This window comes from Massilia sp. 01N417 (genome assembly GCF_056399645.1).
In genome coordinates this window covers 56,611-114,070 of record NZ_JBFTRS010000013.1, presented here as the reverse complement: position 1 = coordinate 114,070, position 57,460 = coordinate 56,611, and the positions used below count along the sequence as shown (strand labels likewise).

The window sequence follows — 57,460 nt, the reverse complement described above, 5'->3', positions numbered from 1 at the left end:
ACGCCTTTGAACCTGAGCCAGGACGCCGCCGCAACCGGCGTCCTGGCCGTCATCGAACTGCTCGCGCAGGGCGAAGCGCTGCCCGCAAGCGCCGGTCCGTCCCTGCCGCTGTCCTCGGTCCAGCTGGAAGCGCCCTTGCCGCAACCGCGCCGCAATCTCTGGTGCGTCGGGCGCAACTATCACGCCCACGCCAGGGAATTGCAGGCCTCGGTCTTCAAGGACAACGATGCCAACCCCGAATCGTGGCCGATCGTCTTCACCAAGGTGCCGGAATGCGTGGTCGGTCCCTACGACGATATCGCGCTGCCGGGCGCCGCGATCTCCGAGCAGATCGACTACGAAGCCGAGCTGGCGGTCGTGATCGGCAAAGGCGGAAAGAACATCGGCCGCGGCGACGCGATGGACCACGTGTTCGGCTATACCGTCGTCAACGACATCACCGCACGCGACGTCCAGATGCGCCACCAGCAGTGGGACATGGGCAAATCCTTCGATACCTTCTGTCCGATGGGGCCCTGGATCGTTACCGCCGACCAGCTGGACGGCACCCGCACCCGCGTACGCTGCTGGGTCAACGGCGAGCTGCGCCAGGACGGCCCGACCGAGAACCTGATCTTCGATATCCCGACACTGATCGAGACCATCTCGCGCGGGATCACCCTCTACCCCGGCGACGTGATCGCGACCGGCACCCCTGCCGGCGTCGGCCTGGGCATGAAGCCGCCACGCTTCCTCACGGCCGGGGATGTGGTCAGGATCGAGATCGATGGCATCGGTGCGATCGAAAACACCTTCGTCTGAGGATACGGCCATGACTACACACCACATCGAGGGACTCGCCGTCGAAGTCGAAGGCGAGGGCCCGGCCGTCGTCTGCGTGCACGGCCTGGGCGGCACCAGCAATACCTGGACGCCTCTGTTGCAAGCCCTGCAGGGCCACCGGGTCATTCGCATCGACTTGCCAGGGAGCGGCCGCTCTCCCCTGCCCGCGCCGGAACTCGGCATCGGCAGCATGGCGGATGCGGTGGAAACCGTGTGCCGCCACCTGGAAGTGAAGGACGCCATCTTCCTGGGACATTCGATGGGCACCATCGTCTGCCAGCACCTTGCCACGCGCGATCCGTCGCTGGTCAAGGGCCTTGCGCTATTCGGACCGCTTCTGTGCCCGGCCGAGGCGGGCCGGCCCGGCATCCTGGCGCGTGCCGACAAGGCGGCAAGCGGTGGTGCGGCAGCCATGCAGGAGATCGCCGACGCCATCGTGGCGGGCGCGACCTCGCGCGAAACGAAAGCGGCCCAGCCTGCCGTGCTGGCCTTGGTGCGCGAGAGCGTAATGCGCCAGACGCCTGACGGATATGCGCAAAGCTGCATCGCGCTGGCACGCGCCCAGGCTGCGACGGTCGAGGAAATCAGGGTACCGACCCTGCTGGTCACCGGCGACCAGGATGGCGTCGCCCCCGCTGCCGCCGTCGAGGCCATGGCAGCGCGCATCGAGGGCAGCCGGGTGCTGGTGCTGGCTGGCTGCGGGCATTGGACGACTTTCGAGCGGCCGCTGGAATGCGCCCGTGAGCTCGAACAATTTTTACGTTCGGTCAAATAAACCTTTCAAGGAAGCGGGGAGACAGACATGAAAAAGACAGCAATCAGCAACGTGACGGTTTTCGATGGCAGCGGCGGCGCGGTATTCAAGGGCGCGGTTCTGGTGGACGGCGCCCGTATCGTCGAAGTGACGCGCTACCCGGACCAGCTCGTGGGGCAGGCGGACGAACTCATCGACGGCAAGGGCAAATTCCTGATGCCGGGCATGACGGAAGCCCATACGCACTTTTCCTGGAATGACCAGCCATCCCTCGCCGCGATCCAGATGATGCCGCCTGAAGAGCATATTCTCTGGTGCGTCGAAGTCGCGAGGCGCTACCTCGACATGGGGTGGACGTCGGCCATCGGCGCCGCCGCCGCCAAGGCGCGCCTGGACGTCGTGCTGCGCAATGCCATCAATGCCGGCCAGTGCGCCGGCCCGCGCTATCTGGCGGGTAGCCAGGAAATCACGACCTTGGGAGGACTGGGCGACAATTCCTTGCCACACCTGCCCTTCCCCGAGCTCAGCTTCGGACATATCGTCAACGGGCCGGAAGAAGTCCGCAAGGCGGTGCGCCTGTTCGTGAAGTACGGCGTCGACCATTTGAAGATCAATCTCTCGGGCGAATACATCGCAGGGATTCCCGCGGAGCTGTCCCCTATCTCCGAGGAAGAAATCGCCATGCTGGCGACCGAGGCCAGGCGCTACGGCAAGCGGGTCGCCGCCCACGCGCGTTCGAGCGAATCGGTCAAGCAGTGCGTACGCCATGGTATCGAGATGATCTTCCATGCTAGCTTTGCCGACGAGGAAGCGCTCGACATGCTCGAAGCGAACAGGGAGAAGCACTTTGTCGCACCAGGCATCGGCTGGCTGGTACGCACCAGTTTCCATGCCTCCGACTACGGCATCACGCCGGCGGTGGCGGAAAAGATGGGCTACCGGCGCGAGCTCGAAGCTGCCGCGGAATCCCTGAGCAAGATGCACAAGCGCGGCATCCGGATACTACCTGGCGGCGACTACGGATTCGCCTGGATGCCCCACGGGACCAATGCGAACGACCTGCAGTATTTCGTCGATTACATCGGCATGACGCCGGCCGAAGCCCTGGTCTCGGCAACCCGGCTGGGCGGCGAGGTCATGATGCGCGGCCACGAACTCGGACAGATCCAGCCCGGCTACATCGCCGACCTGGTCATGGTCGATGGCGATCCCCTCCAGGACCTCGGCATCCTCACGGACCCATCCCGGATCGTCATGGTGATGCAGGATGGTGTCGTCCACAAGCACCTGCGCGACGCCGCACCAGCCGACGCCGCGCTCCACCTTCCGAAAAGCGAGCATCCCCTGCTCGACCAGGGCGTTCGGGAAGCCGTTCCGGCCTGATCCTGCGACAACATGGGCCGGCCACTGGGCGGGCCCGCATGGAGACAAAATGACGACAAAATATCGCATGGCTTGTGCGGCAGCCGCTGCCTGCCTGGCCGGCGCCACCGCTGCCGCAGCGGCAGCCGACTTCCAGGTCGCAAGCCTGAGCGCACTCTACACAAAAGATGCCAAGACCGATCCGGTTCTCGGCACCGGAACCGGCAACGAACACCTGTCCACCTACCAGTTCGAATACTTCGGCGGATTCAAATACGGCGACGTCTACGTCGACGCCGAAGTATTCCACGGGACGGATGTCGGCGGCGCCGGCGCCGGCTCCTTCGGCGGCAGCAGCGGCGTTCAGCAGATGCTGGTCTTCAATCCGCGCCTGAGTCTCGGCAAGTTGAGCGGCCGCGATCTGTCCTTCGGCCCGATCAGCGATATTGCCCTGATTGCGCGCTACGAGCGTGCCAGCTACGCCGACTTCCGTTCCTACAACCACGGCCTCTCGCTCGACCTGAAGGTGCCGGGATTCGCCTACTTCGAATCCGGCCTGCTGCGCCGGCACACGAATTTTTATCGCGGCGAATGGCTCTGGCGCTCGGTGCTGATGTCGAACGCGCTGCCGGTCGCGGGCCAGAAGTTCCACTTCAATTTGCTGTCCCTGGTGAACGGCGCCGGCGACAACGGCGCCGAAGTCTTTCTCAGGCCCGAGCTGCTGTGGGAGCTCGACGGCAAAGGTGCGTGGCAACTGGGCGTGCGGGACGAGATCCATCGCTACAAGATCGAGGGCCGGAATTACTCCCGTCATTCCCCCAGCCTGATGCTGAAGTGGACCATGTGAGCGGGCATCCATCCGGCTCGCTCCCGTGCGATAAGTAAATTAGATCACATCAGCAGCATTTCGCACCCATCCATTCCGTGGTTGCCTGACAATCAGGCAATCTCGGCCGTGGTTACATGGTCTCCATGTCCTGCCGCCCAAGAGGTTTGTTGTGGAGTTTGATCCCGGCCCTCTCCACGGGCCATGCAGTGACAATAAAGGAGACAAGATGTCCCATCCAATCGACCGCCAACGCCGCCACCTGCTGCTGGGCAGCGGCGCCGCCCTGGCCGCCGGCCTGCTTCCCTCGTTCGCGCGCGCCGCCGGCGCCACCCCGCTGAAGGTCGGCCTGATCGTGCCGATGTCCGGCCCCTTCGCCTCCACCGGCCGCCAGGTCGACGCGGCGGTGAGGCTGTTCATCCAGCAGCACGGCGACACCGTGGCCGGCCGCAAGATCGAAGTCATCCTGAAGGACGACGGCGGGGTCTCGCCCGACGTCACCAAGCGCCTGGCCCAGGAACTGGTGGCGCGCGACAAGGTCGAGGTGCTGACCGGCTTCGGCCTGACGCCGCTGGCCCTGGCCGCGGCCCCCATCGCCACCCAGGCCAAGGTACCGATGATCGTGATGGCGGCCGCCACCTCCATCATCCCGCAGCGCTCGCCCTACATCGTGCGCACCGGCCTCACCCTGCCGCAGGTCACGGCGCCCCTCGCCGAATGGGCGCCGAAGAACAAGATCAAGACCGTGGTGACCCTGGTGTCCGACTATGGTCCGGGGCTCGACTCCGAGAAGACCTTCGTCACGCGCTTCACCAAGGCCGGCGGCAAGATCCTGGAAAGCCTGCGCGTCCCGCTGCGCAATCCGGACTATGCGCCCTTCCTGGCGCGGGTGCGCGACGCCAGGCCGGATGCGCTGTTCGTCTTCGTGCCCTCGGGCGAAGGTGCGGCGGTGATGAAGCAGTTCACCGACCGCGGCCTGGCCAACGCCGGCATCCGCCTGATCGGCACCGGCGACGTGGTCGACGACGACCTGATGGAAACCATCGGCGCGGCTTCGGAAGGCGTGGTCTCGAGCTTCAATTACTCGGCCGCCCATCCCTCGCCGGAAAACAAGGCTTATGTGGAGGCCTTCGAGAAGGCCAACAAGGGCATGCGCCCGAACATGCATTCGGTCGGCGCCTACGACGGCATGCAGCTGCTCTACCTGGCCCTCGCCAAGACCGGCGGCGACAGCAATGGCGACAAGCTGCTGGCGGCGATGAAGGGCATGGCCTGGACCAGCCCGCGCGGCCCGATGGAGATCGACCCGGCAACCCGCGACACGATCCAGAACGTTTATCTGCGCAAGGCCGAGAAGGTGAACGGCGGCTGGTACAACGTGGAATTCGACAAGGTCGAGAAGTTCCGCGATCCGGGCGCCTGAGCCCGGCCGGGGCAAGCGGCCAGCGGCGCCGCTTGCCCCTTCTTCCCTGGCCTTAGAACGCGTGCTTGATACCGGTGATCACGCCGGTCTGCGACAGGCCCGCGCCGACCGAACCGCCCGAGCTCAGGGCCACCGCGGCGCTACCGTCGTTGACGATATGGCCGGCCGCCACGTACACGGTGGTGCGCTTCGAGAAGTTGTACATGGCGCGCAGCAGGACCTGGGCCGAATCGTTCGGGCTGTCCTTGAAATCGAGTTTCGCAAGCTGCCCGTCGATCACCAGTTGCGGAGTCACCGAGTAAGCGGCATCGACGTAGGCCAGCTTGCTCTTCGGCTGGGTCTTGCTGCCTTCGTTATTCCGGTGCAGCACGCCGGCGCCGAACTTCCATGCTCCCACGTTGGCGTAGCCTGCTACATGCAGGCGTGCATCCGACAGGTCCGCACTCGTCAGCCCGCCGGCGGCACCGGCGCCGCCGCGCAGATTGTCGTAGGCGACCAGGACGCCGAATGCCGATCCCGGCGCGTCGTAGCGCAGCAGTCCGGAATACTCGCGGCAGGCCTGGGCGCTGGCGGCGGATTCGCCGGGGCAGTTGGTGGCCGAGGGCCCGCCGGCGGCCGAGACGTCGCGGCCGAGGCTATAGGTGGCGCCGACCGTGATGCGGTCGAAGGTTCCCTTGTACGAAATCGAGTTATCGTGGCGCCCGTTGGGGATGAAGGCATCCAGGGTGCCGATGCCGTAGACGCTTGGGCCGAAGGGGTCGACGTCGAAGGTCGAGATGTACAGCATATTGTAGGTACGGCCGACGGTGAGCGCGCCCCATTTGCCGGACAGGCCGACCCAGGCCTGGCGGCCGAACAGGCGGCCGCCCTGGTTCACGTTGCCGGTATCGGGCTGGAAACCGTTCTCCAGCGTGAAGATGGCCGACAGGCCGTTGCCCAGGTCTTCGCTGCCGCGGAAACCCAGGCGCGAGGGGAACATGCCGCCGGTCAGGCCGGGCATGCGGGTGACGCCCGCGCCGGACGCATTGGCGTTGTCGTAGTGTTCGATGGCGGCATCGATCAGGCCGTAGACCGTGACGCCGGACTGGGCATGGGCGGCGCCCGACAGGACCGCGATGGCCGCGGCGAGTGCATGAGTCTTCTTCATTTCGTCTCCAGGATGATATTTATATGGGCGCGGCTCAGGCCAGCGCGGTGCGCGCCGCGCTGCGGGATGCGACGATGGACAGGGCCGCGAACATCGCCGGCACGGCGAGGATGCCGATCACGGCCGCGAAGCTCCAGCCCATGGTCAGCAGCAGGCCGCCGAGGAAGGAACCGAGGATGCTGCCGAAGCGGCCGACGCCGAGCATCCACGACACGCCGGTGGCGCGCACCGCGGTCGGGTAGCAGGACGGCGCGAAGGCGTTCAGGCCGGTCTGGGCGCCGCTCATGCAAAAACCGGTCATGAAGACATACAGCGAGAACAGGGCCGAGGACACGCTGCTCATGGCGAGGACGAGGATGAAGGCGGCGCCGGCGGCATAGGCGGCGGCGATCGCGCGCTTCGGCGTCCAGCGGTCCATCAGGATCCCGACCAAAACGGCGCCGATGGTGCCGCCGACCTGGAACATGGCGCCCATGTTGGCGGCGCGTTCGATCGGCAGGCCGGCATCCTTGATCAGGGTCGGCAGCCAGCCGGACAGCAGGTAGATCACCAGCAGGCCCATGAAGTAGGTCGTCCACAAGGCCATCGTGATGCCGCGGTAGCTCGGGGATACCAGCACCTTGCCCGGCGCCGCGTCCTGGACCGGCGGCTCGCTGACGACGAAGCGGGTGTCGTCGCCGAATTCGCCGCCGCAGACGCGGCGCAAGGTGCGTGCGATGCGCTCCGCCGCGTACTTGCGCACCACCATGAAGCGCGCCGATTCCGGCACCAGCAGCATGTACAGCGGCAGGCAGGCGAGCGGAATCAGGCCGCCGGCCACCAGCACGCCGCGCCAGCCGTAGTGCGGCAGGATCAGGGCCGTGCCGAAGCCGCCCAGGCCCGAGCCCAGGTTGAAGCCGGTGAACATGATGGCGATGAGGGTGCTGCGCCGCGCTTCCGGAACGTATTCCGACAGCAGGGTGGTCGTATTCGGCATCGCCGCGCCGAGGCCGAGGCCGGTGAGGAAGCGCAGCACGCACAGCGACAGCACGTCGGTCGCCAGTGCGCTCAGGACGCTGAAGGCGCCGAACAGCGCGATCGACAGCAGCAGCATGGTCTTGCGGCCGTAGCGGTCGGACAGCGGGCCGATCATCAGGGCGCCGGCGGCCAGGCCGACGGGCGCCGCGCTCATCACCAGGCCGAAGGCGGCGCGCGAGATGCCCCAATCCTTCGTGATCGCCGGCGCCAGGAAGCCCATGATGGCAACGTCGATGCCGTCGGTGGCCACGATGAGGAAGCACAGCACCAGCAAGAGCCACTGGGTGCCGGACATCTTGCGGCCATTGATATGGACTCGAATATCGAGTGTTTGAACTGCAGTCATTACCGTCTCCTGTTTTGTGTGACTAGACTCTACACACGGCCAGTTGACGTGGGATTGCTTTCAACACCGATTGCGTTCCAATTTACTTATCGTGAAAATCGACCGCGGCGGCCGCCGAATGCAGCTCGGCCAGCAGGGCCCTGGCCCCCGGCGACAGGTGGGCGCCCTCGCGGGTGGTGACGCCGATCTGCCGCTCGAGGCCGGGCATCTGCAGCTGCAGCACGGCCAGCTGGCCGGTTTCGATTTCGTAATGCAGCTGGTGCGGCGACAGCACGGTCAGCATGTCCGAGGACAGCAGCAGGCCGCGCAGCAGCGCCAGGTCGCCGGTCTCGACGGCCGGCTGCGGCGGCGGCTGGCCATGCTCGTTGTAGAAGTGTTCGAGCGCCATGCGCAGCGGCGAGCCCGCGCGCGACAGCACCCAGGCATAGGGTTCGAGGTCCTCGAAGGACAATCCAGCCTTGCCGGCGAGCGGGTGGTCGACCCGCGCGATCAGGGCCGGATGATCCTGCATCAGCGGCGTGCTGTCGAGGCCCTGGCTGGCCGACTTGCGCAGCGCGCCGATGATGAAATCGACCCGTCCGCTCAACAGCCCGGCCGCCAGTTCCTCGTAAGGGCTTTCGAGGGACCGCACCCGCAGCCGCGGATATTTCCTGACCAGCACGGCGATCGCCGCCGGCAGCACCAGGGTACGCGCCAGCGGCAGCGCCCCGATCGTCACCACGCCTTCGAGCACGCCGTTGAGAGCCGCGATATCGGCGTGGATGTGCTCGAGCTCGACCAGCACCCGGTTGAAGCGCAGGATCCAGCGGCTGCCCGCATCCGAGGGCAGCATGCCGTGGGCGGTGCGCCGGAACAGGCTTTGCCCGAGCCCCTCTTCGAGCTTGGCCAGGGCCTGGCTGACGCCGGACTGCGACATCTCCATCGCCTGGGCCACGGTCGGCATGTGGTGGACCTCGGCCAGCATGGTCGCCACCTGCAGCCGGCGTTCGTTGAACAGGGCTTCCATGCTGGTGACCAGGTAGCCTTCGCGCGCGCCGAGCCGGGCGGCATCGTCGCGCACTTCGCGCAATTCGGCCTCGATGATCTGGGCGCGCAGCCGCACCACCTCGCCCGCCGTCGTCAGCAGCATGCCCCGGCCCTTGCGCTCGAACAGCTGGGTGCCCAGGTTGTCTTCGAGCGCGGCGACGGAGCGCGTGACGGCGCTGGATGCGCGGTACAGCATGTCCGCGGAACGCCGGATGCCGCCGGTGGCGGCAACGGTGTTGAAAGCGCGCAGATGGTGGAGATTAATGATCGACATGGGTGGGAAGGATAGGGGTTTTGACTCCGCTGCTGGAGCGCCGATAAGTATTTTGGAACGGTTTTCGCGCATAAGGCAACCCAAATATGCGCCCGGCTGCCGATACTTGACCCATCCGAGTGGAGCAGATTCCAGATGATCACCCAGACCGACAACGACGACGACGACGACTACCGTCCCCTCCCCTGCACGCTGATGCGCGGGGGGACTTCCCGCGGCCCCTTCTTCCTGGCCTCCGACCTGCCGGCCGATGTCGCCAGCCGCGACCGCGTGCTGCTGGCCGTCATGGGCTCCCCCGACAAGCGCCAGATCGACGGCCTGGGCGGCGCGCATCCGCTGACCAGCAAGGTCGGCATCGTCAGCGCGAGCGGCACCCCGGGCGTGGACCTGGATTTCCTGTTCGCCCAGCTGCAGCCGGAGTCCGACAAGGTCGACACCACGCCCAACTGCGGCAATATGCTGGCGGCGGTGCTGCCCTTCGCCATCGAGCGCGGCCTGGTGCGGGCGGGCCCCGGCACCACCACGGCGCGCATCCTGACCCTCAACACCGGCATGCAGTGCGACGTCACCGTGCAGACGCCGGGCGGGCGCATGCGCTATGCGGGCGACACCCGCATCGACGGCGTGCCGGGCAGCGCGTCCGCCGTGAAGATCAACTTCCTCGATACGGCCGGATCGGTCTGCCCTGCCATGTTACCGACCGGGAACACGCTGGACCGCGTGACCTTCGCCGCAGCCGGCGGCGCCACCGAGGAAGTGGACGCCACCCTGATCGACAACGGCATGCCGATGGTGCTGGTGCGCGCCGCCGATTTCGGCATCACGGGACGCGAGAGCGCGGCGGAGCTGAACGCCGACGAGGAGCTGAAGGCCAGGCTGGAAGCGCTGCGCCTCGCCGCCGGACCGGCGATGGGCCTGGGCGACGTCGCGGCGAAGAACTACCCGAAGATGTGCCTGGTGTCCGCGCCCAGCGCCGGCGGCGCCGTCTCGACCCGCTGCTTCATTCCCCACGTCTGCCACGACGCCATCGGGGTGCTGGCGGCAGTGACGGTGGCCACGGCCTGCGTGCTGGAAGGCGCGGTGACCCGGGGCCTGGCCCAGGCCGGCAGCGGCTTGCGGCGCACCGTCTCGGTCGAACATCCGACCGGCGAGTTCAGCGTCGAGCTGGAGCTCGACCCTCGGGATCAACAGAAAGTCGCCAGCGCCGCCCTGCTGCGCACGGCGCGTCCCATCATGCGCGGCGAAGTCCTGGTACCCGCTGCCCTTCTGCACGAGAAAGCACAATGAAAAAGCCTTTGATCATCGACTGCCACGGCCACTACACCACGGCGCCGAAAGCCCTGGAAGACTGGCGCAACGCCCAGGTCGCGAACCTGAACACGCCCGAACTGGGCCCGCGCGTCTCCGACCTTCGCATCAGCGACGACGAGTTACGCGCCTCGATCGAGGCCAACCAGCTGCGCCTGATGAAGGAGCGCGGTTCCGATCTGACGATCTTCTCGCCGCGCGCCAGCTTCATGGCCCACCACATCGGCAACTTCGAGACCAGCGCCACCTGGGCCGCGATCTGCAACGAACTGTGCTATCGCGTCTCCCGGCTCTTCCCCGACAACTTCATCGGCGCGGCCATGCTGCCGCAGTCGCCGGGCGTCGATCCGCGCAGCTGCATTCCCGAGCTGGAGCGCTGCATCAGGGAATACGGCATGGTCGGCATCAACCTGAACCCGGACCCGTCCGGCGGCCACTGGAACTCGCCGCCGCTGTCCGACCGCTTCTGGTATCCGATCTACGAAAAGATGGTCGAGTACGACATCCCGGCGATGATCCACGTCTCGACCAGCTGCAATCCCTGCTTCCACACCACCGGCGCCCACTACCTGAACGCGGACACCACCGCCTTCATGCAATGCCTTACCAGCGAGCTGTTCAAGGACTTCCCGACCCTGAAGTTCCTGATCCCGCATGGCGGCGGCGCCGTCCCCTACCACTGGGGACGCTTCCGCGGCCTGGCCCAGGAGATGAAGAAGCCCCTGCTCGAAGAGCACCTGTTGAACAACATCTTCTTCGACACCTGCGTCTACCACCAGCCGGGCATCGACCTGCTGACCAAGGTGATCCCGGTGAAGAACGTGTTGTTCGCCTCCGAAATGATCGGCGCGGTGCGCGGCATCGACCCGCAGACCGGCCACTACTACGACGACACCAGGCGCTATATCGAGGCCGCCGCGCTGTCCATCGAGGACCGCTTCCAGATCTTCGAAGGCAATGCGCGCAGGGTCTATCCGCGCCTGGATGCCGCACTCAGGAACAAAGGACTGTAAGATGACCACGCCTCATATGAACCAGCTCGGCATCGTCAAGCGCAACATCGAGCGCGCCGACCGCGGCATCGTCGAACGCCTGACGGCCTTCGGCAGCGCCACCGTGCACGAAGCCATGGGCCGGGTCGGCCTGATGAAGCCGTACATGCGTCCGATCTACCCGGGCGCCCAGGCGGGCGGCAGCGCCGTCACCGTGCTGCTGCACCCCGGCGACAACTGGATGCTGCACGTGGCGGCGGAACAGATCCAGCCCGGCGACGTGGTGGTGGCCGCCTTGAGCGCCGAGTGCACGGACGGCTTCTTCGGCGACCTGCTGGCGACCAGCTTCATGGCGCGCGGCGCGAAGGCCCTGATCATCGACGCCGGCGTACGCGACGTGCGCGTGCTGAAGGAGATGGGCTTTCCGGTGTGGAGCAAGGCGATCAGCGCGAAAGGCACGATCAAGGCGACCCTCGGCTCGGTGAACATCCCGGTGATCTGCGCCGGCGCCCTGGTCAATCCGGGCGACGCCGTGATCGCCGACGACGACGGCGTGGTCGTGGTGCCGGGCGGGGATGCCGCAAGGGTTGCGGAAGCCGCGCAGAAGCGCGAAGACCTCGAAGGCGAGAAGCGCGCGAAACTGGCCTCCGGCGTGCTGGGCCTGGACATGTACGCCATGCGCGAGCCGCTCGCCAAGGCGGGCCTGAAATACATCGACTGACATGGAAAAAACGATTTATCTGCTGTGCGGCCTGCTGTGCGACGCCGCCGTCTGGGAAGCCCAGGCCGCGGCCCTGCGGCCGGACTACGATGTCCGCACGATCAGCTTCGAGGGCCTGGATTCGATGCAGGCCATGGCGAGCAAGGTGCTGGCGAATGCGCCCGAGCGCTTTGCCCTGGCCGGCCACTCGATGGGTGGCAGGGTGGCGCTGGAAATCGTCCGGCGCGCGCCGCAGCGCGTCGAGAGGCTGGCCCTGCTGGATACCGGCTTCGAGGCGGCCGCGCCCGGCGAACGGGAAAGGCGGATGGTCCTGGTGAACCAGGCGCTGACGGAAGGTATCGCCTCGATCGCGGCGACCTGGGGATTGCCGATGCTGGCCCCCGCCAACCGTGACGATCCACAGCTGGTAAAGGCGGTGGTCGACATGGTGGGACGGATGTCGGCCGAGATCTACGCGGGCCAGACCCGCGCCCTCCTAGGCCGCCCGGATGCCACCGATGTGTTGACCGGCATCGCCTGCCCGACGATGGTGATCTGCGGGATGGAAGACGGCTGGAGCCCGCCCGAACGCCATGAGCGCATGGCCGGGTTGATCCCGGGCGCCGCGCTGCGCCTGATCGACCGCAGCGGCCATATGGCGATGATGGAAGAACCCGAAGCGGTCCTGCGCGCCTTGCGCGAATGGCTGGACATGAAGTCGAATTGAATCAGGGAGTCGAGAGAACATGGCGAAGATTATTGGCGGTATCGGGACCTCGCACGTCCCCACCATCGGACTGGCATACGACAAGAAGCGGCAGAACGACCCGGCCTGGGCGCCGCTGTTCGAGAACTACAAGCCGGTCGCGAAATGGCTGGAAGAGCAGAAGCCGGACGTGCTGCTGTTCTTCTACAACGACCACGCGAACAGCTTCTTCTTCGATTGCTATCCGACCTTCGCGGTCGGCGTCTCGCCGAACTTCGAGATGGCCGACGAGGGCGCGGGCAAGCGCCCCCTGCCCGACATCGAGGGCCATCCGAAGCTGGCCATCCACGTCATGGAATCCCTGGTCAACGACGAATTCGACATGGCCATGTTCCAGGACCGTCCGCTCGACCATGGCTGCAATTCGCCGCTGGGCCTGATGTGGCCGCACGAGCCCAGCTGGCCGGGCGCCATCGTGCCGATTGCGATCAATGTCCTGCAATACCCGCTGCCCACCGCCGCGCGCTGCTACAAGCTGGGCAAGGCGGTGCGGCGCGCCATCGAATCCTATCCGGAAGACCTGAAGGTCGCGGTGGTCGGCACCGGCGGCCTGTCGCACCAGATCCATGGCGAGCGTACCGGTTTCAACAACATCGAATGGGACGAGGAATTCCTGCGCCTGATCGTCGAGGAACCGGAAAAGCTGGCGAAGATGCGCCACGCGGAACTGGTGGAACTCGGCGGCGCCGAAAGCGCCGAGGTGATCATGTGGCTGGCCATGCGCGGTGCCCTGAACGACAACATCCGCTGCATCCACCAGAGCCACTACCTGGCCACCACCACGAACATGGCGGTCGCCCTCTACGAACAGGGCGGCGACGAACACGCCCCCGCCGCGCCGGTGTACGGCAATCCGCAGACCGCCGGCCTGGAGGATCTCGAAGGCACCTATCCCTTCGACCTGAACGCCAGCATCCACGCCGCGCGCCTGAACCGCTTCTTCTGGCGCCATCGCGAACCGGCCTTCCGCGAACTGGTCGCGCGCGACCTCGACGCCGCCTTCGACGAGCTGCAACTGAACGAAGAAGAGCGCGGCCTGGTGAGCGGCCAGGACTGGCTCGGGCTGGTGAAGTATGGCGTCAGCTTCTTTGTGCTGGAAAAATTCGCCCGCGTGGTCAGGATGTCCAACCTGGCGGTCTACGCCAGGATGCGCGGCGAGAGCCTCGAAGACTTCCTGAAGACCCGGCGCGTGCCGGAATCGGCTTGAGGGCATGACGATGTCCACCAGCGACCACGCCGCCATAGAAAGGGCCTGTGCCCGCCTGATCTCGGAATACGCCTACCTGAACGACCAGCGGCGTTACGAAGAACTCGCGGCCTTGTTCACGCCGGACGCCCTGCTCTTCCGGCCCTCGGCGCCGGACCAGGCCATCGCCGGCACTGATGCCATCCTCGCCGCCTTCCGCAAGCGGCCGCTTGACGTCATGACCTTCCACGTCTGCACCGACATCATCGTCACTGTCGACGATGCCGAATCGGCGCGCGGGCAATCGCGGATCCTGCTGTTGTCCGCCAGGCGTCCCGCCGAGGGCGGCCCCAGGCCAGCCGCCGCCGACACGCCGGTGCCCGGCGTCTTTTACGACAGGTTCAGGCTGACCGACAGCGGCTGGAAGTTTGCCGAGCGCCGCGGGTCGTTCTGGATTTGATTCGTGACGAAATTACTGGCGCAGAAAATGGCTCTGCGCCAGTCGTACAGCCATTCATGCAATTAGCTGGATTTACGACGCCGGGTCGAAGCGAGTCCCGCGAAAGCCAGACCGAACAAGGCAAGAGTAGCGGGTTCCGGAACATCGGTATTGGGGCCGCCTGGATTGTTTTCGGAGCGGCCAAAACGTAAATCATCGAACGCGACGATATCATTCGCGGCATTGAAAGTTACGCTTGCAATCAGGTTGCCGTAGTCGATAAACCCGACGAAAGCCCCTCCCCCACCCGTTGCGGACGGTACGTTAATCGTCTGGGTGACTGACGAGCCATCGACATAGACGATAGTTTGTTGCTGCACTGCCTCCGTCTGCAGGCCGGTAATGTAAAAACCGAAAGCATCGACCGGATTAACGAAGCTGAACGTCACCGAACCGCCAACCAGGCTCCGGAAGTATTGTCCGCCGGCCGTCGTGTTAAACCCGCATAAGGCACCGCATCCCGAGTTGTTGGTCGTGACGCCGCCGGTGATGGTCAGGTTGGCCGGCAAGGCCGATTCAAAATCAACCGTATTGAGATTTCCAGCCACCGAAAGAAAAGCTGCGGCTGCCGCAGTTGAGTTGACCATTTGCGCAAGCGAGGACACGCTATTGTCACCGCCAAGGTAGGTAACAGGTGCGGCTTGCGCTGCAAGGGAAGCGCCCGACAGAATTGCGACAACGGCGAATTTGGATGCAATAGACATGAAATCTCCTTCATTTGTGATTGAAATGTTGCGCTCACAATTGAGCATTTTTCATGCCACCATAAGTTTTTTCAGATCTTTCAATAACTTGCGGTTATTTTCCTCAATTTTATTTTTGGTATTGTAAAAAACACTGACAGAAACTGGTTCATGCAAGGCGGATTATTAATTCGGAATCGATCGTAAATGCCTGCGCCGGAATTCGATAAGCGATTTGCATGAAATGCCAGCCGCTCGCGGGTTATCGCGACAGGTCGATAAAAATCAGCGGTAAGCGGTCGTTCAGCGATGTGGCACATCGCCCTCTTATCGGCAGTTTGAAAACTCATTGGACGCGTGCGCCTGCGCGATTGAACCGTTTTGACATCGCGTTTGCCATGGATCGCTTGGCCGCCTGTTCAATGCAGGACAGGCGAAAAGTGCCTCAGCCGGCCAGTTCGGCCGCCACCAAGCGGTCCATGTCGGAGGCTGCCATCGGCGGGCTGAGCAGATAGCCCTGGCCGCAGTCGAAGCCGAGATTCTTGACGGCGGCCAGCTGGTCCGCCGTTTCGATGCCGTCGGCGCAGACCGTGATCTTGACGTCGCGCGCGACCCCGACCAGGGCCGACAGCATGGCCGAGGCATTGTCGTGGCGCGACAGCCGGCGCACCAGTTCCTGGCCCGGCTTGACGATGTCGAGCGGGAATTTCTGCAGCGAGGACAGGGCCGCCAGCTCGGCGCCGAAATCGTCCAGTCCCAGCCTCACGCCGCGCTTGCGCACCTCCTGCAGCGCCTGGGCCGAGAATTTCGGATCCAGCAGCACGCTCTCGCGCATCTCCAGGCGCAGCAGCGAGGGCGGCAGGCCGGTGTCGTCGAGCACCCGGTTCAAGATCGCCGGAAAGCGCGGATGGCGCATCTGCTTCGAGGACACGTTCAAGGTCAGCGGCACCACGAGCCCCTCGCGCACCCAGCGGGCCTGGGCCGAGCAGGCGGTGCGCAGCGCCCATTCGCCGACCGGCAGCATCAGGTTGGCGTTTTCCACTTCCTGGATGAAGTCGGAGGCGGTCAGCAGGCCGCGCTCCGGATGCAGCCAGCGGATCAGGGCCTCGATGCCGACGATGCGCCCGCTTTCGAGGTCGTATTGCGGCTGGTAGTGCAGGCAGAGTTCTTCCTCGCGCAGCGCGCGCTCCAGCTCGCGCTCGAAGCGCTTGGCTTCCTGGGCCGCCTTGCCCAGCGATTCGCGGTACACCTGGTAGTTCAGGCGCCCCTGGTTCTTGGCTTCGTAGAGGGCCAGGTCGGCCAGCTTCACCAGCTGGCCCGGCTCGTGCGCGTCGTTCGGATACACGGCGATGCCGATGCTGGTGCCGCTGTAGACTTCCTGGCCGTCCAGCAGGTAAGGCAGGCTCAGCTCGACCACGATCTTGTCGGCCAGTACTTCGGCGGCGCCCGCCTCCGCCAGGTGGGTCTGGACGATCACGAACTCGTCGCCGCCGAGGCGGGCGGCAAGGTCGGTTTCGCGGATGTGGGTGCGCAGGCGCCGCGCGACTTCCTTCAGCAGCAGGTCGCCGGCGTGGTGGCCGAGGGTGTCGTTGATCGACTTGAAGCGGTCCAGGTCGAGCATGTGCACGGCGACCAGGTGGCCGTCGCGCTGGGCGTACTTGAGCGCATCCTTCAGGCGCTCGTTGAAGCTGGCGCGGTTGGCCAGGCCGGTCAGGGTGTCGTGGCTGGCCAGGTGGTAGGAATACTCGACCGCGCCGCGCAAGGCTTCCTCGGCCTTCTTGCGCCCCGTGACGTCCTCGACGATCTCGAGCACGCGCGGACCGTCGCCGCTGCTGCGCAGCGAGCAGGTGACGTTGACCCAGAATTGCGAGCGGTCCTTGCGCAGGTAGCGCTGCTCCGCCACCGTCACGGCCTGCTGGCCGGTCAGCAGCTTGTGGAAATTGTGGATCGAGGTTTCCTGGTCGGCCGGATGGGTGATGTCCTGGTTCGACAGGGTTTCCAGCTCGTCCATGGTATAGCCCAGCATCGCCAGCATGGTCGTGTTGGCGGCCACGAAGCGGCCGTCCGGCGCGCACTCGGCGATGCCGAGCGGCGCATGCTCGAAGGTCGTGCGGAAGCGCTCCTCGCTGCGGCGCAGCGCTTCCTCGGCGTGCATGGCGTCGGTGATGTCGAAGAACAGCACGATGCCGTACAGCGGCTGGCCGGCATCGTCGCGGAACATTTTCGCGGTCAGGCGGATCCAGCGCGTGCTGCCGTCCTTGCGCAGCAGGCGGCGGTCGCGCTGGATCTCGATGGCGCCGGACAGCAACTGTTCGGTGAACTGGCGGCTGCGCTCGCGCTCCTCGGGCGGGGCCAGCTCGAGATTGTCGCGGCCGACCAGTTCTTCCTGCGTGTAGCCGGCGATCGCCGCGAAGGCACGATTCACATAGATCCACTTACCGTCGAGGTCGATGTGGCCGATGCCGATCGGCGCATGATCGTAGAGCATGCGGAAGCGCTGCTCGCTTTCGCGCAATAGCGCTTCCGCATTCTTGCTGTCGCTGACGTCGTGGACGTTCATGCTGGTGACCGGCCGGCCGTCGCCGTCCGTGAATACCCTGGCGGCGACCCGCGCCTCGAAGCGCTCGCCGCTGCGGCGCGCGAAGGCCAGCTCGGACGTGCCCTTGCCGGCCGCGGCACGCTGCGCCAGCGCGGCCACCAGGTCGGGGTCCTTGTTGTCGAGCAGGTCGCCGATATTGCGCGCCAGCAATTCATCCTGCGTATAGCCAAACAGCTGGCATGCGGCGACGTTGGCGGACAGGATCCGGCCATCCAGTCCGGTCAGGAACAGGGCGTCGTTGCAATGCTCGAAGGCCGCGCGATAGCGGGCTTCGCTTGCCTGGCCGTCGAGATTCCCGTCGTTGTCGGATTGAGCGTTTTTCTCTGGCATATCGAAGCCCGGTTCGAACATGCGCACAAATGTGTGCGAGCTCAGGATGGCTCATCCTGCCATGACAAAGATGACAACACAAGACGCGCACTGCTGGTATATGCAAGCTCGGCACCTTTGGTTACGCGGATGGGGTAGGATAATAAAAATCGACAACACCGGAGCGGTTTCGACATGCGAAAAATGTACTTCTCGTTGACGACCAGCTGTTCGACGTTGCCCTGACCCGGCAAGCCCTGGAAGACTGCAGTATCGAGCACGACATCGTCTTGCCGAGTTCAAGCACAAGCTGAAGACTGCGCTCGGCCGCCACCGCTTCTGCTGAAGGCCGGGCGGCATCCTGCCTCGTCGAGGGCTCAGCGCAGTACCGGCAGCTCGATATAGCTCGCCGCATCCGGCGCGTGATGGACGGCGTTGTCGGCGACCACGCCCTCCTTCTCGCTCTCGTTCGGCCCGCCGGTGTTGAGGTTACGGACGAATTTCGGGAAATTCGACGAGGTGACTTCGACCCGGATGCGGTGGCCCACGCCGAACTGGATCGCGGTCGCGATCGGCGTCGGGTGAATGGTCACCACCTCGCCCGGGGTCAGGGGGGCGGGCTTGTCGTAGCCGTTGCGGTAGCGGGCGCGGAAGATGGTGTCGCCGACGATCCAGGCGGTGCCGTCGGGCGCGACGTCGACCAGCTTGAGCGCGAAGTCGGTGTCCTTCGCATTCGACGAGACCTTCAGCACGGCATCCACGAAACCGGCCACGTCGACCGCCCTGGTGAGCGGCTCGCTGCTGTAGACCAATACGTCGTTGCGCGCCTCGATCGGGCGCTGGTCGAAGGCGCCCGGCACCACCACGCCGCCGTTGCAGCAGTCGCCGCCGCCGATGGTCTGCACCGGGTTCATGGGGTCGTAACGGTAGCGGTCCGGCGCCTCGCCCGCCGGCGGTGCCTCGCCGAGCAGGCGGCCGTCGCCGTACAGGCTGTTCGCATGCCCTGTCGAACGCAGGTAGAGGCGCATCGGCTTGGCGTTCTCCGGCGGCCACTGGGCCGCGCTCTGCCAGCGGTTGGCGCCCATCATGTAGTAGCGCACGCGCGGCGTCGTTTGCGCGAAGGCCTTCTGGTCGCCCTTCAGCCAGCGGTCGAACCAGCCGTAGACGGCGCCGTCGACGTCGAAGCTGGTGTCGCCCATGGCGCGTTCGCCGACCACGGTATCGGGACCGAGCCGCGCGTACTGGCAATGCGGCACCGGCGCCACCACCGCGTACTGGTTGGCGCTCGCCTCCTTGTCGGTGTTGGCCGTGCGCGCCAGGTTGAACAGTTCGAGGTTCGGCCCGATCGAGACGTCGTACCAGCTGTTGAACCACAGCGCGGGCACGCCCCAGCCCATGCCTTCGTGATACAGGCCGCCCTGGCGCCAGGCGGGATCGGCCGGGCCGCGCTTGATGAATTGCTCGAAGGTGGACGGCGGCTCGCCGAGCGAAGCCAGCATCTGGTCGACCGGCAGGTGCCTGATCTGCTTGTTCCACTCGACCTTGGGCTTGCTCGCATCCAGGTCGTTATAGGCTTCGATGCGGGCGCGCAGCTTTTCGTCGGCAAGCAGCGCGTTCGGCAGTTCCGCGCGCAGCGGATTCTCGACCCCGTACAGCCAGACGAAGAAGAGGTTGCGCGGCACCCCGCCCGTGTACCAGTTGCCCTGCTCCTGGAAGCGCCCGACCTTGCCGATGCCGGCGCCGGCCGACATCGGCACCATGGCCGCATGCGCCGGGTGATTCAGCGCGGCCAGGGCCAGTTGCCATTCGGCCGAGGACGAGCAGCCCAGGGTGCCGACCTTGCCGTTCGACCAGGGCTGCTGCGCGATCCAGCTCAGTGTGTCGTAGCCGTCGGTCTGCGGATGGCCGAGGATCTCCCATCGTCCTTGCGAAAAATAGCGCCCGCGCTCGTTCTGCACGATGAACACATAGCCGCGCTTGACCGATTCGAGCACGTAGCGCAGGGTGCCGCCACGCAGCTTGTGCTCGTTGTACGGCGTTTTCCACAGAATGGTGGGCAGCGGCCCCTTGGCGTTCTTCGGCGTGTAGACATCGGTCGACAGCGCGACGCCATCGCGCATCGGCACCATCACGCCCAGCCGCGCCACCGCGTTGCGGGCCAGCTCCTTGTCCAGTGCCTCCTGGCTGTACTTCGAATAATCCTGCGCCAGGACCAGGGTCGAGGCGTCGGATGCGATCAGGGCAATGGCAACGAGGCTGGCGGTCAAACGTTTCACGTCGGCTCCTTCGGTGGGATGGAATGTGCTTGCTGAGCGAACTCAAGCATACTCCATTCTCTTGCCTTCCGGATCGGCGGAATCAGCCGCGTGGCGTCGACGCGTTCAGCACATACACGCCCGGAGCGAGACCGCGCACGCGCAGCTGCCAGGTGGCGCCCTGGTCGCCCAGCTCGGGCTGGCTGCACTTCCAGGCGCCGGCGCCGGGCGCCAGATAGCAGACCGAGAGTGTCTGTGGCGCGGGATAGCGCTGTTTGTCGAGGGCGAACCAGGCCTGGCCGTCGGCAGGCGTGAAATTGCCGACGAATTCGAAACCGTCGATCTGGTAGCCGGACAGTTGCGCCATCGGCACCGCCTCGTTCCAGAAGCTGCGCCAGTACAGGCCCGTGCCCGTCGACGACGGCCTCATTTTTGCCAGCTGGACCACGCAGGCAACCGATTTCGCACGCATGGTGCCGGACAGTGCCGCGCCCATGACCCAGTTCGGATTCGCATACCCGGAGGGCACGATCTGGGCGCCGCTGGCCAGCCCGCGATAATCATGAATGCCGACCTTGAGCGTGACCGGTCCGAGCCCTTCGGCGCTGCTGCCGTTTGCCGAAACGATCGCATTGGATTCGAAGGTATAGCTGCCGTTGCCGGTGTAGCCGGAACTCATGACCCAGCCGTCGCGCACCGGCTCGCCCGGTCCCGGCGGCGTCGCCTGGCAGTAGGAAGCCATTTGCTGGTACAGCCCGGTGTCCACCGGCGGCCTGTCCTCCGCCCCATCCGCCGCCCCTGCACCGCAGCCGGAAAGCAGCGCCGCCAGGACCGTCGCGCCGAGAACCACCGTAGCCATCTGTGTCGATTTCATTGTTTGCCTCGCCTCGTTGTGAAAAGTATTTGATGAGGCAAGTCTGAAGCAGGACGGGAGCCGCCACGAGGGAAGGCAACGCAGGAAATCTGTCGACTATTCGACAGGCTGCCAGGCGAGATCCTGCATCCATGCGCTTGAAACGCGAACGCAGGGCGCTCCTTGCGGACACGCCCTGCGTTCACGTCGACGATGCGCTGCGTCGGTACCGGCCTTGCCGGTCTTGCCGGTCTTACTGGGCGCCGCCGGCGGCTCCCGCGGCAGCGTCGTAGTCCTTCAGGAATTTGCCGGCATCGCCGATCTGCTGGTGGTCGAAGGCCAGGCTGGCCTGGATCTGGACGGTACCGTCGGGCGCCTGGCTGGCGTCGAACTTCGACAGGCCGAGGGCGCGGTGGAAGGCGGTCGCCTTCTTGCCACTGTCCAGATCGAGCACGTAGACATCGGCCACGCCGTTTTCCAGCGTGACGGCGATCGGCCCGGTCGGGGTCGCGTACCAGTTCGCTTTCCAGAAGTAGTGGCTGTAGTTGCGGTCGTTGCCGGCGGTGTACAGCGATTCGACGCTGTTGGCGGTGGCGCAGTCGTTGACGAAGAAGTTGCGCTTACGGCAGTTGCTCATGAAGGTGTAGATCTTGCCGTCGACCTGGATGTTGAGCGGATAGAGCTTGCCGTTATCCAGGTTCATCAGGGCGTAATCCTCCTTCTTGGCCAGGCCGGCGGTGGCGCCGAGCGCCTTGGCGGTATCGAACAGGCCGCCGAGGGCGCCAAGCGCGCCGCCACTCTGGCCTGCCGGCGGCTGCTCGCGTTCGAGCAGGATGAAATGGGTGGCGCCGACGTTACCGCGCTGGAACTGGGCCATGACCCAGCCGGCAGGCAGCGGTACGCCCTTGCTGCTCTTGCCTGGCTCGTACCGGAACACGGAGCCCGAGCGGGACACCATCAGGCCTTTCGCCAGCGGCGTCACGGCATCGCCGCTCAGGGTCTTGCCGGTGACGGTCGTGACCTGCCAACCGGTTTGCAGTTGCTGGGCGGTGGCCAGGGTGATGGGGTCGGCGCTGCTGCCGGCGCGCAGGTACTTGAAGACCACCCCTTCGGCGGTGCGGATCGTATAGGTGATGTCACCGGTCAGGGCGTCGAAGGCGTAGGAACGGATCTGGCCCTCGGGATCGAGGAAGCTCTCGCCGTCGATGCGCAGGCCGTCGCGTGCGCCCTCGATGCGCACCTTGGTCTTGGCGCCGCCCATGGCGTCCAGGCTGCGCGCGAGCGCCTCTTCGGTCATGGCGATGCCGTTGCCCTGGGCCGGCAGCGTGCGCTGGAGCTGCGGCTGCGGCTGCGGGCCGCCGGCGATCGGGCCGCCCGCGCCACCCAGGCGGGTTGCGGAGCGCAGCATCTCGAGCATCGCGCGTTCCTCGGCGGCCGAAGGCGCGCGGCCGGCCTGCTTGACATACGACTGGCGCATCGCCGTCAGCGCCGCCTGTTCCTGGGGAGTGACATCGGCCGCGAAGGCATTGGCGACGACGGCAAGGAGGGTGCAGAGAAGAAGTTTTTTCATTTCTTATGGAATGTTTGTTGGATGGTGTAACACGAAAAATGAATGTAATCAGCAGCTGGGCGCCGGGTAGACCCACTGGTTCTGGAAGCCGTCGAAGCGCGGCTGGACCTGCACGCGGATCTGGCAGCCGTTTTCATAAGTGATGGTGCAGTCACCGTTGTGGCATTGCGAGGTGCAGCTGATCGTCCGCGTATTCGGGCGGCAGCTGTTTTCGGATGGCTGGCGGACCAGGGCGGGTTTCGGGGCCGGCTTGTCGATCCTGCCTGGTATGACACCGGAGAAGACCAGGCGGCACTCCTTGGCGCTCTGTTCCTGGCAACGCTCGATCGCTCTCTTGTCGGCCGCATCGCTGTCATCGAATCCATATGCCAGGTGATAGACGCCGTTGCCATCCTCCTGTTGCGTACGGGCCAGCGAAAAGAAGCCGGGATCGGTGACCACCAGGTTGACCTTGCATGCCTTGTTGCCACACCCCTTGAGGGCAGATTTTTTTGTCTCTGCAATACCTTCCCTGTCGATTGAATAGGAGGTTCTTCCCCCACCTTCGGCACGGACCACGGCCTGAAAAGAGAACAGCTTGCAGTCTTTCTTGGATGCTTGCTCGTTACACAACCTCAAGGCTTCGCTGTTCGCGACTTTCTGGCTGTCGCGGCTCGCCCATCCCCAGCTACCGTCGGAGCCGGCCGCCATCGCGCCAACGACCGCCATGGCGAAGCCGGGAGCGCCGGCCAACAGCAGCGCCAGCGCGCTGGCGGCGTAAATTTTATTGATTTTCATAAGTCATCGATTCAAGGTTGGTAGGAATTCGCAGGTTCAGGCATGCCAATGATGAGGCCAGGCGACAAGGACGGATATCCGACGGGTCACCGGTTTTTTGTCGAAAATTCGACGCCACACCTTGCCTGCCTCCCTTGCATTCGTCAGCGCATCCCGCTGACCACGAAAGCGGCCCAGTAATACGGATGCGGATGGTCCTTCCTGACGCCCAGCTTGGCCTGTCTCAGCGCGCGGCTCTTGCCGGCCCCGCTGGCGAGCGCATCGTAGAAGCCGGTCATCAGGCTGCGGGTTTCGGCATCCGGCACCGGCCACAAAGAGGTGACGGTGCTCGCCACGCCGGCCACGTCGAGCGCCTGGCGCAGGCTGTCGACGCCTTCGCCGAGCGAGATCGCGCCGACCGAGGTGTCGCAGGCGGACAGCACCGCTAGCTCGGTTCCGTCCAGGTCGAGCTGGCGCAACTGGGCCGCATAGACGATGCCGTCGCCGGCGCCCGTGGCCAGCGCAGGATTGGCGCCCGCCAGCGCCAGCCCGCTGCTGCGGCCCTGCGCGTAGCTTTCCGCGACATAGCGCCGGCCGTCGAAGCCCGTCACCTGCTTGCGCCAGGTGCCCGCCTCGTCGACGAAGAAGCCGTGCGTCGCAATATGCAGGTAGCGCGGCGCGTGCAGCGTGGCCAGCGCCTCCATGCCGGCGCCGGCGCCGGCGCGGAAATCGACCTCGATGCCGCCGCGCCGCAGGCTGGCGGCGACGGCCTTGCCCTCCTCCAGCGTCTGCGGCAATGGATCGAAGCGCATCCCCTGCAGCGCCGCGCCGCGGCCAAGGGCTGGCGTGGCACCGGCCGACGGCGGCGCTTCCAGGTCGTAGGCCGGATCGGCCAGCACCACCGCCCGGCCGGTCGCCGGCGCGGCCGCCGCGCTGCGCATCAGCACCCGGGCCGAACCGACGTAGCGCCACTCGGTATCCTCGATCAGGTAGCGGCCGCTGCCGTCCGCCAGCGCCTCCATCGGCAGCAGGGACATCGCGCCGTCGAGGTCGGCAACGTAGGCGCCGCGCGCGGCACGTGCGCCGATCAGCGGCTTCAGCAGCGCGTCGTAGCCGCCGCGCGCCGACTTCAGCACCGCCCGCGCCTGGCTGGCCTGCGGCCGCTGCGCGAGGTCGGCGCGCAAGCCGGCGCCGAGCCCGTCGAGGGTCTCGGCGCTGCCGAGGTCGGCCACCCGGATGCCGTCCCTGCTCACCTTCGCCCCGAGGTAGCGCTTCGGCCCGAACTGCTGCCTGCCGAAATCGAAGGGCGTGAACACGAACAGGGACAGCAGGGTTTCGCCGTCCAGGCGCCGCTGCAGGTCGCCGATGAAGCGATCTCCGGCCTGGAATTCCAGCGGCGGCAACAGCTTGCCCACCTTTTGCTGCAGTTCGACGGCGAGATTGGCGCGCCGCAGGTACTGCTGTTCACTGCCCGCCACGTCAATGGCTTCCATCGCCGCCGCCAGGCCGCGGATCTCGGCATCCTTCGAGCGGCCGACCACGCGGGCGCGGCGCGCCAGGAAGTCGCTTTGCAGGCCCTTGCTCTGCAACAGGTCGCCGAGGGTGGCCCGCCAGGCCGCGGCATCCGCGCGCTCGGCAAGGCGCTGGGAGATTGCGAGATCGAGAATCTGGCGCCGCCCCGAAAAGAACCCCGGCAGTTGCTCGGGTGGGACCTGAACGGCGGCGGCGCTCAAACGCCGCGCGTTCAGGCGCAAGGCGCTGTCGAACGCCTGCCGGGCGAGCTCGTACTGCTTGAGCCCGGCCAGCCAGGCGCCGAAGCGCGCGTACTGCTTCTCTAGTTCCGCCGGCGGCCCCAGCCCGGCGTCCATACGCTCGGCACGCGCCGCGTATTCGCTGAAACTGACCAGGTAAAGCACGTTCAGCGCGGCAGCGTCGCCCCGGCGGTAATACAGGAACGCCAGGTCGGTCAGCGGCCCCTCGACGTCGAGCACGGTGGGCAGGACCTGCGGCTTGCCGGTGACGGACGACAGTACTTCGCCGTTGCTGTCCAGGATCGCGTGCTCCGCCGCCAGGGACTTGCCGATGCCTTCGAGCAGCCCCGACACGGCGCTCATCGCCGCCATCGCGTTGACATAACCGGAGGACTGGCCGGCGGAACCGGCCGCCTGCTCCTGCGACGCCGCATTCGCGCGGATCGCCAGCAACAGGCTCGACTCCGCCAGCGCGTCGTCGCCGAGCCGCAGCGCCGCCGTCCCCAGCCCGGCATATACCTTGGCGGAAGGCGCTCCCGCCGTCCGGCCGGCCAGCAAGGCCTGGTAGCTGCGCTTCGCCCCCTCGAAATCGCCGGCCTTGAGCTGCAGCTCGCCGATGCGCAAGCGGAGCGCGGCATCGCCGGCCGCGCCGAACCCGGCGGCAGCAGGCAGGGTTGCCAGCAGCATCTGCTGGAGTTCGATAGCGCGCGCATAGTTGCCGTCGCGTTCGTGCAGGTTGGCGGCGATGCCGAGCGATTGCCGCAACAGGCTGCCCCGAGGCGACAGTGGCGAAGCGTCGCCGGCTTTGCGGTCTTCGGCCACCAGGGCGTCGGCAAGGCGCAGGGCTTCCTTGATGTCGCCGGCGGCATTCTTTTGCAGGATGGCGTTGACCGCCTCGGCATGCTGCCGGAACCCGGCCGCATCGGCCGCCGCCGGCCCCGGCGACAGCAGGCGCATCAGGTTGAACTGGGCCTGCGCAGGCAGGGCAAGTCCGAAGGCCAGGGCCAGCGAGCAGATAAGTCGTGTCGTATTCATCGTGGTGGGTACAGTCCATCGATTTCAGGTGCGATCTGGCGCGCCAGGCTGCGCACGCCCAGGCTGCGCAGGTAGAGCGCGAACAGCACGCGGGCGGCGACGGGCGCGTCGGCGGGCGGCAGCAGGCGCATCAGCTGGGCGTCGTCGGCCGCGCTCAGGGCCTGCAGCGGAACGCCGTCGACCTGCACGCTGCCGTCGCGCCGCTGCCAGCGCAGCTCGCGCCGGTAGCGGTGCTCCGGCTGAAGGCGTACGCTGTCCGGCAAGGTCAGCTCGGTGCCGGCGACCGTGCCGTCGAACACGGTGCGCTCGCCGTCCAGCAGGCGCAGCCGCCATTCGCCGAGGTGGGCCTGCATCCGCCAACCGAGCACGGGCATCGAGGGCGCAATGCGTTCGCCCCCCGGCGAACCGCCCAAGTCGATTCCAGCGCGCATGACCGCGCCAGCCACCACCTGGTCCGAACGGCGCAGCGCGCGCCCGAACGCCGGGTCCTGGCCTTCGAGGCGCAGGCTGCCGCTGCCGCCCTGGCGAACCATGGCGCCGTCGTCGCCGACCAGGAAGCGGGCCGGCCCGCCCAGGGTGAACTGGCGGAGCCGGGCCGGATCGAAGACCACCAGCTCTGCGCCCGCGGCCACCTCGATGGTGTCGCCGGGCCTGAGCGCATCAAGCAGGACGAGCTGGCGCTTCGCAAGCAGCACCGCGCCCCGCACCTGGGTGACGACAGCCGGCTCGTCGGCCGCGACCGCGCCAGCGCCCCCCATCATGCCTGCGTACAGCGCTGCGCCGATCAGCCAAAGCTTAAGCATGCTTCTCCTCCACTTCCTGGTAGGCGGCCAATTCCGTCGGGCCATGTTTTTCGAGTTCGACCGCAATGTTTGCGAAGCGCCGGCGCTGCGCCGGCGGCAGGCCCGCCAGCTCAAGGGCGGCGCGCTCGACCAGCAAGGCGTGCGGGACCTGCTTGCAATGCTGCTGGATATGGGCCGCCAGCGTGGTGGCGGATCCAGTGGCGGTATAGTCGTGGCGCTGCGGCGATCCGACATTGCCCAGCACCGCGTCGCCATAGGCGATCCCGATGCCGACCGCCACCGCCGCTTCGCCCTCGGCGGCCAGTTCGGCATTGAAGGCCTCGAGTGCCTCGAGCATCGCGAGCGCGGCGCTAACGGCGTCGCGCGCCGGATTCTCGCTGGGCTGGGGGGCGCCGAAGAAGACCATGATGCCGTCGCCGCTGAACTTGTCGATGGTGCCGCCGAAGCGGTGCAAGGCGGGAGTGATGGCGCCGTAATAGCGGTTCAGGAAGGCGATCACCTTTTCCGGCGGCGTCGCCGCGCAGAACGCGGTAAAGCCGCGAATGTCGGCAAACAGGAAGGCCAGCGACTGCCGGCTGCCGGTCCGGCCCTCTTTCAGCGCCCCGCTTAGAATGGTGTCCAGGATCGCCGGACTCACATACCCCGAAAAAATCGCGCGCAGCCGGCGCTGTTCCGCGAGCTGGCGGGCATATGCCTGCGCACCCACCAGCCCGGCGCTGAAGGCCAGCGCCAGCAGGGCCGCCGGCACCGGCATCTCGATACCGGCCGAGAGCAGCGGCACGCTTCCGGCCAGGACCGCGGCGGCGGCGCCGAGCGCCCCCGCAACCGCCGCCGCGAGACGGCGCCGCAAAACCCAGACCAGGGCGACCGCCAGCAGGGCCGCCAGGTCTCCGGCCTGCGGCAGGCTGCGGATCATCGCGCCCTGCATCAGGCTGCGCATGGCCTGGGCCTGGAATACCACGCCGCCAACGGTGTGGCCGTCCTCCCAGGCGGCCAGCGCCACCGGCAGGCGCTGGCGATCCTGGTCGGGCAGGATGGCGCCCAACAGCACTACCTTGCCGGCAAAGCGCTCGCGCAATCCCGCGCGGTCGCCGCGCTTCACCAGTTCGAGGACCGACTGCATGGGCGCATACGAAAATTTCCCGCCGATCGAAAAATCGACGATGCCGCCGGCCGGCCGCTGCCCGAGCCTGGCGGCCAGGCGCGGCGCCAGCAGGGCTTGCACCTCGCTGCCGGCATTCTTGCCGAGACGGCGCAAGCTGCCGTCCGGGTCGGCCGGCACCAGCAGCAGCCCTTCGCCTCCCGCTCCCGCCATCGCGGCATACAAACCGCCGGCGCCCGCCGCGCCCTGCCCCGCGTCGAGGCGGCCGAGGACGACCGGCGCCGTCGCGCGCAGCCCGCCGATCGCCAGCGCCAGCCGGCGCGCCGATCCCGGCACCAGTGTATCGAAGGTATTCGCCGGGAACACCATGTCGACGCCCAGAGCACGCGCGCCGCCAAGGCGCAGGCCGTCCAGGACCAGCGCGAACTCGTCGAGCATCAGCGCGAACGGCTTGCCGCTGGCGCCGATCGAGGGCGCATCCACGCCGACGATCGCGACCTCGGCGGAGGCCGGCTTGCCGCCGGCCAGGCGCAACATGTGGAACGAGGCGTCGAGCCATTGACCCTGCAGGCGCTCGAGTGACGCGGTCCTCGCCAGCGCCATGCCGAGACAGGCGGCGGCGAGCGGGGCCAGCCATGCCGGCGCCAGCCTGCGTGCCGGAGCTGGCGACATTACCACTTTGCCGGCAGTGGACGTAGCAGGGTGATGCGCTTGTTCTGGTGCTGCAGGTACTCCCCTTTGACCAGCTCCTTGAACAGCTTGGACACCATGTCGCGCGACGTGCCGATGCGGTCGCCGATGTCCTGCTGGCTCATCGCTTCGGGAATGACCCGCAGCCCATCCTGCTCGACGGCCAGGTGGTTGAACAGGGCGACCAGGCGCTGGTATGCGGATTCCAGCGCGAGCTGGCGCGAAAACGTCGTCGTATTGCGACTGCGCTGGATCAGCACACGGATCAGCTCCATGGTGAAATCGGGATCCTCGACGATTTGCCGGCGCAACTGGTCGATCGGAACGATCGCGCAGCGGACGTCGGTCAAGGCCTCGACCGACGCGCTGCGCGGCAGTCCGTCGAGCGCCATTTCGCCCAGGATGGTGCCGCTGTCATAGGTACCAAAGAGGAATTCCTTGCCGGCGGCATCGCTGGTGAAGACTTTGACGCGGCCGGACAGGATGATGTAGACCGAGGTACCGACATCCCCTTCCGCAATGAAGCGTGTACGTTTGGGAAAATGACGTGTTGTGCCTGCAGCCGCGAGCTGACGGAGCGATGCGGGCAAATGGTCGAAACTGCTGGGAGAGGACATGGGGTATTTTCTCGCTTCTTCCCCACGATTATATGCTGTTTGATTTCCTCAGTGACATGTTTTGTGCAGAAAAAGCAACTAGTTGCCACAAAAACAGGAGGATTTGGCAGGCACGATTATTCAGTGCCGTCGGAATTTGAGCGCTCGTCTACCCACTCGAGCCAGTTGCAGCGTGGGCAGCGGCTGATCAGGATCACGGCGACAAAGGTGGCCAAGCCAAACACGAGTATGGCGGCATGCAGCAGGAGCCGCGGTTCGAAATCGTTGAGCAGGTTCAGCATGGCATCACCTCTACACAATTTCCTCCAATTTACTCCAAGAATCGGGAGGAAGCCATTGCCGCACGATTGATCAGCGCGCTTCCCAGCCCTTCGGGGTCGACCTGACGTAGAGCTTTTCCTTCTGATTGTGTTCGCCGTCGACGTTCCGTCCCAGCACCGGGAAGGCTTCCTTGACCTGCGGTTTCCTGGCCCACTCGGCCACGTTCGACAGCTTGTAGGTGTAGATCACGCTGGCTTCCTCATGGTCGCCCGCCTTGACCGGGTCGGTCCAGCTTGCCACTTTCTCCAGCGACTTGCGGCCCCAGCAGATGCGCGGCGCCGGTCCGGCGTCCGCGCGCAGGAACGGCTTGGCGGCGTCGGCCATCGTATAGCGCCTGACCTTCACCTTCGGCCCATTGCCCGGCAATTCGACGTCCTCGCCCCTGGCCAGGCCCGCCGCTTCCAGCGCCGCCATCTGGCCGGCGACGCCGTCCGGATACAGCTTCCGCTGGCGCAGGTCGGTCTCATAGACGTCCACCGGCCACTTCACCGGATCCAGGCACATGTCGCCCTTCTTGTCGAGGTACTGGGTGACGGCGATGCCGAAGTTCTTTTCGCTGGCCGAGGTCTTGCTGTTGCAGGCGGCCAGGGTGGCGGACAGCATGGTCGCGCCGAGGATGAGGGTGATGGCGGGCTTGTTCATGGTGATGTCATTGTACCAAGGCGCCGGCCGGCGTGTCGCTTCGTCCGCGACGCTCAGGTCCTTGCAGGAAGCGACTCCCCTTGCCCCTGGTCGTCCTTCCAGCCCCCGCCGAGCGCCTTGTACAAGGACACCGTCGCCTGCAGCCGCTTCAGTTTCAGTTTCCCCATATCGTTCTGCACATCCGACAAGGCGCGCTGCGTATCCAGGACCGTCATCAGGTCTTCGGCCCCGGCCTTGTAGCGGATTTCCGCCAGGTCGTAGGCCTGGCGCGCTTCTTCCAGCTCGGTGGTCTTCAGGCGCCGCTGCTCGTCCAGGCTGCGGATCTGGCCCAGCGCCGTATCCACTTCGGACAAGGCGGCAATCACGGTCGCCCGGTACACCTGGACCAGTTCCTGTTTGCGGGCGATGGCGAGATCGCGTTCCCGCTTCAGCCGGCCGCCGTCGAAGATCGGCGCGATCAGCGAGGCGCTGACGTTCGCGAGCAGGTTCGGCGCATTCAGCAGCGACAGCAAGGCGCTGCTCTGGGTGCCCATCGCGCCGGTCAGGTTAATGCTGGGGAAGAGGTTCGCCCGCGCGACGGCGACGTCGGCATTGGCGGCGGCCAGGCTGGCCTCGGCGCGGCGGATATCGGGGCGGCGCGACAGCAGCTCGGACGGCAAGCCGGGAGACACCTCGGGCAAGGTGATCGTGTCCAGCCCCTTCTGGCCGACCGAGAAGGTCTGCGGCGTCTTGCCGAGCAGGATGGCGAGGGCGGATTGCGCTTCGCGCTCCTGCTGCATCAGGTCCGGAATTTCCGATTTCTGCTGGGCCACGACGGAGCGCTGGCGCGCCAGGTCGAGCGAGGAAGCGGCGCCCGCGTTCTTCTGGGCCTGCACCAGGGTCAGGACGTGCTCGGCATTCGCGACGTGGGCGCGCGCGACGGCAAGCCGGTCGCGCAGCGACAGCACCTGCAGATAGGTCGAGACGATGCCGCTGGTGACCGTCAATGCCACGGTCTGGCGGTCGAAACGGTTGGCCTCGAGCGAGGCTTCCGCCGAGGCCACGCCGGCCTTGTTCTTGCCCCAGAAATCGACTTCGTAGGAGACCTGCAGCCCGCTGTCGGCGGAGGTGCTCGCGCTGCCGCGCCTGATCGGTACCGAACGGTTGGCGTCGCTGTAGAAAGTTGCCGTGGGCAGCAGGGAGACACCGGCAATGCGCGCCTCGGCCTCCGCCTGGCGCACGCGCGCGAGTGCGCCCGCGAGTTCGAGGTTGCCGGACTGCCCTTCATCGACCAGACGGCTCAGTTCAGGGCTGCCGAAGCGCTGCCACCAGTTCTTGTCGGGCCACTCCTGATGGCCAGGGGTCGCGGCGGCGCCCCAGGCGGCCGGCAAGTCGACCCTGGGCGGCGGTTCCGCGATCGGGGCGCGGCTGGCGCAGCCCGCCAGCGCCGCGCAAACCAGGCCGGCCAGAAGCGGCGATGTGAAAGTGCGATGCGTCATGGGCCTGCCTCAGGAGCCCGATGCCGATGCCGGCGCCGCCAGCGCATCGGGCACGGGACCGACCAGCACCTTGTCGCCTGCCGCCAGGCCGGACAGGATCTGCGCCTGCTGCGCATTGCGCAGTCCCACCTTCACCTTGCGGACAGCGACGCGCTGGCCGGCGTCGACCACGTTCACCTTGACCAGGCCGTCTTCGTCCGGCGCACCGAGGCAGTTGGCCGGCAGCAGCACGGCATCGCGCGCCTGGCCGACAAGGAATTGCACATGGGCACTCATACCGCTCATCAGTTCGTGATCCGGATTCTTGACTTCGAACAGGACGATATAAAAGGCCTGCTTGCCCTGCTCGCCCGTGCCGTCGGCCGGGATGGGAATCACCTGGCGCAGCTTGCCCGACCAACGCTTGCCGGGATAGCCGGGTGTGGTGAAACTGGCGGCCATGCCCGGCCGCAAGCGCGTGACATCGCTTTCCGCCACGCGCGCGGCCACCGTCATTTCCGACAGGTCGGCAATCCGCAGCAAAGGTGCGGCAAGCTGCGAGGCCGCGAGGATTTGTCCCGGGCGCGCGGCCAGCGACACCACGGTGCCGGCAATCGGCGACTTGACCAGGGTTTTCTGGCGCGCTTCCTCGTCGATCTTCAGGGTCGCTTCGAGTTCGCGGATCTGCGCCGTGATCGCATCGAGGCGCGCGCTGGCCGACGAGGCGTTCATGCGCGCCGATTCGAAAGCCTCCTCGCGGGTCGCGTTCTGCGCTTTCAGCTGGGTCTGGCGCTTGAACTGGAGCTGGGCGAAATCGAGTTGCGCGCGCTGGTCGGCGAGCTCGGCCTGCAGCCGGGCCATCTGGGCGCGATTGCTCTCGACCTTGGTGGCTTGCTGGGCCGGGGCGATTTCGAGCAAGGCCTGGTCGGCCTGGACCGTGTCGCCGACCGCAACCGGCACGTCTTTCACCTGCCCGGCAATCTGGGCATAGGCATCGGCCCATTTGTGGAGCTGGAGCTTGCCGGCGGCATCGACCGTCAGCTGGATGTCGCCGCGGCGCGCGGTGACGGTGTCGAGCTTGACCGGTGCGGCAGCCGCCGCGGGCGCTACCGGCTTGGCGGCCTGTGCCGACACGGGATTGGCGCCCAGCATAGCGGCCAGCGACAGCAGCGCCGCAGTGACGTCGCGCAAGCGGCCTGCCAGGAAGGAGGTTCTATCTTGTTGATCAGCAGCCATGGAACTACACCAGCAAAATGCCGAGTATACACATTTACCGGCAAGCCCCGCCTACTCCTGTTCCAGCGGGAGCACGGTCAAGGCCTGGTTGAAGACCGCGCCCGTGTCGATGTAGTGCACATTGCCGAGCAAGAGGTCGCGGTCCACCGGCGTATGGCCGACGAAGATCTTCGTGATGCCGGCGACGCGGGAAGCGATGCGGGCGCCGAAACGCTCGCGGCTCCACATGGCGATGCGGGCGATGACCTCGGCGTCTTCATCGCCCAGCTCGGCGATCAGCTCCTGCCAGCTGTCGAAGGGGCAGTCGGCATGCACGATCCCGACCGCGCCGAGGCGCGTCTCGACTTCGATGGCGATCGGCAGCGCGCCGAACATGCGGGCAATCTCGGCCTGCCGCCCGGCGGGCAGGTCGATGAACCAGCGGCCGCCGTTCACCCGGTACTCGAGGCACTCCTGCTCGCCCGCGACGTAGTCGATCGCCATCTGCTCGTGGTTGCCCCGTACCGGATGAAACCACGGCTGCGCCAGCCATTCGACGACCTGCGCCGACTGCGGCCCGCGGTCGACGAGATCGCCGACACTGAACAACCGGTCGGATTGCGGATCGAAACGGATATCGCGCAATGCCTTCGACAACAGGTCGAAGCAGCCATGGATATCGCCGACCACGAAGTCGCGACCCTTCGTATTGACGGGATAGTGGGTAGATAAAGACAAAGGCGCTCCTCGATTGCATTCGAGGTCGATTATCGGTCATGCAGCGACAATCCATGTCGCGCCGGTTTGGCGGACGGCGCGAACGGAATGGACGAATCGAAGATGACGGGCACGGTGTTGGGCCGTTCATTCGCAGCCACCGTGCTCAAGTAAAATATTGCCAACAGTCAATCAATTGAATATGATGGATCAGTATATTTTTTAAAGCTACCAAGCTTCCACGCCATAAGGGCAGCCATGCCAAAAGATTTCAATCACGACCAATCCTTCACAAGCGAACTCGAACACATCGTCAGCAAACCGGAGTTCGAGCAGCTCAGCAAGAAACTGACCAGATTTACTCCTTTCCGGGTGCTGCGGGTCGAGCAATATGAGATTCGGCATACGAATACACTGGCCTGGCTGCTGGATCCGGACGGCTCGCACGGCATGGGCCGCGCTTTCCTGGATCGCTTCCTGCGGCGGATCGTGGGTAAGGTTCCAGCGATGGAAACGGCGTTCGTCGAAGTCCATACCGAACTTGTTTTGCGTGCAGGTGTTTTCGTCGAAAACAGCAAGGAGTCCGGCGCCGACAAAGCCAGTTCGACAGACCGGCTCGACATCCTGGTCGAGGGCCGCAGCAGCAGCGGGGATAAATGGGCGGTCGCGATCGAAGCCAAGATCAACAGCCACGAAGGCGATGAACAACTGAGCCGCTATGACGACGCCCTGGCACGCCAATTCCAGAACGTGGATATCAAGAAGTGCTATCTCACCCTCGATTCGGACGAGACTGTCAGCAGCCCGCATTGGCAGCAGATCCGTTGGGGCGAGGAAGTCGGAAAAGCCTTGGACGAAGCGCTCGAAGACCGTCCTCCTGCCGACCAGCGGGTGAAAGAATTCCTTGCGGACTACCAGGAGCTGATCCGTACGCTGTCCGGCCAAGAGGATGCCGAGACGACCCAAGTGGCGGAGCTGGCGAACCGCGACGATGTCGCCCCCGTATTGCGCGCGCTGAACGAGCGCGTGCGGGCCATGCCTGCCGTGTACAGCTGGGATGGCCCTTGGGCCGAGATCTACCGCAAGCACCAGGCGGCGTTCGACGCTTGCCGCGACGCGGTGCGCGAACAGGGCGCAGCCTTGGTGTGGGGGCTGATCGACAAGATGCTGGCCAAGAATGCGGCGGAGTGGGAGAGGATTTCGCCGGAAGACGGCAAGACGCTGAGTGTCCGCTTTGTCCCGCGCATTTGGGACCAGGTCGACGGGATCCGGAGCGAAAATGGTCATTGGAACCTGTTCTACCATGCTGAGTTCCGCAGGGAACAGAAGGATGTCGAAATCAAGCTGTACGTTGCACCGCCGGGTGATCGGGTACTGCAAAAGGCAATGATGCGGCGCATTTTCGGCAGCGAGCCGGTACTGCGCCCTGACGACCTGCTCAAACCGACTTTGTCCAAGCTGAAGAATTTCATGTCGGGCTCGGGCAAGACCGTCAAACTCTACAGGCAATTCATCAGCTGGCAAGAGCTGCAGGACGGCAAACTGTCGGTGGAAGACCAGTTCGACAGCGCGGAGGCGCAGTTCGAGAACGCCGTCAAGCGGCATACCACGGCGTTGCTGCAAGGGGCAAAGTAAGAATGGATAAAGACATCATCGCGGCCGAAGCAAATGACCGCATCAGCGATCCGGATAGGTTCACGCTCAATGACTTGCACCTGGCGGGAGTTTACTGGCCTATTCTGATGCAGGTTGCGAAGGACAACCAGCATCGACACATTCGCGATTTCACTCTGATCCAGTATGCTGACCTGGTAGCTTTAGCGAAACGCAACAACACTGACGATCTTGTCGTAAAAAACGCCATCAATACGTCGATTGGCCGAAAACTGGATCCCATCAATTGGTTTTGCCGCAAGCATCGCTTGCCGAACCTGAGCTGTCTCGCAGTCAATGCAAATGGCGAACCGGGGACTGGCTATTTGAAAAACAATAACTGGGAATCGGAAAAAGCCGAAGTGGCGGCTTTTGATTGGAGTAGCTGCAATCTGCAATTCAATGAAACGATCAAGGAACGTGCTGAACTGCGCTTGACCAAAGCGGCAGCACAGCGCAAGGAGATGGACGAACAGAAAGCGCGTAATTTGCTCTGGGACTGGTGGGACCCGAAACGTCACCTCTACCCTGATCTCGTCCAACAAAAGGAAGAAGTCCTCGCACTGATCCGCAAGTGGATTCCTGTTGAAGAAGCGGTTGCGGCAGTACTTGGTATTGAATAGGAATCAATGGGATAGCCGAGAACGACGGCCCGGCTGACCACAAGCGAACCGGCTCATCCGGTTCGCGACGCAAGACATGTCATTTCTCGAGGTGGACCGCGCTGTTTGCCAGCGACGACGCCGCTAGGGTTTCCCCGGATCTTTCTGATTTGGAAACTGGTCGAATTCGATGTTGAACAGCTGCCCATCGACTTTCTCGACCCGCCGCACGTATTCCGTCTGCACCACGTCGCGCGTGGCGGCGTCCAGCATGATCGGGCCGCGCGGACTGTTCAGCTGCATGCCCTTCAGGATTGCCATGGCCTTGTCGCCATCGATGTCGCCGTTCAGCTTGCGCGCGACCTCATAGATGGCCGCCATGCCGTCGTAGCCGCCGACGGCCATGAAGTTCGGCCGGCCCGCGCCAGGATTGGCGCTCGTGAAACTCTTGAGGAAGGCGGCATTTTCAGGCGATTTGTGGGCCGCCGAATAATGAAAAGTGGTGATCACGCCCAGCGTCGCGTCGCCCATCGCCGCCAGCATATGATCGTCGGTCAGGTCTCCGGTGCCGATGACCTTGATACCAGCTTCGGCCAGGCCGCGCTCGCGGTAGCCCTTCATGAAAGCGATGGTGTGCTCGCCGGGCGGCACGAAGACGAAAACGGCGTCCGGCCTGGCGTCCTTGATGCGCTGGATGTAAGGTGCGAAGTCGGGATTCTTCAGCGGTACGCGTATCGCCTCCTGGACCTTGCCGCCGCCTTCGGTCAGGGCCGTCCTGAACGCCGTTTCGGCATCGATACCCGGCGCGTAATCGGCTACCAGCGTGACCACGTTCCGGATCTTGTTCTTGAGCGCCCACTTCGCCATCGGCGCGGAGCTTTGCGGCAGCGTCATCGACACGCGTGCGATGTAATTCGACTTGGTCGTAATGGACGAACTGGCCGCATTCATGATGATCATCGGCTTTTTTGCCTGCTCGGCCAGGGGCGCGACCGCCAGCGCCTCGGGCGTCAGGCCGAAGCCGGCCAGGAAATCGACCTTGTCCCGCACGACGAGTTCCTGGGCCAGCCGCTTCGCGATTTCGGGCGAGGGCCCGGTGGTGTCCTTGACGATGACCTCGATTTTCTTTCCGGCGACGGTGCTGCCATGTTGCGCCATATAGGCCTTGATTCCGCCTTCCATCTGCTTTCCGTAATCGGCGAACGGCCCGGAAAACGGTGCGATCAGTCCGACCTTGATGGTGTCCGGACCGGCGGCCTGGGCCAGCATCGTGGCGCATAGCGCACTTGCCGCAAGAACTACCCTGGATACTGCTTTTTTCATGCTTTTAGTCTCCTTTTATGCTGTTCTTGTTTCTTTCTCGCTCACAGTGTGCCTAAGTTTGCCGGCACTGAATACTTGCTGGAAATTGATTCACATAATCAGGTTTTTAAATAATGGTGGATTTGATGAGCTGGCTGGGCACTTGCTGCCTCAGGCAGGAAGGCCGTGCCGCTGCGCACGCCCGGTATTTGCGTTGTGGTGTGGGAGGCGTCGCCGGACCGCCCGCGGGGACACTGGCCGAGCGCTGCGCCGGCGACGCCATATTGCGTTCTGATGAACGACTACTGGCCGGATACGCTGGGCGCAGCCGGCCTTGTCGCGGTCGAGGCTAGCTTCGCGACCAGTCTGTGGTTCAAGATCCTGCTGACATGGCCGCATATCTGGCACACGCTAGCGCGATGTCCACATAGGGCGTAGGGCGGCGGCATCGGGCCGCGCTTCGGCGAACGGTTCGTCGCCTCACGCTTCCGCTAACGCTTCGCCGCCAAGGGCCGCTTCCAGTCTTATCTCGCGCGGCTCTCGCCGGACACGGCAACGACCTGCCGAAGTTTCCCGGCCAAGGCGATCAGCGTGGCCAGGGTTTCCCTGGACGTCCACGTCCCGGGCACCAACTCCCACACCTGGCCGGGACTGCCGGGACTTGGGACATGAAAGCCGAGCACTTCGCCGGCACGCCGGGTGCAGCGGGCCAGCGAGTCCACGCCTTGCGAGACGCGGGTCATCAGGATGGCGCCCGGCTTGGTGACCTGGTCGAGCCGATGAAACAGGCTCTCCCTGGCGCCGGTGTCCGTGCGCGCCGCGTCGATCACCAGATCGCAATCCTTCAAGTGATGGAAGTTGACGGTGCCCGCCAGCAGCGCCATACGCCTCTCCCGCATGTGGGGCGCAAGCCTTCCCTGTGCGACGGCTTCCTGGTAAGTCGACCGCACCAGCGCGATTGCCTCCGCGAGCGAAGCGCGCTCCCGCTCCCACAGCGTGACCGGGACGTCGGCATCGGCCAGGCGCATGGCAATGCCGACGCTCATGCGCGTGGCACCGATGATGCCGACCCGGCCAATCGACTGCTGCCGGACGTCCTCGAGCGCAAGAACGTCCTGATTGTCATCGTTCATGTTAATCATCTGATTTCCTTGGTATCCCGCAGGTACGCATCGTGCAAAAAGGCCTTAGAACTGGTTCATGGTGTTGAGCTTGCCGGAAGCCTTCAGCGCCGCCTCACCGCTGAAGTATTCCTTGTGGTCGTCACCCAGGTCCGAGCCCGACATGTTCTGGTGCTTGACGCAGGCGATGCCCTGGCGAATCTCCTTGCGCTGCACGCCGGCCACGTAACCCAGCATGCCCTGCTCGCCGAAATATTCCTTGGCCAGGTTATCGGTCGACAGCGCGGCGGTATGGTAGGTGGGCAGCGTGATCAGGTGATGGAAAATGCCGGCTTCGCGCGCCGCGTCGGCCTGGAAGGTGCGGATGCGTTCGTCGGCTTCGCGCGCCAGTGCCGAGTCGTCGTATTCGGCGCTCATCAGCTGCGAGCGCTCGTAGTGCGACACGTCGGCGCCCTCGGCCTTCATCCTGTCGAAGACCTGCTGGCGGAAATTCAGGGTCCAGTTGAACGAGGGGCTGTTGTTGTACACCAGCTTCGCATTCGGGATCACCTTGCGGATTTCCTTCACCATGCCGCCGATCTGGGCGATGTGCGGTTTTTCCGTTTCGATCCACAGCAGGTCGGCGCCATTCTGCAGCGAGGTGATGCAGTCGAGTACGCAGCGCGCCTCGCCGGTGCCTTCGCGGAACTGGAACAGGTTGCTGGGCAGGCGCTTCGGGCGCAGCAGCTTGCCGTCGCGCTTGATGACGACGTCGCCGTTCGCCATCGCATCGAGCGACACCTCTTCGACGTCGAGGAAGCTGTTGTACTGGTCGCCGAGGTCGCCCGGCTCGCGGGTGTAGGCGATCTGCTTGGTCAGGCCGGCCCCGAGCGAATCGGTACGCGCCACGATGAGCCCATCGTCCACGCCCAGTTCGAGGAAGGCGTAGCGCACCGCGCGGATCTTGGCGAGGAAGTCTTCGTGCGGCACGGTGACCTTGCCGTCCTGGTGGCCGCACTGCTTCTCGTCCGACACCTGGTTCTCGATCTGGATGCAGCAGGCGCCGGCTTCGATCATCTGCTTGGCCAGCAGGTAGGTTGCCTCGGCATTGCCGAAGCCGGCATCGATGTCGGCGATGATCGGCACCACGTGGGTGACGAAATTGTCGATCTTGTCCTGGATGGCGGCGCGCGCCGGGCCTTCGGCGGCGTCGAGCTGGCGGAACAGGCCGCCGAGCTCGCGCGCATCGGCCTGGCGCAGGAAGGTGTACAGCTCCTTGATCAGCGCAGGCACTGCCGTTTTCTCATGCATCGACTGGTCGGGCAGTGGGCCGAATTCCGAACGCAGCGCGGCAATCATCCAACCCGACAGGTACAGGTAACGGCGGTCGGTATCGTTGAAGTGCTTTTTGATGGAAATCATTTTTTGCTGACCGATGAAACCATGCCAGCATCCCAGCGACTGGGTGTATCGGGATGGATCGGCATCGTAGTTCGCCATGTCGCGACGCATGATCCCGGCCGTATAGCGGGCGATATCGAGGCCGGTCTGGAAACGGTTCTGGGCACGCATGCGGGCCGCGGATTCGGGGTTGATCGCATGCCAGCCCTCGCCCTGCTGTTGCTTGAGACTGGTGATGGCCTGGATATCGTTCTGGTACTGGGACATGATGAACTCCATAAAAAAGAATCGAAATCTCCTGCGTTCGCCGCTGACGGTGATGCGCAGCGAATCGTAGTCGGATGGGTTCATCATAGAGCCGGCACGCGGCTGCATCTTCTATCTTATATAAGACTTAAGCGAATATTTAGCGCATTAAATTCAAAGGCTTACGTAATTTATTCCATTATGTGAAAAGCAATACTGCGAAACGAAATTTCATGACGAAAGCGGCCGGCCGTAAAATTCACGATGTGAAATCCAGTTTGGCGGTGTGAAAAATGATGACCTGCCGGCGATGCTTATACGGTCTTTGTGTTTTCGCGAGAATCCGGAACCGGCGACATGAGACCAGTGGGCCGTTTCACACCACGACGCAGCGAGCCAGGCCTTCGACAGGTGCTTCGACAATGTCGATGTGGTCGGCGCTGGAGTTGCCGATCAGCTATGGCCCGACGGTCGAGCGTCGAATCGCCGGCGCTGGACACCTGATGGAGACCGACCGCTGCGCGTTCGACTGCGGTCGCTCCTGACGGGTCTCGAAGATCACGGCGTGGAGCCGTCACATTGCAAGTCCGATGTCGCCTTCAAGCACCGACGTCTTCAGCCGTGGGCGGGCTCCGCCCTTCCATAGTGCGGCAGTGTGCACGACCCGATACCTGATGTCGCCGCCATCCGGTCGTTCGCTGCGTGTGATCGGGCGTGGGATGCAGACAAACTCGGTGCGCATCTCGTCGGCCGACAATCGAACCTTCGAATAGCCGTGTCCTCCCAGATCGACGAATTCGAGGTGCGGCGCCAGATCCGGATTGGACAGCGCTCGTGCGCGCTCCAGGTCGAAGCTCTTTGCATATTCCAGGCATGAACGCACGCCGTGCTTCAGCAGCATGTTGTGGGTCCAGTCCGGCTTCGCTCCGTTCCCCTTGTCCGCCAGGAACAGCGCGCGCAAAGGCGCGTTCTTCGGCAGCTTGTGCTCATAGGCTTCCATGGTCCCGGCACTGGTGAGCGAGCCGCCCACGAAGCTCAAGCCGACCGGCTCGAACTTGCCGGGCGGCAGCTCCGCAGCTGCATATCCTGCCCAGAAGCTGTGACGGTCGCCCGAGACGATCGCGAAGCCCGTGATGTTCGCGTCGCGCACAAGTTGGTAGATTTCAGCGCGTTCCGCCCACGCCGAGCCGTAATCATATGCGCTCAGCGCCGCATAGGTATGAGGCGGCCACGGCTCTTTGGTCAGGCCGGCAGGCAGGTTCTGCGGATCGGCGCGAGAATCGAGTGCACCCATCGTATTGCCCCAGATTTTCCACGTCGCCGTCGATGTCTGCAGCTTGTCCTTGAACCATGCCTTCTGCTCCATTCCCAGGATCGTTTGCGGCGGCGCATTGCGTTGCGGATTGGGCACCTCGATACCATTGTGGCTGACGACCGCAGGAGGATTGCCACCGTTACAGGCGCGCCCACCGTCCAGGATCTGCATCATCGGCTCCGGCAACATGCCCATGTACTCCTTGCCGAACAGTTTATCGAGCGACGGATCGCCGAAGGAGTCCGCACTTCGATAGCTATGCTGGTCGGTGATGATCAGGTCCAGGTGCCGGCCGTAGCGCAGCGCCCGGTAGCCCTTGAGGCTGTTGATCGCCGCCAGGTTGTTCGGTTCCGTCCCCAGCCCATGCTCGTCGAACTCCTTGATCGGCACGTTGTCGACGGCGGGCGGATCGAAACGTTCGAGCGGGCGGTTTCCGCGCGTGACGCGCGCAGGAAGATACTCGAACCAGGCTTGATTCGCCGCCACCTTGACGCTCTGGCCAGGCTGCTCGAACGCGCCCACTTTAAGAACACCCTGCCAACCCTGGAAAGAGAATTCGTGGTTATCCCACATGGCGACAAACGGCCAGCGTGCGCGCGCATCCTGCAGGTCGGGATCGAGCAGATAGCCTTTATAGATCGCACGGTAGCCATCGACGGTCAGCGGAATGTGGAAGTTGCCGATCTTGTGGCCGTCCGGGATGCGCGCCACCTCATAGATCGTGCGATCGTAGCGGGTTTTCACTTCCTCCGGGTACTGGACCATCTCGTAGATGAAATCGCCCAGGTGCAGGACGAAGCCGAGCTGTTCGGCGGCAGGCGCGCGTTCGTCTTCGTAGATCATCCTGCGGTAGGCATTCAGCTTGCCCTCGTTGAGATGCTGGCAGCTCACGAATGCGAAGTTCACCGGGCGCGGATCATTGGGCAAGGGTGCGGTGATTGTGCGGCCAATCCGGCTGCCGTTTCCGTCGGCGTCGGTGAACCTGTACCAATAGACGCGCGCTGGGTTGAGGCCGCCAAGCAGTACGCGCGCGGTCCAGTCCTCGCCGCTTGTGACCGGCACCTTGGCCTGCGCAATGACCCGGTGGAATGCCTCGTCCTCCGCCACCTCGACAGTCAGGACTTGGCGCGCCTCCCCCGCAAACGGACGCCGGGTCCAGAGAATGACGCTGTGCGGGTCGGGATCGCCCGAGGCAACGCCTTGCGGATACAGATCACGCCGTTCATGCCATCGCACACGCGAAGCCCGGGCCGGGCCGACCCATGCCAGAGAAGCGCCAATTGCCGCAGCAGCTTTGAGAAAGGATCGACGGCTAGTCGTCATTGTTTTCTACTCCGTTTTAATTTTGGGACCAGCGCAGGTGACGCGCCTGTGACTTATACGAACCAACCGGGTTCGCCGCTGGCTCGAGACAGGCGGCTGCGCAGTGCGGCGTTAATCAGCGTCTGATAGCCGGTGCCATAGCGTTTCGCCAGCGCCCGGAAATGGTCGATGACTTCGTCGTCCAGGTAGATCGTGATTCGAGTCTTGTGCCGGGCCGGGCGGTGGTACGCCAGGGTAGGCCTATCGTTGGCGCTATGGTTGTAGCTATCGTTGGCGCTATCGTCGTTGTCGCTAATGTTGTCGCTGCTGTATGGTGCGAAATCCATCTCGTCTCCTTCGATTTATTCCAACTACCTGTGTGTAGTCGGAGATGCAGCACTATACGTTTTACCTGTGCTGCCACACGCGCGGCGCGACGAGTTGCAAAAAACACGTATCGAAGCTGCAAAAAAAGGCGCTGAGCCGTGTGCGCCCCCCAGGCAAGCCGGGGGGCATCGATCAGACAGCGCCTGAGATGGGCCCATGCGGGCCCTTCGGTCAGAACGCCTGGTTGTAACGCACGTAGATAAAGCGGTCGATCGGCAGGTTGGCGTCGACGCGCGACGCCGAGGCAGCGCCGAGGATGGTGCTGCGCGGCTGCTTGTCGAACACGTTGTTGGCGCCGACCATGATCTGGCCCTTCCACGGGGTCTTGTAGGCGACGCTCAGGTCGTTGTAGACCATCGCGCCCATCTGGTTGTAGCCCGTACCCCAGTTGGCCTGGCCGGTCGGGTTGGTGCACTCGATCGGGGCGCTCACATCATGGCTGTAGCACTGGTCGCGCAGCGGGCTGAAGTAACGCGCGGTCCACGAAGCGCTCCATTTCCCGAGGGTCCAGTCCAGCGTCAGGTTCGACTTGATGCGATAGTAGGCGAGGACACCGCCGGCGTCGTATTCGCCGACCTGATTGACCCATTCGGCATCGTTGGTCGCCTGCGTACGCAGTTTGCTGACGAAGGTCGAGTCCGAGCGCAGGCCGAACTGGCCGTACCGGGTGGCCGGGAAGCGGTAGTTCAGGGACAGATCCAAGCCTGCGGTTTCCAGGCCACCGGCGTTGACGTTGCCGTGCGACAGGCTGTTGATCTGGCCGCTGACCGGATCGCGCTTGATCGCATCGCAGTACGACTGAATGCCTTGGACGTAGCAGTAGTTGGCCGTCTGGTTCGCGCTCACACCCGTGATCAGGTTGCTGATCTTGATGTCGTACCAGTCCAGCGACCCGGACAGGCCGGGCAGGAACGACGGACTGTACACGATGCCGAAGGTCGTGGTCTTGGCGCGCTCCGGCTGCAGCGATGAGTTACCCAGGCCGGAGATGAACGCCACGATGCCTTGGGTGCCATCGGTGCTGGTCACCGGCGTGCCGGTCTGGTCGACCTGGCGGAAACCCGGACGGGCGCCGGCGGCGGTGCAGCGTGCGTCCACGCCCGCGGTGCCGCGCTGGCCGAACTTGCTGTCGCAGGGGTCCATGATGTCGTCGAACGATTGCGCGCCGCCGCCGAAGGTGTCGCCGACGGCCGGGGCGCGGAAGCCTTGCGCGTAGGTGCCGCGGGCAAGCAAGTCGCGAACCGGCTTCCACATGAAGCTGGCCTTGCTGTTGTTGGTGCTGCCGAAGTTGCTGTAGTCCGAGTGGCGGGTCGCCAGATCGAAGCTCAACAGCTTGGCCAACGGGGCGTTCTTCAAGACCGGGATGTTAAGCTCAAGGTAGGCTTCCTTGACCGTATAGCGGCCGTGGGTAGGGTTGCCTGCCAAGTTGCTGGAGTAGCCGGACTGCTCGAACTGTCCGGGCTGGTCGTCGCCCCTCACCTCGCGGCGCTCCAGGCCTGCGGCGACGCCGAGGGCGCCTGCCGGCAACTGGTAGACTTCGCCGCTGAGGTTGGCGGTGGCGCTATTGATGGTGCTGCCGTAAGTCGCCTGGCCGGTCGACATCACGTAGTTCCGCACCTGCGGGCTAAACGCGGGTGGGCCGCTGATCAGGTCCCAAGGGGTGCACTCCTGCAGCGGGATCGGGGCTGACAGGGTGCCGCACTGGACCACGCCCTGGGCGTTCATGAACGATGGGCCGAGCGCTTTCTTCAGGTTCAGCAGGTTCAGGTTGCCGGTCGAGTAGATATAGCCGTCCTGCGCGCTGTGGTTATAGCCGACATCCCAGTTCCAGGCCAGGCCGCGCATCGTGAAGTTGCCGGACAGGGTGGAATCGACGTGGAAGGTGCGATTCTGGTTGTCCGTCACGCGCGGCACTTCGGCGGTGCGGCGCAGGAAGTACAGGTCCTGGCCGAACCCGTTGTAGTAACTGTTCTTGTCGATGTAGACCTTGTAGCCCGGCTGGGTGTCGCTGGTCAGCGGTTGACCCGCGATCTGCGTGCTCGATTTGCGCTGCGAGTACATTGCCGTCGTGGTCAGCTGCATATCGTAAGGCAGGTCGACGGTGCCCTTCGTGAACAGGGTGTCCAGCTTGTTCGGCATCTGGAACATCATGTCCTTGGCCGTGTTGTACTTGTCGTCAATGCTGCCGGTCTTGTCATGATAGCTGCTCGGGAAGCGCGGATCGGAGCGCACGCCGCCACCGTGGTTCAACACACGCTCCCAGCCCCCCGTGGCAGGGTCGTTGTTTTGTCCACCAGTGACTGGATCGACCGGACTGATGTCCCCATACGGGCCCATACCCCAGCCTGCAGTCGGGTGGTTGATGCCACGCGGATAGCGGGTGATATCACGCTCGGCGGGCCAGACGACGCCCTGCTCGGTGTGCGACAGGCCGACCATCAGTCGGCCCTTGTCATTGCTGGCGCCGTAGGACAGAGAGAAATCCTTGCTGCGGCCGTCACCCTTCTGGTTTGCGCCGGTGTACAGGCTGAGCTGGGCGCCGTCCAGCTTTTTCTTCAGGATGATGTTGACCACACCGGCAATCGCGTCGGAACCGTAAATCGAAGAGGCGCCGTCCTTCAGCACTTCGACCCGCTCGATCATCGCCGACGGCACGGTCGACAGGTCGGTATAGCCGTTGACGGTCTGGGTCCAGCGTTTGCCGTCGACGAGCACCAGCAGGCGGTTGGAGCCGAGGTTACGCAGGGTAATATACTGCCCGCCGTTTTCGATATTCGAGGTCAGCGAGCCGCCGCGGCTGAACTCGGGCGTGCCGGCCGAGGACAGTTGGGTAAGAATGTCGCCCACGGTGACCAGGCCCGTCTTCTGAATCTGTTCCTGGGTCATCACCTGGACCGGCTGCGCCGTTTCCCTGTCGACCTGGCGGATGCGCGAACCGGTCACTTCAACGCGCTGCATCGACCCTTCCTGGCCGTCCTGCGCGTATACCGCACTCATACCGAATGCCATACCCCCGAGGCAGATCATGCGAATCGATCGGGACAAAACTTTCTCCATCATTTTCTTATTCTCCTGTGTTGAATGCGGCTGGCGTAGAAACAGCCGGCCGCAAGGTGCCGTATATGCAGCAATCTTGAACGAAAGCCCAATGCTTTCTTTCAAGCCGGCAATGGGATCACCTGTGTATTTTTAGGGTCAAATAAAAAAATGTATCGTTTTGTATTCGTTGTATATAGACTTATTTATGCTACAACGCGTAGTTTTTCGAAAGACGAAAACCAATAATCAATGTATAATAGAATACATATACTATGCAGATACATATGCTCCGGTACAAAAAGATAAGATGATTCGCGGGACGGATCGCACACCGGTTTAGCTTCTTTACGGGATTTTTTCGTTTTAATGAACGGAGAATTTCTGACTCTGCCGCCAGCTCTGCAATCGGCCAAACGCCAGCCTGCAGCGACTCACCCGACCGGCATTGGTGCCGTCGCGGCCCCAGTTATACATATAATATATACAATCTGTAATATTCATTCGTATTTTGAATCATTAGAATGGGAGGCACTACAACAACTGGAGGAGAAAGACCGGCATGAAACGATTCGCACTGAGCGCGCTGGCTCTGGCACTGACCGCCGCATTCGCCCACGCCGCCGAAGGATCGGCCAAGAACACAGCCGTACACGGCGGCCAGACACTGGCATCCGGCATCGCCACACAATATGTCGACCCGTCCGTGCGTGCGCAGGACAACTTCTTCGAGCACCTGAACGGCAAGTGGCTCAAGACCATCGAGATCCCGGCCGATAAGTCGAGCTGGGGCTCGTTCATGGAATTGCGCGAAAATACCCAGCCGCAACTGCGCGCCATCATTGAGAAAGCCGCCGCACAGCATGCCGCCAAGGGCACCGACGAACAGCGCATCGGCGACTTCTACACCAGCTTTATGGACGAGGCGCGCCTCGAGCAGCTGGGCATGACCCCACTGAACGGTGAACTCGCAAAGATCGCCGCAATCAAGGACAAGTCCGAACTGCCGGCCGTGTTCGCGCACATGAACCAGCTGGGCGTGAACACCCCGTACGATTTCGGCATCCACCTGGACAACAAGGACGCTACCAAGTACGTCGCCGACATCAGCCAGGGCGGCCTGGGCATGCCGGACCGCGACTACTACCTGAAGGCCGACGACCAGAAGCTGTCCGACACCCGCGCCAACTACCTGGCCCACGTCAGGAACCTGCTGGTCATGGCCGGCGACCAGCATGCTGCCGAAAATGCCAAGGCGATCGTGGCGCTGGAAACCGAGATCGCGCGCGCACAATGGACCAAGGTCGAGCTGCGCGATCCGGTCAAGGCCTACAACAAGGTCGACCTGGCCAGGTTGGGCGACGTGGCGCCGGGCTGGGACTGGAACACCTGGCTGAAGGGAACCGGCATCGAAGGCAAGGTGAGCTACGTGATCGTCAGCCAACCGACCTACCTGAAAGGCTTTGCCGAAATCGCGGCCAGGACGCCGCTCGAGACCTGGAAATCCTACCTGCAGGCCCACCTTATCGACAGCTACGCCAGCTACCTGAACAAGGCGTTCGCGGACGAGCACTTCGCCTTCTACAGCAAGACCCTGTCGGGCGTGGCGGAGATGGCGCCGCGCTGGAAGCGTGGCGTCGGTGCGGTCGATGGCGCGATGGGCGAATCGGTCGGCAAGCTGTACGTCGCCGAATATTTTCCGGCCGAGCGCAAGGCGCGCATCGAAAGGCTGGTGAACAACCTGCTGGCCGCGATGAAGCAGGACATCGACACGCTCGACTGGATGAGTCCCGCGACCAAGAAGGAAGCACAGGTCAAGCTGTCCAAGTTCACCGTCAAGATCGGCTACCCGAACCAGTGGAAGGACTATTCAAGGCTGGTGGTCGACAAGAGTGACTTGGTCGGCAACGTGATGCGCGCTCGCGCCCTGCACTTCGACCGCGAACTGAACAAGCTGGGCAAGCCGATCGACCGCGCCGAGTGGGAAATGACGCCGCAAACCGTCAACGCTTCCTACGACCCGGAATACGACGAGATCTTGTTCCCGGCTGCGATCCTGCAGCCGCCCTTCTTCGACGCCAACGCGGACGACGCCGTGAACTACGGAGGTATTGGCAGTGTGATCGGCCACGAGATCAGCCACGGCTTCGACGACCAGGGCGCGCAATACGACGGCGACGGCAACCTGCGCGACTGGTGGACCGCCGCCGACCACAGGAAGTTCGAGGCCAAGACCCGCGCACTGGTCGCGCAGTATGACGCCTTCGAAGCGGTCCCGGGCTACCACGTGAACGGCGCGCTGACCCTGGGCGAGAACATCGGCGACAACTCGGGCCTGGCGATCGCCTATAAAGCCTATCACCTGTCGCTGAAGGGCAAGAAGGCCCCGGTGATCGACGGCCTGACCGGCGACCAGCGTTTCTACATGGGCTTCGGCCAGGTATGGCGTTCGAAGATGCGCGACGCCATGCAGATCATGCTGATCAAGACCAATCCGCACTCGCCGGGCCAGTTCCGCGCCAACGGCACCGTCAAGAACCAGCCGGGCTTCTACGAGGCCTTCGGCGTCAAGCCGGGCGACAAGATGTATCTGGCACCGAAGGATCGCGTCATTATCTGGTAAGCCTGCTACCGCAAGCAGTTGCCGCTCCTTGCGGCGTGCGCGTCGCAAGGAATAAGTGATGTGTCGTGTCACGAACCAACAGAACAGCAACGCTGGACCCATAAATATGATCCCCACCCTGAAGACTGAACGCCTGCGTCTTGTACCACCCAGCCCGACGGCAGAAGATCTCTACCGTCGTTTCTATACTGACGCCGAGGCATCTACTTTCTACGGCGGCCCCCTTGGTGCGGGCGCTGCCTATACCCGGCTGGCGACTGACATCGGCTGCTGGTACTTGCAAGGTTTCGGCGTGTGGGTCGTGGAACGGCTAGGTGATGATGCCCAGCTCGGTGTATGCGGATTCTGGCAGGGCTTGGGATGGCCACGCGAGCTGACCTGGTGGTTGCTGCCCGACGCACGCGGGCAAGGTTTCGCGCAGGAGGCTTCGCGTGCCGCGATTGCCTATGCTTATCGGGAGTGTGGATGGCAAACGGTAGAAACATACATGACTGATGACAATGCCCCGGCTCGCGCACTGGCCCTGCGCCTGGGCGCATGCCAGATCGAGAGGCGGACATTCCCAGACGGGCAGCAACGAGATCTGTTCCGTTTCCCACGTCCCTAATACTTATCATCGACGATCAGCTTGCCGAGCTGTAGTCCCCGGCGCAGCGGTCACATCGCCCTGAACAGGTGCGCGTACATCATACTGACGCGCAACTGTTCAGGGCGGGTGTGCAGAGTCAGCATCAACCTGCCGAACTCGTCACGGATCGCGCTCGCGACGCAATCCATGTTCACGATCGTGCTCCGGTGGATCTGGCAGAACTGATCCGGGTTGAGCTGGGGCAGCAGGTCCTTCAGGCTTTGGCGGATCAACGACGAGCCCTCCTCCGTCACCACGTTGACGTACCTGTCCACGGCCTGGAAGTAGGCGACCTGCTCGACCGGGATCATGCGCACCAGGTTGCCGCACGCGGCGCGGATCTTGGTCAGCGGCTTCGACACGGACGCCGGCGCGGGGGGCGGCAGCGCGTGCATTTGCTGCGCCAGCTGCGCCAGGCCGTCCGCCGGGCTGGACAGGGCAAGGCGCTGGCGCAGGCGTTCGATGGTCTTGCCCAGCCGCGCTTCGTTGACGGGCTTGAGCACATAGTCCGCCGCCGCCTGCTCGAACGCGTTCACCGCGTAGTCGTCGTAGGCCGTCACGAACACCACCTGCGGGAACGGTCGGGCGCCATCCCAGCGTTCGGCCAGTTCCTCGGCCGCTTCCAGCCCGCTCTGGCCGGGCATCTTGATGTCGAGGAACAGGATGTCGGGCCGCAGCGCCAGCGCCTGCTCGACCGCGTCCACCCCGTCCGGGCTGATCGCGGCGATCTCCAGTTCCGGCCACAGTCGCCGCAGGCAATGGACAAGCTTGGCGGCGAGGAGTTCTTCGTCTTCGGCGATGAGTGCGCGTGGGTTCATGCAAGTGTCAGTGGCAAGGTGATGCGGGCGACGGCGCCGTGCGGGACCGCGGGTTCGAGCGCGAGCGTGGCGCGCTCGCCGTACAGGCCGCGCAGCCGTTCGCGCGTATTGGCAAGGCCGACACCGGAGCCGGCCCTGGCAGCAGGGCGGTGCAGGCCGAGCCCGGAATCGCGGACCGTGATTTCCAGCGCGTCGCCGTGCCGGTCCGCGCTCACGACGAGCTCGCCGCCGCCGATCTTCGGTTCGAGCCCGTGGGCGATCGCGTTCTCCACCAGCGGCTGCAGCAGCATCGGCGGCACGCAGGCGCCGGCCAGCGCGTCGGGCAGGTGCAGCGAAAAGCGCAGCCGCCTTCCCATGCGCACCGCCATCAGGCCGAGGTAGGCGTCCAGCAGGTCGAATTCCTGTGCCAGCGTGGTCGCCTCGGCGCGCGACGAAATCAAGGTGGCGCGCAGGTAGCGGATCAACTGGTCGAGCATGTGGCAGGCGCGCTCGGCGTCCAGCGTGATCAGGCTCTCCAGGTTGGCCAGGGTGTTGAACAGCATGTGGGGCTCGATCTGGGCCTGCAATAGTTGTAGCTGGGCCTGCATGGCCTGGCGAGCGACGGCCTCGGCGCGCACCCGTTCGCGCGCGGCGGCGGCTTCGATGCGCGCGGTGCGTTCCTGGCGCGAGAATAGGTAAATGCCGCAAATGGTGGTGTATCCCGTGATCAGCACGTCGCGCATGATAACGTCAGCGCCGGGCATCGTCGAACCGAGGATGTGGTACGCCAGCGCCACACCGGCATAGGTGGAAATTGGCGTGGCTACCACGACGACGGCCAGGAGAATGAGCCATTGTTTCGCGCCCCAGTCCGGCTCGCGCAACAAGGCCAGACGTACGGCATCCACGACGAGGTAGGCGAGCAGCCCGATGCACAGCGCAAGGACCAGGTGCACGAACAGGGACTCGAACAGGGACTCCAGCCCATCGCCTTCGATGATCGTGATGAACACGCCGAGCATCAGGCACAGGACGGTGGCATATCGCATGTCCTTGACGAGCCGCCCGAACGGGAAGCCGTGGGCGGGGTCCGCGATCGGGGCCGGCTGGATGGCAGGCTGCATGGTTGTGGATTCGAAATGGATGATGCGGAGCATTGTGCCGAGTTGGCGGGCCCCGCACAACCGGTCTGCGGCGAAACGATGGCTGGAGGGAGCGAAACGCTCCTTTAATAGCATAAAACCGTTAGGGCTTAAGTATCTCTAACAATTACCGATCGACGTACCACCAGTAGATGAGCGAGCAGACCAGCAAGAGAAACGCCTGAAGCAACAACTGCTTTACGGAAGCGATCCGCTTCAGATGAAAGCGGGCGACTACAACAATCCGCAGGCGGTGGGCGAACTGGTGCAGGTGCCCACCGCGACGCCATTCAGCGAACTGCGCAAGGTGAAGCGCAGCGAAGGCTGAGCGCCGGGGTCACCGGGCAGCTATTCGGGCGAAACAAAGCAGGAAGCCGTCGCGGCGTCAGCATGCTCATCGGCGACTCTTCTTGCGCATGAGGCGCAACAAGGCCAGCGCTCGGCCAGTATGTCTGCGTCCTCTTCGATGAGTTGCGTAACAAGCTCTGCAACCGCCTTCACGCGCGCCGAGCGTCGAACATCTGGATGAATCGCCAGCCAGATGGGCCGGCGGATCGGGCACGGGTATTCATCGAATTGCACCACCGCGCTGTCGCCGCGCGCCAGGAAGTGCGGCAGCGCTGCCAGCCCGAGCCCGCTGCGGCAGGCCTGCAACATCGTCGCCAGGTCGTTGGTGCGCAGGTTGAATGGCCGCTTGCCGGCCAGCTGCTCGATCCACTGCTGCTGTGGCGTCTCGCGCAGCAGTTCATCGTAGCCGACAAATTCCCAGTGGGCCACCGGCTTGTCCTTCCACGCAGGCGCACCGTACAGAGCATATCCCATCTGTCCAAGCGGCCTGGCTGCCAAGCCAGGAAAGCGCTGGCGAAAACCGGTGGGGCGGACACGCGCACCGTGCCGCGAAAGGCGCCGTAGCCGTCACCCACACGACTAAATGCCATCGCTTCTTCTTCGATGCGGCGCGCGTGATCGAGCAGGCCCTCGCCCTCGGCGGTCAGGACCCAGCTCTTGGGCAGGCGATCGAACAGACGCAAGCCGAGTGTGGTCTCCAGTGCAGTCACCCGCCGCGCCACCGTCGAATGCTCCACACCCAGCACGCGAGCGGTCGTGGTCAATTTCCCCTGGCGTGCGAGCTCCAGGAAGTAGCGCACGTCGTCCCAGCTGAGCTGGGCTTTTACGGATGAATTTTGCACGGTAACTGTTCAATTTTTCCTATTTCAGATCATTTTTGCACGACGTACGATAGCGGGCAATGATTAGTCAACAGGAGCACAGCATGAACGAACTTGTGCAGCACATCCGCATCCACGCCTACGGCGACCGCACGCAGCTAAAGCCCGAGATGATCGCGTTGCCGCCACCCGGGCCCGGCGAGATCCGCATCCGCCAGGTGGCAATCGGCGTTAACTTCGTGGACGTCTACCATCGCACCGGGCTGTATCGTCTGCCCGCACTCCCGTCGACACTGGGGGCCGAGGGTGCGGGTTTCGTCGAGGCCGTCGGGCCCGGGGTGACCGGACTGAAGGAAGGGCAGCGTATTGCGTATGCGGGCGCGCCGGTGGGCAGTTACGCGGTCGTGCGTAACCTGCCAGCCGAGCGCGCGGTGTGCCTCCCCGATGCGGTCTCCTTCGACACGGCAGCAGGTGCCCTGCTGCGCGGGATCACGGCGCACATGCTATTTACGTACGTGCGACCGCTGCGCGCTGGCGACACGATTCTGGTACATGCGGCGGCCGGCGGACTTGGTCTGGTGCTGGTGCAGTGGGCGAAGGCAATGGGCGCCCGCGTTGTCGGAACGGTGGGGAGCAACGACAAGGCGGAACTGGCGTGCGCGCATGGCCTGGACGAGGCCTTGCTGTACCGGCAGCAGGACTTCGTGGCTGCTGCACGCGTGTTTGGCGGTGGCGATGGCGTGGATTTCGCGATCGACGGCATCGGCGGCGAAACCCTCATAAAGACCTTGGATGCGGTGAGACCGTACGGCATGGTGGCGAGCATCGGTCAGGTCGCCGGCGACATCGGTCGAATCGATCCGAACGATATCGGCCCCTATCGGTCGATCGCATTCTCCCGACCGGGCGTATTCCGTTTCATGAGCGATATCGGCCGCTACCGGGAGGGCGCGCAAGAAACGCTGCAGCGGCTCGAGCAAGGGCTGCAGGTGAAAATCGGACATGAGCTGCCGCTATCACAGGCGGCCGAGGCCCACCGTCTTATCGAGTCGGGCCAGACAATGGGCTCGGTGCTGCTGAGGCCCTAGCGCCGAAATGGAACGGACGCAAACGGGGCTCGCAACCTGCATCAGCGGCCTTGCAGGCTATTTCAAAGCCGATTTATTAAAGCGAATCCATACTGGAGCACCGATGAATTCGTTTTGAAATTTGGCGGCACTCCAGGAACCGTTACATCCCTGGGCAGTGTCGCCACGTAGCCAGCAATTCCTTGGCGCGTTACCAGGATTTTAAAAAACTCCCATATGCGGCGTAAAGCCGTTAATAAATTTCACGACTCTCAAAGCTATCCCCTGCAGAGTCCGATAATCGGTCGCGCTAGACGAAATGGGATGCAAATAGTATCCTAATTTCAATGTTGTTTTAGCAGTTGGAGCGCGAGCTCTGGTGGGCCTTTTTTCGTGTTTAATGGAGGAGATTCATGAGTAAAACTAATTCACGTCACCCCAGCATGGCACTGGGCGGCGTTTTCCTGTCCCTGTTTGGTGCAGTCTGGTTATTTATCGGCACCTATCGATATGCCGGCGCTAACTTGCCTGCTCTGTCCATCATTGCGGTCGTCAGCATATTGATTGCTACATGGGCAGTCATGACGTTTCGCGCCCGCCGCGCCGCATATACAGGTGCGAACAGCAGTGCGACCCGCAAAGGACTGATTATCGTGAACATTCTGCAGTGGGCAGCCATCAGTTTCATGGTGCTGCTGCTGAACTTGACGCATCACGTCGACTTGATCATGCCTTGCGCAATCTTCATTGTTGGCGCGCATTTCCTACCGCTGGCAAAGATCTTGCGCTACCGCGGCTATTATTTGACCGGGACAGGCTTGGTATTGGTGGCCCTGCTGTACATGCTGTTCAGAGGTGAAGACCAAAGTGTTGTGCTGGCTCTGCTGTCTACGGGCGCGATCCTGTGGACGAGTGCGATTGCTCTGTTATCCGCCGTGTAAGCGACGGTATTTCATGGCCGGCATATAACGGAACGCAGTTGAAAGCCTATTAAATAAAAACACCATGTTTATTGTTTCGCTCACCTATCGCAAACCCTTGGCGGATGTCGACCGCTTCATCGAGAAGCATCGCGACTTTTTAGCCCGGCATTACGCATCTGGCGTGTTTCTATTGTCAGGTCGAAAGGAGCCACGAACAGGCGGTGTGATCCTGGCAGACTGTCTTACCCGCGCCGATCTCGAGCGTATCCTGGGTGAAGACCCCTTCTGGAAACATGAGATCGCGCATTTTGAAATAACGGAATTTGTCCCATCGATGGCCGCGCCGCAATTTTCTGCTCTTTTGGGCACTTCGTAACCCTCCCAAATTCACACCCTATAAGCCGAAGCTGTTTAGCATGCATCGTTCCGAAAATTTTCCGCAAGGTGCCGTTCATTCCTTCACCATCGAAAGTGATGTCCTCAAGGATAATCCTTTGGGCGACCCCTGCACCCGGGAATTGTGCGTATACACGCCTGCGGGCTATTCAGGCGGGCACGCACCATTACTCGTCGACCTCCCTGGCTTTAACTCTTCCGGACTGGACCACGTTGCACGGAAGAGCATTGGAGAAAACGTTCCCGAACGCCTCGATAGGCTCATTGCTCAAGGTTTCATGGTGCCGAGTGTCGTGGTGTTTGCCGACTGCATGACGTCATTGGGCGGCAATCAGTACATTAATAGCAAGGGGACGGGCCGGTATGCCGACTATTTGATTGAGGAAGTCGTACCATTTGTTGAAGCGAGATTCGGTTGCGGCGGCCGGGGCAGACGCGGCGTATTCGGCAAGTCGTCGGGCGGATTCGGTGCACTTTGGCATGCCATGCATTATCCCGATTTCTGGTCGGCCGCATCCTGCAATTCAGGAGACATGGGCTTCGACATCGTTTATAAGTCCGGCATCTACGCTGCGCTGCGTGAACTCGAACGCTTTGATTACTCCGCCGAGCGATTCCTCGCCCATTTTCGCAGTGCAGACAAGGTGACACCACAGGAGCGATCGTGTCGGATGCACTTGGCGCTTGCCGCGACCTACGACCCGGATCCTGCGGCCTACGCCAATATCCGCCTGCCATGCGACCTCAGAACTGGCCAGTTCGATCCGGAACGTTGGGAAAACTGGCTGCGCCATGACCCATTAAGCACTCTGCAGACGCACGCGCAAGCCTTGAGGAGACTGAAGGCCTTGTGGATCGATTGCGGCGCACGCGATCAGTATTTCCTGAATTTCGGGGCACGGCAATTGTCAAGGGAGCTGACGCGCCTTGGAATCGACCATGTGCACGAAGAGTTCGACGATGAGCATCTTGACGTCGATTACCGGATGGACCGCTTCCTGCCTTTTCTCGTCAGTGCGCTAGCATAACCGGCCGGCTGTCCCTCGATTCAACCCTCGTTGCCCTTTGCCTCGCGGAGTTCGCTGAACGGCGCCGCGGGCATCCGGTAGAAGAAGAACAGCACGGCCGCCACCAGCAAGCGAGACGAGGACGGCTGCGGGACGGCGTCATCGTTCATGGTTTGCATGGGTTCTCCGGGATCGTCCCGGCGCCGGCACGGCCGCGACCGCCTCGATCTCGATCAGATATTCGGGACGGGCCAGTCCCGATACATAGATCCAGGTGCTCGGCGGTGGCGCGGTCTTGCCGAACATTTCTGCGCGCTTGGCGCCGATCGCCGCCATGTCGCCCGGTTTGGCAGCCGCGTAGAAGATCAGCTTGACGATGTGTTCCGGCCCGGCGCCTTCCGCCGCCAGGATCAGACGGATGTTCTCCAGCGCCTGCACTGCTTGTTCTTCCACTCCGGCGGCCAGGGTGCCGTCGGGACGATAGCCGACCTGACCCGCGAGGAACAGCATCCGCGTTCCCGCGGGTACCTCCGCCACGTGACTGTAGGGCGCAACCGGCCTGGCGACGTCCGGCGGGTTCATCTTGCGGATGTCCTGGCCGTGGGCGGAAACTGCCGCGAGCGACTGCAGCAGACAGCAGACGAGCTGGCGATGTGTTTTCATGCGTTCAGCCCTCGCTGCCCTTCACCTTGCGCAGTGCGCTGAACGGCGCCGCGGGCATGTGCATCATGAAGAAGCGGTCCACGTCCAGGCGTTCGCGCTCGGCCGCCTGCAGTAGTTCGCTGACCGCCTGCGGATTGTTGTAGCCATCCGCATCTTTCTGGAAGGGGTCGCTGCCGTACAGCAGCCGGTGGCCGGGGAGCCAAGCCATCATCTGGCGCTCGGCAGCAGCGCCGCGGATCGGGTACAGCTCGATGCGATTGGGGCCCGAGCCGAGCACCGTCCTGCCGGCTACGAGGCGCAGGTCTGCCTTCAGTGGGGTCTGCTGCAGCCTGTCTGGACGCTGGCTGTAGGAAGTGCCCAGCGTGCGCCTTACGATCGGCTCGGACAGGTCGAGGGCATAAACTGGAATGCCGCGCGCGACGTACTCGCGAATGCCGGCAAGGTGCGGCCAGGAGTCTGAGGTCGTCACCACGGCCTTGACCTGTTTACCGGGATAGCGCGCATCGAGCTCGGCCAGCACCTTGGCCGAATAGGCAGACGAGAACGGTGCCTCGATCACGACCAGACCGTCGCCCTGATCGACAATGGTGACGTTCCAGGTCGCTTCGATCAGCAGCACGCCAGGCACGATCTCCGTCTTCTTTGCGCCCAGCGGCACAGTGGCTGGATCGCGCGCAGGACGTTTCGGGTCGAAGCGCGTCGCCACTGCATCGGGGATCGTCACCAGGGCAGGGTCGTAGGGAAGATCCACTTTGAGCGAACGCAGCATCAATGTGCGGTCAGGCATGCCGTTGAGCTGGATATCCCACTGCATCGGGTAGCGCAGTCCACTCTTGTCGAGTCGCCAGAAGCCCCACGTCGTACGCTGCACGACGTCG

General features: G+C 64.0%; 49 protein-coding genes and 1 pseudogene (2 of these 50 running past the window's edge). 19 read left to right on the top strand and 31 right to left on the bottom strand.

The genetic code is table 11. The features are described from left to right. From AC1DOQ_RS15350 to AC1DOQ_RS15330, 5 genes are all read left to right on the top strand, one after another. Positions 1-801 carry the 3' portion of a fumarylacetoacetate hydrolase family protein gene (locus tag AC1DOQ_RS15350; RefSeq protein WP_477365681.1) on the top strand. The gene continues 72 nt to the left of window position 1, outside the view, so only the last 801 of its 873 coding nucleotides appear in the window; the start codon falls outside the window, past its left edge; its stop codon occupies positions 799-801. 10 nt (positions 802-811) lie between these two features. Then, a complete protein-coding gene (locus AC1DOQ_RS15345) occupies positions 812-1,597 on the top strand; it encodes an alpha/beta fold hydrolase (RefSeq protein WP_477365678.1) in 786 nt (261 codons plus the stop codon). Between the two features lie 27 nt (positions 1,598-1,624). Beyond that, positions 1,625-2,959, top strand: coding sequence for a metal-dependent hydrolase family protein (locus AC1DOQ_RS15340; RefSeq protein ID WP_477365675.1), 1,335 nt, complete (start codon positions 1,625-1,627; stop codon positions 2,957-2,959). Between the two features lie 49 nt (positions 2,960-3,008). Next, positions 3,009-3,785: a hypothetical protein gene (locus AC1DOQ_RS15335; RefSeq protein ID WP_477365672.1), complete on the top strand. Its 777-nt coding sequence runs from the start codon at positions 3,009-3,011 to the stop codon at positions 3,783-3,785. Between the two features lie 208 nt (positions 3,786-3,993). Further along, positions 3,994-5,187, top strand: coding sequence for an ABC transporter substrate-binding protein (locus AC1DOQ_RS15330; RefSeq protein ID WP_477365669.1), 1,194 nt, complete (start codon positions 3,994-3,996; stop codon positions 5,185-5,187). 52 nt (positions 5,188-5,239) lie between these two features. Here AC1DOQ_RS15330 and AC1DOQ_RS15325 read toward each other — a convergent pair whose 3' ends face one another. From AC1DOQ_RS15325 to AC1DOQ_RS15315, 3 genes are all read right to left on the bottom strand, one after another. Continuing rightward, the gene (locus tag AC1DOQ_RS15325) at positions 5,240-6,334 is read right to left on the bottom strand and encodes a porin (RefSeq protein WP_477365666.1); all 1,095 of its coding nucleotides are present in this window, start codon (positions 6,332-6,334) and stop codon (positions 5,240-5,242) included. 34 nt (positions 6,335-6,368) lie between these two features. Further along, positions 6,369-7,697 carry an MFS transporter gene (locus AC1DOQ_RS15320; RefSeq protein WP_477365663.1) on the bottom strand — a complete coding sequence of 443 codons (1,329 nt, stop codon included), beginning with the start codon at positions 7,695-7,697 and terminating at the stop codon, positions 6,369-6,371. A gap of 82 nt (positions 7,698-7,779) precedes the next feature. Continuing rightward, a complete protein-coding gene (locus AC1DOQ_RS15315; protein ID WP_477365660.1) occupies positions 7,780-8,997 on the bottom strand; it encodes a LysR family transcriptional regulator in 1,218 nt (405 codons plus the stop codon). Between the two features lie 135 nt (positions 8,998-9,132). Here AC1DOQ_RS15315 and AC1DOQ_RS15310 point away from each other — a divergent pair, with 135 nt between their 5' ends. From AC1DOQ_RS15310 to AC1DOQ_RS15285, 6 genes are read left to right on the top strand one after another with little or no spacing between them, the layout of a single operon-like run. Continuing rightward, positions 9,133-10,284 (top strand): 4-oxalomesaconate tautomerase, encoded by a 1,152-nt coding sequence (locus AC1DOQ_RS15310; RefSeq protein WP_477365658.1) that lies wholly within the window; start codon positions 9,133-9,135, stop codon positions 10,282-10,284. 8 nt (positions 10,285-10,292) lie between these two features. Beyond that, a complete protein-coding gene (locus AC1DOQ_RS15305) occupies positions 10,293-11,318 on the top strand; it encodes an amidohydrolase family protein (protein WP_477365851.1) in 1,026 nt (341 codons plus the stop codon). A gap of 16 nt (positions 11,319-11,334) precedes the next feature. Then, positions 11,335-12,018 carry a 4-carboxy-4-hydroxy-2-oxoadipate aldolase/oxaloacetate decarboxylase gene (ligK, locus tag AC1DOQ_RS15300; protein ID WP_477365841.1) on the top strand — a complete coding sequence of 228 codons (684 nt, stop codon included), beginning with the start codon at positions 11,335-11,337 and terminating at the stop codon, positions 12,016-12,018. A gap of 1 nt (position 12,019) precedes the next feature. Next, positions 12,020-12,724, top strand: a complete 705-nt coding sequence (locus AC1DOQ_RS15295) for an alpha/beta fold hydrolase (RefSeq protein ID WP_477365656.1) — start codon at positions 12,020-12,022, stop codon at positions 12,722-12,724. Between the two features lie 19 nt (positions 12,725-12,743). Further along, a complete protein-coding gene (locus AC1DOQ_RS15290; RefSeq protein WP_477365654.1) occupies positions 12,744-13,970 on the top strand; it encodes a gallate dioxygenase in 1,227 nt (408 codons plus the stop codon). Positions 13,971-13,974: 4 nt separating this feature from the next. Next, positions 13,975-14,409 carry a nuclear transport factor 2 family protein gene (locus AC1DOQ_RS15285; protein ID WP_477365651.1) on the top strand — a complete coding sequence of 145 codons (435 nt, stop codon included), beginning with the start codon at positions 13,975-13,977 and terminating at the stop codon, positions 14,407-14,409. Between the two features lie 62 nt (positions 14,410-14,471). Here the strand turns inward: AC1DOQ_RS15285 and AC1DOQ_RS15280 are convergent, their stop codons facing one another. From AC1DOQ_RS15280 to AC1DOQ_RS15210, 15 genes are all read right to left on the bottom strand, one after another. Then, positions 14,472-15,152: a PEP-CTERM sorting domain-containing protein gene (locus AC1DOQ_RS15280; protein WP_477365648.1), complete on the bottom strand. Its 681-nt coding sequence runs from the start codon at positions 15,150-15,152 to the stop codon at positions 14,472-14,474. 424 nt (positions 15,153-15,576) lie between these two features. After that, positions 15,577-18,060 carry a sensor domain-containing protein gene (locus AC1DOQ_RS15275; RefSeq protein ID WP_477365645.1) on the bottom strand — a complete coding sequence of 828 codons (2,484 nt, stop codon included), beginning with the start codon at positions 18,058-18,060 and terminating at the stop codon, positions 15,577-15,579. A gap of 356 nt (positions 18,061-18,416) precedes the next feature. After that, positions 18,417-20,315 carry a CocE/NonD family hydrolase gene (locus AC1DOQ_RS15270; RefSeq protein ID WP_477365642.1) on the bottom strand — a complete coding sequence of 633 codons (1,899 nt, stop codon included), beginning with the start codon at positions 20,313-20,315 and terminating at the stop codon, positions 18,417-18,419. Positions 20,316-20,397: 82 nt separating this feature from the next. Continuing rightward, positions 20,398-21,168 (bottom strand): hypothetical protein, encoded by a 771-nt coding sequence (locus AC1DOQ_RS15265; protein WP_477365639.1) that lies wholly within the window; start codon positions 21,166-21,168, stop codon positions 20,398-20,400. Between the two features lie 232 nt (positions 21,169-21,400). Then, on the bottom strand, positions 21,401-22,717 hold the full coding sequence (locus AC1DOQ_RS15260) for a hypothetical protein (protein ID WP_477365636.1): 1,317 nt from the start codon (positions 22,715-22,717) through the stop codon (positions 21,401-21,403). Positions 22,718-22,765: 48 nt separating this feature from the next. Then, positions 22,766-23,494 carry a DUF4189 domain-containing protein gene (locus AC1DOQ_RS15255; protein WP_477365633.1) on the bottom strand — a complete coding sequence of 243 codons (729 nt, stop codon included), beginning with the start codon at positions 23,492-23,494 and terminating at the stop codon, positions 22,766-22,768. A 143-nt stretch (positions 23,495-23,637) separates the two neighbouring features. Next, complete coding sequence (locus tag AC1DOQ_RS15250; RefSeq protein ID WP_477365630.1) at positions 23,638-26,259, bottom strand: CHAT domain-containing protein; 2,622 nt, start codon at positions 26,257-26,259, stop codon at positions 23,638-23,640. After that, positions 26,256-27,062: a hypothetical protein gene (locus tag AC1DOQ_RS15245; protein WP_477365627.1), complete on the bottom strand. Its 807-nt coding sequence runs from the start codon at positions 27,060-27,062 to the stop codon at positions 26,256-26,258. Before AC1DOQ_RS15245 ends, AC1DOQ_RS15250 begins: the two co-directional genes overlap by 4 nt. Next, complete coding sequence (locus AC1DOQ_RS15240) at positions 27,055-28,836, bottom strand: CHASE2 domain-containing protein (RefSeq protein ID WP_477365624.1); 1,782 nt, start codon at positions 28,834-28,836, stop codon at positions 27,055-27,057. Before AC1DOQ_RS15240 ends, AC1DOQ_RS15245 begins: the two co-directional genes overlap by 8 nt. Continuing rightward, a complete protein-coding gene (locus AC1DOQ_RS15235; RefSeq protein WP_477365621.1) occupies positions 28,836-29,471 on the bottom strand; it encodes a Crp/Fnr family transcriptional regulator in 636 nt (211 codons plus the stop codon). The genes AC1DOQ_RS15240 and AC1DOQ_RS15235 overlap by 1 nt, the downstream gene beginning before the upstream one ends. A 116-nt stretch (positions 29,472-29,587) precedes the next feature. Next, the gene (locus tag AC1DOQ_RS15230; protein ID WP_477365618.1) at positions 29,588-29,752 is read right to left on the bottom strand and encodes a hypothetical protein; all 165 of its coding nucleotides are present in this window, start codon (positions 29,750-29,752) and stop codon (positions 29,588-29,590) included. Positions 29,753-29,822: 70 nt separating this feature from the next. Beyond that, positions 29,823-30,434, bottom strand: a complete 612-nt coding sequence (locus AC1DOQ_RS15225; protein WP_477365615.1) for a hypothetical protein — start codon at positions 30,432-30,434, stop codon at positions 29,823-29,825. A 53-nt stretch (positions 30,435-30,487) separates the two neighbouring features. After that, the gene (locus AC1DOQ_RS15220; RefSeq protein ID WP_477365612.1) at positions 30,488-31,912 is read right to left on the bottom strand and encodes an efflux transporter outer membrane subunit; all 1,425 of its coding nucleotides are present in this window, start codon (positions 31,910-31,912) and stop codon (positions 30,488-30,490) included. A 9-nt stretch (positions 31,913-31,921) separates the two neighbouring features. After that, positions 31,922-33,127: an efflux RND transporter periplasmic adaptor subunit gene (locus AC1DOQ_RS15215; RefSeq protein WP_477365609.1), complete on the bottom strand. Its 1,206-nt coding sequence runs from the start codon at positions 33,125-33,127 to the stop codon at positions 31,922-31,924. Positions 33,128-33,178: 51 nt separating this feature from the next. After that, entirely contained in the window at positions 33,179-33,844 is a 666-nt protein-coding gene (locus AC1DOQ_RS15210) for a metallophosphoesterase (protein WP_477365606.1), read from the bottom strand. A gap of 237 nt (positions 33,845-34,081) precedes the next feature. Between AC1DOQ_RS15210 and AC1DOQ_RS15205 the strand changes: the two genes are divergently transcribed. Continuing rightward, positions 34,082-35,458, top strand: a complete 1,377-nt coding sequence (locus tag AC1DOQ_RS15205) for a PDDEXK-like family protein (RefSeq protein ID WP_477365603.1) — start codon at positions 34,082-34,084, stop codon at positions 35,456-35,458. Between the two features lie 2 nt (positions 35,459-35,460). Next, positions 35,461-36,099: a hypothetical protein gene (locus AC1DOQ_RS15200; protein ID WP_477365600.1), complete on the top strand. Its 639-nt coding sequence runs from the start codon at positions 35,461-35,463 to the stop codon at positions 36,097-36,099. A gap of 123 nt (positions 36,100-36,222) precedes the next feature. Here AC1DOQ_RS15200 and AC1DOQ_RS15195 read toward each other — a convergent pair whose 3' ends face one another. From AC1DOQ_RS15195 to AC1DOQ_RS15170, 6 genes are all read right to left on the bottom strand, one after another. Next, positions 36,223-37,347, bottom strand: a complete 1,125-nt coding sequence (locus AC1DOQ_RS15195; RefSeq protein ID WP_477365838.1) for an ABC transporter substrate-binding protein — start codon at positions 37,345-37,347, stop codon at positions 36,223-36,225. A 557-nt stretch (positions 37,348-37,904) separates the two neighbouring features. Then, positions 37,905-38,522 (bottom strand): 3-hydroxyacyl-CoA dehydrogenase family protein, encoded by a 618-nt coding sequence (locus AC1DOQ_RS15190; protein ID WP_477365597.1) that lies wholly within the window; start codon positions 38,520-38,522, stop codon positions 37,905-37,907. A 45-nt stretch (positions 38,523-38,567) separates the two neighbouring features. Further along, the gene (locus tag AC1DOQ_RS15185) at positions 38,568-40,148 is read right to left on the bottom strand and encodes an isocitrate lyase (protein WP_477365835.1); all 1,581 of its coding nucleotides are present in this window, start codon (positions 40,146-40,148) and stop codon (positions 38,568-38,570) included. Positions 40,149-40,701: 553 nt separating this feature from the next. Further along, complete coding sequence (locus AC1DOQ_RS15180; RefSeq protein WP_477365594.1) at positions 40,702-42,765, bottom strand: alkaline phosphatase D family protein; 2,064 nt, start codon at positions 42,763-42,765, stop codon at positions 40,702-40,704. Between the two features lie 53 nt (positions 42,766-42,818). Beyond that, entirely contained in the window at positions 42,819-43,091 is a 273-nt protein-coding gene (locus AC1DOQ_RS15175) for a BrnA antitoxin family protein (RefSeq protein WP_477365591.1), read from the bottom strand. 211 nt (positions 43,092-43,302) lie between these two features. Then, positions 43,303-46,089: a TonB-dependent receptor plug domain-containing protein gene (locus AC1DOQ_RS15170; RefSeq protein WP_477365588.1), complete on the bottom strand. Its 2,787-nt coding sequence runs from the start codon at positions 46,087-46,089 to the stop codon at positions 43,303-43,305. Between the two features lie 640 nt (positions 46,090-46,729). Between AC1DOQ_RS15170 and AC1DOQ_RS15165 the strand changes: the two genes are divergently transcribed. Next, complete coding sequence (locus tag AC1DOQ_RS15165) at positions 46,730-48,790, top strand: M13 family metallopeptidase (protein WP_477365585.1); 2,061 nt, start codon at positions 46,730-46,732, stop codon at positions 48,788-48,790. 106 nt (positions 48,791-48,896) lie between these two features. Then, entirely contained in the window at positions 48,897-49,397 is a 501-nt protein-coding gene (locus tag AC1DOQ_RS15160; RefSeq protein WP_477365582.1) for a GNAT family N-acetyltransferase, read from the top strand. A 50-nt stretch (positions 49,398-49,447) separates the two neighbouring features. Here the strand turns inward: AC1DOQ_RS15160 and AC1DOQ_RS15155 are convergent, their stop codons facing one another. The 4 genes and pseudogenes from AC1DOQ_RS15155 to AC1DOQ_RS15140 form a co-directional block, all read right to left on the bottom strand. Continuing rightward, the gene (locus tag AC1DOQ_RS15155) at positions 49,448-50,236 is read right to left on the bottom strand and encodes a LytR/AlgR family response regulator transcription factor (RefSeq protein WP_477365579.1); all 789 of its coding nucleotides are present in this window, start codon (positions 50,234-50,236) and stop codon (positions 49,448-49,450) included. Next, positions 50,233-51,372, bottom strand: a complete 1,140-nt coding sequence (locus tag AC1DOQ_RS15150) for a sensor histidine kinase (protein ID WP_477365576.1) — start codon at positions 51,370-51,372, stop codon at positions 50,233-50,235. Before AC1DOQ_RS15150 ends, AC1DOQ_RS15155 begins: the two co-directional genes overlap by 4 nt. A gap of 333 nt (positions 51,373-51,705) precedes the next feature. Further along, positions 51,706-52,179 carry a LysR substrate-binding domain-containing protein gene (locus tag AC1DOQ_RS15145; protein WP_477365573.1) on the bottom strand — a complete coding sequence of 158 codons (474 nt, stop codon included), beginning with the start codon at positions 52,177-52,179 and terminating at the stop codon, positions 51,706-51,708. 215 nt (positions 52,180-52,394) lie between these two features. Further along, positions 52,395-52,505 (bottom strand): annotated as a pseudogene (locus tag AC1DOQ_RS15140) (helix-turn-helix domain-containing protein); the annotation flags it as partial. 125 nt (positions 52,506-52,630) lie between these two features. Between AC1DOQ_RS15140 and AC1DOQ_RS15135 the strand changes: the two are divergent. From AC1DOQ_RS15135 to AC1DOQ_RS15120, 4 genes are all read left to right on the top strand, one after another. After that, entirely contained in the window at positions 52,631-53,614 is a 984-nt protein-coding gene (locus AC1DOQ_RS15135; protein WP_477365570.1) for a quinone oxidoreductase family protein, read from the top strand. 392 nt (positions 53,615-54,006) lie between these two features. Continuing rightward, on the top strand, positions 54,007-54,534 hold the full coding sequence (locus AC1DOQ_RS15130) for a hypothetical protein (RefSeq protein ID WP_477365567.1): 528 nt from the start codon (positions 54,007-54,009) through the stop codon (positions 54,532-54,534). Positions 54,535-54,598: 64 nt separating this feature from the next. Next, positions 54,599-54,892, top strand: a complete 294-nt coding sequence (locus tag AC1DOQ_RS15125; protein WP_477365564.1) for a YciI family protein — start codon at positions 54,599-54,601, stop codon at positions 54,890-54,892. 40 nt (positions 54,893-54,932) lie between these two features. Continuing rightward, complete coding sequence (locus AC1DOQ_RS15120) at positions 54,933-55,940, top strand: alpha/beta hydrolase-fold protein (RefSeq protein ID WP_477365561.1); 1,008 nt, start codon at positions 54,933-54,935, stop codon at positions 55,938-55,940. Positions 55,941-55,960: 20 nt separating this feature from the next. Here AC1DOQ_RS15120 and AC1DOQ_RS15115 read toward each other — a convergent pair whose 3' ends face one another. The 3 genes in view from AC1DOQ_RS15115 to AC1DOQ_RS15105 are tightly spaced (at most 4 nt apart) and all read right to left on the bottom strand, a layout consistent with a single transcriptional unit that may run on beyond the window. Next, the gene (locus AC1DOQ_RS15115; protein ID WP_477365558.1) at positions 55,961-56,098 is read right to left on the bottom strand and encodes a hypothetical protein; all 138 of its coding nucleotides are present in this window, start codon (positions 56,096-56,098) and stop codon (positions 55,961-55,963) included. Beyond that, positions 56,079-56,582, bottom strand: a complete 504-nt coding sequence (locus AC1DOQ_RS15110; RefSeq protein WP_477365555.1) for a RidA family protein — start codon at positions 56,580-56,582, stop codon at positions 56,079-56,081. Before AC1DOQ_RS15110 ends, AC1DOQ_RS15115 begins: the two co-directional genes overlap by 20 nt. Positions 56,583-56,586: 4 nt before the next feature. Beyond that, on the bottom strand, positions 56,587-57,460 hold the 3' portion of the coding sequence (locus AC1DOQ_RS15105) for an MBL fold metallo-hydrolase (RefSeq protein WP_477365552.1). 686 nt of this gene lie beyond the right edge of the window; the window shows 874 of its 1,560 coding nt (coding positions 687-1,560); its start codon lies off the right edge, out of view — the gene reads right to left on this strand; its stop codon occupies positions 56,587-56,589.

Bases quoted from the DNA above. Each gene is read 5' to 3' on its own strand.
- ligK (WP_477365841.1), top strand. From the start codon at position 11,335: ATGAACCAGCTCGGCATCGTCAAGCGCAACATCGAGCGCGCCGACCGC.
- AC1DOQ_RS15310 (WP_477365658.1), top strand. From the start codon at position 9,133: ATGATCACCCAGACCGACAACGACGACGACGACGACTACCGTCCCCTC.
- AC1DOQ_RS15345 (WP_477365678.1), top strand. From the start codon at position 812: ATGACTACACACCACATCGAGGGACTCGCCGTCGAAGTCGAAGGCGAG.
- AC1DOQ_RS15130 (WP_477365567.1), top strand. From the start codon at position 54,007: ATGAGTAAAACTAATTCACGTCACCCCAGCATGGCACTGGGCGGCGTT.
- AC1DOQ_RS15205 (WP_477365603.1), top strand. From the start codon at position 34,082: ATGCCAAAAGATTTCAATCACGACCAATCCTTCACAAGCGAACTCGAA.
- AC1DOQ_RS15285 (WP_477365651.1), top strand. From the start codon at position 13,975: ATGACGATGTCCACCAGCGACCACGCCGCCATAGAAAGGGCCTGTGCC.
- AC1DOQ_RS15160 (WP_477365582.1), top strand. From the start codon at position 48,897: ATGATCCCCACCCTGAAGACTGAACGCCTGCGTCTTGTACCACCCAGC.
- AC1DOQ_RS15315 (WP_477365660.1), bottom strand. From the start codon at position 8,997: ATGTCGATCATTAATCTCCACCATCTGCGCGCTTTCAACACCGTTGCC.
- AC1DOQ_RS15195 (WP_477365838.1), bottom strand. From the start codon at position 37,347: ATGCTGGCCCAGGCCGCCGGTCCGGACACCATCAAGGTCGGACTGATC.
- AC1DOQ_RS15135 (WP_477365570.1), top strand. From the start codon at position 52,631: ATGAACGAACTTGTGCAGCACATCCGCATCCACGCCTACGGCGACCGC.
- AC1DOQ_RS15170 (WP_477365588.1), bottom strand. From the start codon at position 46,089: ATGCAGCGCGTTGAAGTGACCGGTTCGCGCATCCGCCAGGTCGACAGG.
- AC1DOQ_RS15255 (WP_477365633.1), bottom strand. From the start codon at position 23,494: ATGAAAATCAATAAAATTTACGCCGCCAGCGCGCTGGCGCTGCTGTTG.
- AC1DOQ_RS15340 (WP_477365675.1), top strand. From the start codon at position 1,625: ATGAAAAAGACAGCAATCAGCAACGTGACGGTTTTCGATGGCAGCGGC.
- AC1DOQ_RS15275 (WP_477365645.1), bottom strand. From the start codon at position 18,060: ATGCCAGAGAAAAACGCTCAATCCGACAACGACGGGAATCTCGACGGC.
- AC1DOQ_RS15335 (WP_477365672.1), top strand. From the start codon at position 3,009: ATGACGACAAAATATCGCATGGCTTGTGCGGCAGCCGCTGCCTGCCTG.
- AC1DOQ_RS15120 (WP_477365561.1), top strand. From the start codon at position 54,933: ATGCATCGTTCCGAAAATTTTCCGCAAGGTGCCGTTCATTCCTTCACC.
- AC1DOQ_RS15240 (WP_477365624.1), bottom strand. From the start codon at position 28,836: ATGTCGCCAGCTCCGGCACGCAGGCTGGCGCCGGCATGGCTGGCCCCG.
- AC1DOQ_RS15180 (WP_477365594.1), bottom strand. From the start codon at position 42,765: ATGACGACTAGCCGTCGATCCTTTCTCAAAGCTGCTGCGGCAATTGGC.
- AC1DOQ_RS15215 (WP_477365609.1), bottom strand. From the start codon at position 33,127: ATGGCTGCTGATCAACAAGATAGAACCTCCTTCCTGGCAGGCCGCTTG.
- AC1DOQ_RS15185 (WP_477365835.1), bottom strand. From the start codon at position 40,148: ATGTCCCAGTACCAGAACGATATCCAGGCCATCACCAGTCTCAAGCAA.
- AC1DOQ_RS15260 (WP_477365636.1), bottom strand. From the start codon at position 22,717: ATGAAAAAACTTCTTCTCTGCACCCTCCTTGCCGTCGTCGCCAATGCC.
- AC1DOQ_RS15190 (WP_477365597.1), bottom strand. From the start codon at position 38,522: ATGATTAACATGAACGATGACAATCAGGACGTTCTTGCGCTCGAGGAC.
- AC1DOQ_RS15230 (WP_477365618.1), bottom strand. From the start codon at position 29,752: ATGCTGAACCTGCTCAACGATTTCGAACCGCGGCTCCTGCTGCATGCC.
- AC1DOQ_RS15220 (WP_477365612.1), bottom strand. From the start codon at position 31,912: ATGACGCATCGCACTTTCACATCGCCGCTTCTGGCCGGCCTGGTTTGC.
- AC1DOQ_RS15290 (WP_477365654.1), top strand. From the start codon at position 12,744: ATGGCGAAGATTATTGGCGGTATCGGGACCTCGCACGTCCCCACCATC.
- AC1DOQ_RS15325 (WP_477365666.1), bottom strand. From the start codon at position 6,334: ATGAAGAAGACTCATGCACTCGCCGCGGCCATCGCGGTCCTGTCGGGC.
- AC1DOQ_RS15125 (WP_477365564.1), top strand. From the start codon at position 54,599: ATGTTTATTGTTTCGCTCACCTATCGCAAACCCTTGGCGGATGTCGAC.
- AC1DOQ_RS15145 (WP_477365573.1), bottom strand. From the start codon at position 52,179: ATGGGATATGCTCTGTACGGTGCGCCTGCGTGGAAGGACAAGCCGGTG.
- AC1DOQ_RS15165 (WP_477365585.1), top strand. From the start codon at position 46,730: ATGAAACGATTCGCACTGAGCGCGCTGGCTCTGGCACTGACCGCCGCA.
- AC1DOQ_RS15265 (WP_477365639.1), bottom strand. From the start codon at position 21,168: ATGAAATCGACACAGATGGCTACGGTGGTTCTCGGCGCGACGGTCCTG.
- AC1DOQ_RS15115 (WP_477365558.1), bottom strand. From the start codon at position 56,098: ATGCAAACCATGAACGATGACGCCGTCCCGCAGCCGTCCTCGTCTCGC.
- AC1DOQ_RS15320 (WP_477365663.1), bottom strand. From the start codon at position 7,697: ATGACTGCAGTTCAAACACTCGATATTCGAGTCCATATCAATGGCCGC.
- AC1DOQ_RS15235 (WP_477365621.1), bottom strand. From the start codon at position 29,471: ATGTCCTCTCCCAGCAGTTTCGACCATTTGCCCGCATCGCTCCGTCAG.
- AC1DOQ_RS15150 (WP_477365576.1), bottom strand. From the start codon at position 51,372: ATGCTCCGCATCATCCATTTCGAATCCACAACCATGCAGCCTGCCATC.
- AC1DOQ_RS15225 (WP_477365615.1), bottom strand. From the start codon at position 30,434: ATGAACAAGCCCGCCATCACCCTCATCCTCGGCGCGACCATGCTGTCC.
- AC1DOQ_RS15110 (WP_477365555.1), bottom strand. From the start codon at position 56,582: ATGAAAACACATCGCCAGCTCGTCTGCTGTCTGCTGCAGTCGCTCGCG.
- AC1DOQ_RS15295 (WP_477365656.1), top strand. From the start codon at position 12,020: ATGGAAAAAACGATTTATCTGCTGTGCGGCCTGCTGTGCGACGCCGCC.
- AC1DOQ_RS15280 (WP_477365648.1), bottom strand. From the start codon at position 15,152: ATGTCTATTGCATCCAAATTCGCCGTTGTCGCAATTCTGTCGGGCGCT.
- AC1DOQ_RS15330 (WP_477365669.1), top strand. From the start codon at position 3,994: ATGTCCCATCCAATCGACCGCCAACGCCGCCACCTGCTGCTGGGCAGC.
- AC1DOQ_RS15200 (WP_477365600.1), top strand. From the start codon at position 35,461: ATGGATAAAGACATCATCGCGGCCGAAGCAAATGACCGCATCAGCGAT.
- AC1DOQ_RS15245 (WP_477365627.1), bottom strand. From the start codon at position 27,062: ATGCTTAAGCTTTGGCTGATCGGCGCAGCGCTGTACGCAGGCATGATG.
- AC1DOQ_RS15155 (WP_477365579.1), bottom strand. From the start codon at position 50,236: ATGAACCCACGCGCACTCATCGCCGAAGACGAAGAACTCCTCGCCGCC.
- AC1DOQ_RS15175 (WP_477365591.1), bottom strand. From the start codon at position 43,091: ATGGATTTCGCACCATACAGCAGCGACAACATTAGCGACAACGACGAT.
- AC1DOQ_RS15250 (WP_477365630.1), bottom strand. From the start codon at position 26,259: ATGAATACGACACGACTTATCTGCTCGCTGGCCCTGGCCTTCGGACTT.